Source organism: Pseudomonas sp. Fl5BN2 (assembly GCF_009908205.1).
GTDB lineage: Bacteria > Pseudomonadota > Gammaproteobacteria > Pseudomonadales > Pseudomonadaceae > Aquipseudomonas.
In genome coordinates, this window is the sequence record NZ_JAAARL010000036.1 from 1 (window position 1) to 46,744 (window position 46,744).

The window sequence follows — 46,744 nt, forward strand, 5'->3', positions numbered from 1 at the left end:
TGTCGTAGCGGTAATGGCGTTCGACAAAGGAGCCCGCTGCTCCGCCGGCCTGTTGTTCGGTCAGCAAGCTGAGTCGGTTGTATTGCTGTTGTAGATTGAAGCCGGCGGCGCTACTGCGCTGGATGTCCCGCCCCAGGGCGTCGCGGCTGATCTGCTTATTTTTTCAAGAGTATTTTTATGGCCAGTATTTTAGATGCTTATGGTAGTTTTCTAAGAGACTTCTTTGGTGGTTTAGGATCCCAGGCTATCAATATTCCTGCTTCTCCAAGTACTCTATTCACATACTCAAGATTTTCTTCGTCAACCTCCCAGAGCCACATCTCATTATTTAGCTTTTCAAGAGATCCATGTTTTTCATTGCTCAATATCCATTCTTTCAAATTAATGTCATTGATGCTTATGCTGATGTGGTGGGTGTTTATTATATTTGCTGGGTAAACCATTCTTAGTGTGCTGCTTTTATAGCGCTCCTGCCCTTTGAATCTACCTGGGCACTCTTTTTTGAATAAGGAGGGTCTCTCACATTGGTATATGGCTACTAAATTATCACCTGTAGAATAATAGAATGTGTTGATGGGGTTTTCGCAATAATATTTTATTCCGTATGAAAATTTAATATTTCTAGTTAGGTTTTTAAAGAAATCTAATATATGTATCTTGTTAGATGGTAAGTTTTCGAATTGAATATCAATATAGTTGAAGCCGCCAAACTCCTTTGTCATATACCCAAGTGATGCATGCCATGGGACTGCTCCTTTTTTTTCGGAGTATATTCTGAATGCTGTAATTTCATTTTTTTTTATTTTTTCCTTTAGTTCGGGAAAAGATATTTCTATGATCTCATGATCGCCTAAATGATCGCCGCGCTCCAAAAAACTATAATAGCCAGCTCCAGTAATCGATATGTGGAGATCACTGAAAAGCGTTTCACCTAGTTCGCATACGGTTTTCGGGCTTGTATTTTCCGTATCGTATATGGCTATTCCGCAGTACATATATAGTCTCCCTATATGCCAAAAATTAAAGCATCTAATTTGTTTTTGATATCTGATCCGCCGTATGGGTTCTCAAGAATAATAACTTCTCCTTGTTTGCTTGCTGGTAAGTTGCTCATGGCACTTTCATTGCGTGTTGTGAGTTCCGGAAGCTTTCTGCCCATGTCGGTTTTAGATGCAAGCTCGATAGCGTGAACTTTCCCGTTTTTATCAATTGCCATGACGTCTGGCCGACGTCCTGATATATCCTTCCCATTTGCAAAATTATATGATCTATTTAAGTAAATCTCTTTGAATTTTCCACTCATCGCTAACTTGTTGGCAATGGCCTCTGAGAATTGGTCATGGCCTGGTGTTCCATCTTTTTGGCCTTTACCAAAAATTTTGGTGCCATTGACTTTACGTACAGGACACTCCGCTAGCCCCAGCGGATCAATCCAACTCAACGGATTATCCACATACCCCTGCGGCCGAGTCCCGCCACCCAACCCCAGCGGATCCGGACTCAAATACTGCGCCGTCTCCGGATCGTAGTACCGATGCCGATTGTAGTGCAGCCCACTCTCTTCGTCGTAGTACTGACCTGGGAATCGAAGCGGGCACGTCGTTTTGTTGATCGGTATGACGTTAGCGCTTGAAAACTCATCATTCGCCGCCTGCCACAACCGTGCCTGGCCCCACACCTGCGGGCTGTTGCTCCACCCCAGTTGCCCGCTTTCATCCAGCAGTTCCCGAGGTGTGCCCAGGTGGTCGGTGACGACGTACCAGAGTTTGTCGCCTTGCTGTTGGGCCAGTGGGGTGATGCCGCCCGGGGCGTAGCTCCAGCGGGTGGCGTGTTCGAAGGCGACGCTGCCGTCGGCGTAGATCGGTGCGGCTTCGAGCAGTTGTTCGCCGCTCCACAGGTACTCTTCGCCGACAATATGTTTTTCGCTGTGGCCGTAGCTCGTATCGTGCTTGTTGCTGCGGCTGAAAATTGCTACTCCGCTTTAATCACGAGCAGCGCAATGACCAAAGCTAGTGATTATATTGCCCTAGGTTTAGCCTTTTCCTGCCAGTTGTTCAGATTTTTCAGAATGATGGGTACCTATCTAAAAAACCATTACTTGTAGGATACTTCAAGAAAAAGGAGATATGCTCCTTGTCTTTTAATGAGATATTAAAAATTCTATTCCCTGAAGATTTCAGCATAAGGTCATACCAGTATATTTTCTCTTCTACCTCATCCAAAAGAGATAGAGCCATTGCATCCACAAGCTCATTGTACTCGCCTATAAGCTCGCATAGATTATCAGGAAAGCCAAACTCCAAAACTCTTCCTATATAATAATGCTCTGCCCCCTCTTCTTTTTCATATTCGATAAGCGCGTATACTTCTTTGGTTCTGTAGGAAAATATATAATCTTGCATTAGCTTTTGCACCTCTTAAATGTATTGAGCAGTTCTCCTTTGTTGGCATTAAAACCATTGACGCCGTCAGGATGAATTAATCTCGCATGATGCTGTCCCAGCGCACCTTTAGAAGGATCATGTATGACATCATAGCCAATAGCTCTTAATTCACCGGCACTTACTTCACCTACGCTGATCGCTGGCCTATTAGGAAATGCTTTATTCCATATGCTGGTAGCATCGTCAGCACTATCTGCCCTGATCACCGATACCCCAGGAGGATTCAATTTTCCTTTGTTAATCGCATCCATTTCTCGTGAATTAAAATCAAAACTATAAGGGCCGTCGATACTAACCCTGTAAATTTTAGTGTCGGCAGGAAGAGGAACTCCTTTTTCTAATCCATTTAACCCCACAGGGTCAATCCAACTATTCGGGTTATGAACATACCCCTGCGGCCGAGCCCCACCACCCAACCCCAGCGGATCCGGACTCAAATACTGTGCCGTCTCCGGATCGTAGTACCGATGCCGATTGTAGTGCAGGCCGCTTTCTTCGTCGTAGTACTGACCTGGGAATCGAAGCGGGCACGTCGTTTTGTTGATCGGTATGACATTAGCGCTTGAAAACTCATCATTCGCCGCCTGCCACAACCGTGCCTGGCCCCACACTTGCGGGCTGTTGCTCCACCCCAGTTGCCCGCTTTCGTCCAGTAGTTCCCGAGGTGTGCCCAGGTGGTCGGTGACGACGTACCAGAGTTTGTCGCCTTGCTGTTGCGCCAAGGGAGTAATGCCGCCCGGGGCGTAGCTCCAGCGGGTGGCGTGTTCGAAGGCGACGCTGCCGTCGGCGTAGATCGGTGCGGCTTCGAGCAGTTGTTCGCCGCTCCATAAATACTCTTCGCCCACGCTGTGTAGGGCGTCGTTGGCGTAGCTGAGGTTACTTTGGGTCAGGTTGAACTTGCGCAGGCGGCGGCCAAAGGCGTCGTATTCGTAACGCCAGTGTTCGTTGCTGGGGGTGTAGAGGTCGGTGAGGCGGTTGTCGCTGTTCCAGCGGTATTGCCAGCGCTGAGGGCGAAAGCCGTGGCGGTGGAGGATTTTTTCGGCCAGGCGGCCGCAGGCGTCATAGCGGTAGCGATTGGCTCCGGACTTGATCACGCGGCCGCCTTTTTGCTCAGCCCTGACGCCCATGCCTTTGCCGCTGTCGATTTGTCCTTCGCTGAGCAGGTTGAGGGCGTTGTCGTAACACCACTGTTGTGGCTGGCCCTGGCCCAGGTGGGCGGCGATCAGTTGCTGGTTGGCGTTGTAGCGGTATTGGCTCTGGCCCCAGCGGTTGTCGTCGATCTGGATCGGGTTGAAGGCTTTGTCGTAGCGGTAATGGCGTTCGACAAAGGAGCCCGCTGCTCCGCCGGCCTGTTGTTCGGTCAGCAAGCTGAGTCGGTTGTATTGCTGTTGTAGATTGAAGCCGGCGGCGCTACTGCGCTGGATGTCTCGGCCCAGGGCGTCGCGGCTGATCTGCAACGGTGCATGGCCGGCGATCAGCAGTTGTGCCAGGCCGCCATTGCGGTCGTGCTGCCATTGCACTTGAGGCAAGGCGGCGAAGGCTTCCTGGGCGTTGGCCTGTTCGTCGATGGCGCCGGCCTGTTGGCCGATGGGCAGGCCGCTGACGGGGTCGTACTGGTGTTCGATCAGGCGGCCATTGATGCGTTCGCTGAGCAGGCGGCCCACGGCGTCGCGTTGATACTCGATATGGGCGCCCGGGCTGCTGACGCTGGTCAGGTGCCCGACTTGGTTGTAGCTGAACTCGGTCTGTTCGCTCAGTTCGCCATTGGCGCGGTGGTGAGAGATGTTCAGCAAACGCGCACTGGCGGTGTCGTAGTGGTAGGTGATGCGGGCGCCGTCGGCACAGTGTTTTTCCGTGAGCCAGCCGACGGCGTTGTAGCTGTAGCGAGTCAGGGTGCCGGCGAAGTCGCGCTCGGCGACCAGGCGTCCGGCCTTGTCGTAGGCGTATTGATAAAGGTCACCGACGCCATTGGTCAGGTGGGTCAAGCGGGTGAGTTTGTCGTAGCCCAGGGTCAGGCTTTGCCCACCGGGGTAGGTGAGCTTTTCCAGCAGGTCGAAGGCGCCGTAGCCGTAGCCGGTGCGATGGCCTTCGCCGTCGACGAAGCTGGCCAGTCGGTGTTCGCTGTCGTAAGCCCAGTGTTGCTGGGTGCCATCGGCCAAGGTCACGCCGCTAAGGGAACCACGGGGGTGGGCGTGCTGGTTTTGATAGGCGTAACGGGTGATCTGGCCCAAAGCATCTTGCTGCTGGAGAGGGCGGCCCAGGGTGTCCAGTTGTACGCGGCTGATTTGGCCGTCCGGTTGCTGGATTTCACTCAGGCGCTGTTTGCCGTCGTAGCGGTAGAGGGTCTGTGTGCCCTCCGGCCAGGTCTGGCCCAGCAGCTCGCCGTGGACTCCGCGTTGGTAAGTGGTGGTTCGTCCATCGGGGTCTTTGACGCTGCTGAGGTTGCCCTGGGTGTCGTACTCCATCTGCCAGGAGGCACCGTCGGCGGCGAGGTATCGCGCCAGCAGGCCCTGGGCGTTGTAGTCGAAGGTGTGCCGAGTGCCGTCCGGGTTGATCTGGGTCAGCAGCTCGCCGAAGTCGCTGTAGCGGTAAGTGGTGGTGCGGTTCAGCGGGTCGGTGGTGGCGACCTTGTTGGTGTATTCGTCCCACTCGGTGAGCCATTCATGGCCCAGTGCGTCGACCTCGCGCACCACCAGGAAGTCGGCGTTGTAGTAGAAACGACTGCTGCCGCCTTCGGCGTCATGGTAGTCGGTGCAGCGGTTGGCATCGTGGTACTCGAAGCGGTCGGCGTAATGACCGCTGTCGGCATGGGTGCGAATGACCCGCCCTTTGGCGTCGTAGGCAATGTGGAAATGGGTCTTGTCGGTGTCGTGCCACTGGGTCATGTGGCCGGCGTTGTTGTAGGCGTGATATAGGGTGCCGAATTGATGGCTGGCGCAGTCGGTCAGCATGCCCTGTTGCTCATAACGGCAACTCAACAACCGCCGAGGGCGTTGTTCAGCGTCGTGCAGGGTGATGCCTGTCAGCAGGCCTGTGCTGCCGAGCTCAATGTGCAACTGATAGCCATCGCTATGCTCGATGCGCTGCAGCCGCTGCTGTGGACCGTAGATAAAGCGGATGCGGTTGCCGTTGCCGTCTTCGATCGTAGACAAGGGACGAGTGTCGTTCGGGCTGTGAGCAAAGCTCAGGGTCTGCTGGGTAGCGCGGTCATACAGGCACAAGGTCCCCGAACGTTGGCCGCTGAGCAGGTAGCGCCCGTTACGCCGGTTGTGGGCCTGGACATCTTCGTCCGGGGCGTCGTAGTCCAGGGTGCTGCCGTCGACGCTGTGGTAGGTAATGCGCTGACGATCGAGTACCAGGTGCTGGGACCAGTCGTCGGCCCATTTATGCCCCAGCAGCCCACGAAAAGTGGCCCGTGAGCGGTACAGGCGTGAGAGTTTCAGCGGGATGCTGCCTGGGATCTCCAGCACCGGCCAGGTCTGCAGGTAGTCACCGGTGGCGACATCCACCGGTTCGCCTTCCAGGCTGCATTTGCTGGTTTCGCAGTTCTTGCCGCTGTCGGAGGTTCTTCCGGTTTTTACGTCTTCAGCGGTTCCATGGGGCGCTCCCTTGGGTTTGGCGTGAACGCCATCGCCGACTTCGGTCGCTACACGGCCGACTTTTTTGGCGCTACCGGTGTTCTTGAGAGCTTTCAACGCCTTGGCCGCTTTAGCGGCAGATGCGGCCTTGCCTGCCTTGAACAGCGCCCACGGCAAGGTAGCAATCTCCACCCCAGCCCGCGTTACGGCTTCAATATGGTTGCCCTTGGACCAGGCCTCCGTCACGGGTTTGACCAGGGCTGAACCCACGGCTTTGGCACCGCTCCAGGCCCCTTCACCCACGGTGCCCGGGGTGATATTTCCAAGGCGCATGTTTTCCGCGAGTATCTGCGCGTCCAGCGCACGACCTTTCATGCCATCCGGGGTGTAGCCCTGGAGGTTCCTGGCTTGATATTTGACCCCGGTATAGGCCAGTTCACCCAACCCCATGACCGCGTCTTTGGCAAACCCGGCCAGGCCACGAGTCATCTGCGCATCGACGTCTGCCATACCGGGAACATGGCCTAATGCGCCCAGTACCACCCCTTGCTTGATCCTGGCGATGCCCTCATCGGCGCTTTTATTCCAGCCATCAAAATCGATGTATTGATCCAGGCCATCGATGTCGAGCTGTTGCTGTTTCAGGGCTTCGCGCTCGGCCTCCAACGCTTGCAGGCGGGCACTGGTCCGCTCCCCGGGAGGCGCCAGGTCACTCGACTCGCTGGCCACCGGAGCGGCCGGCTGGGCTGCCGTCAGGATCTTGCCCAGGGTGCCGCCCACGCCGGCAGCGTTGCAGTTGATCAGGCAGGCGCTGTCATGCCGGGCCAGCGGCAGGCCATTGACCTTGACGTTGTTGTGGCCCTCCAGCAGTTTGACGTTGCCGGCACCCAGCGAGGTGCCGGCGACCACATGAGCACCGGCATTGGCCTGGACCTGGTTGAAGAGGTCGCCCAGCCGATAGACCTTGGTGCCACGGGCCTTGACGTCGCTGGAAGCCAGCAGCGGTTTGTCCAGCATCGCGAACGAGTCGAAGGCCACCACCACCGGTCCGACCCAGCAGAAGTCCGGCACACTGCACACGGCTTTCCACTCGCTGCTGTCATGGGCCACATGACGCTTGCTACCCCCTTTGGCGGTTGCGGCCGCGTCCCTATCGACTGGCGCCGACTCGGCTGCCACCGCCTGGGTAGCTGCTGCCTTTTGTGCATCCAGTTCAGCTTTGAGCTGTTGCAACTCACTGAGCCGGCGTTCATCCATCAGGCGTTTTTCCGCTGCCGCATCATCGGCACTGTCGGAGATCGTCAACCTGTCCGTCATGTTCAAGCCTTCCCTGGCAACGCGGCGGTGCCGACCAGCGCCATCGTTATCTGGCTGATACCTGCCGTTACGGGCAGGCGCCACAGCAACACGGCCTGGCGCTGGTCCAGGTCCAGACGCAGGGTATCGAGTACCGGTACGCTGACGTGGAACTCACCGCCTGCGCTTTCGCACACCACGATGGGACCAACACCGGGCAATTGCAGGGTGCAATCGCCCTCGCGCAGGCAACCTTTGAGCCGCACGCTCTCGTCGCCGGCCAGGTAGGGCGCGGCCACCTGGTCGGCAGGGGCGCTCTGGTAAAAACGCGGGTCGAAATCTTCTGGCAACAAGGGGTAGCGTTCGGCGAGCCACTGCCCATCCAGCGTGCCTTGCAAGCCCACTCGCGGTTGCCACCAACGGGCCAGCGCTGTCAGGCCCACGGGCTGCAAGCGCTGTGACGGAACGCTGTAGGGGTGTGATGGGTCTTCAATCTGCGGGGCGGGCAGGCTGTGCAACTGCGCGATCTGCGCTTCAATGCGCTGGCGCACCGCAGCCTCCAAGGTGCTCAGTTCAGCTGCGCTCGGCAGCCAGCCACAACCGGCAGAGTTACTCGGGTAACTGACGTTGGGGACCGGTGTCTGGTCGGGTGATGGATCGGGGTCGTAGAAACAGCCGCCAAACGCCAGGCGGTAATCCAGCGCGACCTTTTCCACCTTGTCGGGGGCGCCGAGCGTCCACCCCATAAGCCCCTTGTTCACGGTGCGTGGACCACAGACCTGCAAGGCCTTGCGCACCGGTCCGACGTGCACCTCGACCGGCCAGCGCGTTAGCCACTGCCCCTCAAAACTGTGCACGCTGCCTTGCAGCAACACATCGGTGCCGGGCTTGCCCAGCACCAGATCGCCTTCTTCGGCGATAACAGCCTGCAAGGGGTGGGTGGTTATCGGGCCATCAACGCGATCACCCAGGACAATCTCGCTCTGCTTTGCACTCAACGGCATGGCCCGGTCCAGAGCGAAATCAAAGGTGCCGCGAATCACCAGGATGTCCATCGGCACACCCGCCGGGGTGGTTTTTTCATACAGCAGGTGCGGCAGGCCCGTGTGGTTCTCGATGTGGATGACGCCCATCACCAGCTACCGTCGATCAGCAGCGGCATGGCATCGGTCACATCCAGACCTTTGAGTTGAGTGGTTTCGGCGTCCACCGGCAGGTTCGGCGCCGGCTGTGCGGTGCCACTGTTGAGGTGCACGTCTGCAGGTGCATCGGCGTTGACCGTGTTGCCCGCTACCAGGTGAATGTCCGGCCCGTCGAGGTAGATCCCGGCATCGGTGATCACGATTTTCGAGCGTCCGACCTGCAGGGTGATGCTTTCACCGTCCAGCTTGATGCTCGATCCTGGCCCACTGGCATCTGGCGCTGGCTCCTCTCCCTCAGGCGCAGCCTCGCTTTGCACGCTGCCATCAGCGACCTTGAGGCTGTAGGACGTGCCGATCACCGTGCTCTGGCTGCGGCCTACCTGGGTGCTCTGGTTGATCCCCACCAAGGTGTTCATGTGCAGGCCGACGTTCTGGCTGTAGACCGTGCCGATGTTCATCATCTTCGCCAGCCCGACGTTTTGCAGGGAGGCCAGGTTGATGGTCTCGGTCTTGAAGCTGTCGACATTGATCGACCAGTTACGCTTGATGTGATCGCGTTCGTGACGGTCGATGGTCTTGGTGCGATCACGTCCGACCCAGTGGGTTTCGTCGTGTTCGACTTCGATGTTCTGGTCTCTTTGTGCGTGGACGTAGATCTCTTCGGCGCCCTTTCTGTCCTCGATGCGCAGCTCGTTGGAGCCATTGCCGCCCAGGCTGCTACGGGTCTTGAACACGCTGCGGGTTTTATTCGCCGGCAACGGATAAGGCACCGGGGTGTGCTGGTTCGGTACGCAGCCGGTCACCACCGGATGCTCTGGGTCACCGCCGATAAAGCTCACCAGCACTTCCATGCCGATGCGCGGGATCACCACATGGCCAAAGCCTTCACCGGCCCAACTGGTGGCCACGCGCACCCAGCAACTGGAGAATTCGTTGCGCTCACCCTCGCGGTCCCAATGAAATTGAATCTTTATCCTTGAGTGCTCGTCACACCATATTTCCTCGCCGGCCGGACCGGTCACCAGCGCGGTCTGGCTGCTCAGTCGGGGCTTGGGTGCCGGCTCTTCAGGCCGAAAGAAGGTCTCGCTGGGGATGGCGGTAAAGTGGTTGCGGTAGCCCTGGGTAAATCCAGCGTCGCTCCGCGGGGCGCTAGTCACCGACTCTTCCAACACCTGTGGTTGACGACCCTCATGCTCAACGCTCGCCAACAGCCACATCTGGTTGTATTCGCTGCGCGGGTGCTCGGTCAGGCTCACCAGGTGACCACTGCGAAAGCTCGGCAGATCAGCCTGGCCTTTGGCCAACTGGTAGTCGGCACGGTGCCCTTCAAGGGCGATCTGGCTCAGTTGCTTGCCCACCACGCCTGTGGTGTAGCGCCCCGGGTAGCGGTAGTCCTCAAGCACCGGCAAGGCCTCGATGCCTGCTTCACTGCGCAAGGTGCTGGGCACGGGGTCGAGCTTGGCGCCGCTGGAGGCGCTTCTCGGGTCGGGCTTTTTCAGGTCGTAGTCGCGTCGAGCCACCTGGCTGGTGCGGGTGCTGAAGCGCACCGCGAAATGCCTGACCACCGGGTCTTCGGCCGCCAGGCCGGTGCCTTGCTGATAGCGCGCGGGGTCGAGAATGGGAAAGTCGGTCTGGTTATCCGACAGCACCAGAGTGTGATTGTCGAGGCGGTGTTCATGGTGCCAATGAATGCCGTCTTCAAAGCACAGGCGTTGCACAAACTCGAAATCCGTTTCCCCGTACTGCACGCAATACTCACGCGGCAGCGAAGGTTTGGGGGCAATGTTGAAGCGGTATTGATCGGCAAGAATGCCGTGTTCCTTGAGCACCTTGGCGATGATCTGCGGCACCGTCAGGTTCTGGTAGACCCGCTGGTTGTGCCGGTGCTGCAACTGGTACAGGTGCGGTCGCAGGATCAGGTGATAGCGGGTCATGCGCTTGCCGCTGTCGCCCACTTCGATATCGTCGATCAGCCCATGGATGCCTTCGCCGCGCAGGCCGAACTGCAAGTAGGCGGGCTGGTTGAGCAGGCTTTCCAGATCGATATTGGGGTTGTCCGAAACCAGTTCGACATGGATCGCATACAACTGACTGATGGCTTCGTCGCCCTTGAAGGCCAGCACCTTGAAGTCGTTGGGAACGGCGGGAATGGACAGCACAAACTGCGCAGTGTCGGCCGGCGCGAACATAGGCTCATCCTTAAGCTTGAGAGAGGCAGACCCGCGCCGTACCTGGCCCGGGTGAAAGTTGCTGCACAAACTAGCAACACGGCAAAGCAGTTGAGTTGGGACGTATCCCAAAAGAACACCAGAATGCTCTGAACCCTTAGGGGCCTGGTTCAACCAAACGCCAGGGTGTTTAAGCTTCGGCACCGCTCAACTGTCCAGATGCCATGACCGAAGCGCCCCTTAAAACCGTCGAAGGTATGCCGCACCTGGCCCGGGCACGGGACGGCTGGTGCCTGTTCGACACCGACTACAACCTCTCTACACGACTGTCCTGGCGCTGCGCCGGGGCGTGAGTGGTTGGCTGGTCCTTGGCGGATCATTCGGGGGGGCTGGTGCCCTGTATGTGCTCGCCGACAGCGTCGCGGCACTCTAGAAGCGGTGTAGCGGGTCGCTGCAGCGCGGGATGGGCAATGCCTAGCGGCACAAAATCGGTGTCGCCGCCGTACAGCCGCTGGCATCCAGGCCCAGCGCAAGGCACGAATCAAGCATCCGCGCCCGAGCCTGCGGCCACGGCAGCGCTCAATCGGCGCCCGGGTGCAGGCGCCGCGCCAGTTCCAGCGCAGTACGGCCACTGGCGATACCCGGCACCAGTTGCGTGAAGGGGATGTCGATCAGGCGTTTCTGCTGCACCGCCCGCAGCCGCGAGAGCACCGGGTCGCTGTGCAACAACTGGCGCTTGCGCGATGCCGGCGACCACAGGGCGTCAGCCAGGAGCAGCACATCCGGGTCATTGACCAGCAGGGTCTCGCTGTCCACAACCAAGCGCGGGCGGTCGATGGCAGCAAAGCTGTTACGTGCCCCGGCGGCGTGCAGCAGCACGCCGACAAAACCGCGCTGGCCCTGGCTGGCCAGGCCGTTGACTTCACTGTCCAGGTAGAACACCGCTGGCGTTTCGCGCCCGCGGTACAAGGCCGCTGCGGCATCGAGGTCAGCGTCCATCCCGGCGATCAGCTGCCGCGCTTGCTGTTCCTTGTGCAACAGCCGGCCGAGGGTCAACAGGTCGCGGCGGATCTGCCCGAAGTAATCCTCGTCGTGCCCGGCGCAGGCCGACTCCAGCAGGTAGCTGCCGATGCCGATGGCCCCCAGGCGCTCCCGGGAACTGAAGTTGTCGGGAAACGCCGAAGCGAAGCCGCCCACCACCAGGTCGGGTTTCAGGCTGTAGAGCACTTCCGCCGAAGGGTACTGCCGGGAGATCACCGGCACGCCGTGGTAGTGCCCCTGCGCCTGGGCCAGGCCATCGTCATCCAGATAGGCGACGCCGATCATCGACGGCCCGGCGCCCAGGGCCAGCAGCAGGTCGGCACTGTGCTGGTTGAGGGCGACAATGCGTTGCGCGGGGTGTTCCAGGCGCCAGGTCTTGCCGCAGTTCTCATAGCTGTCCGCCAGGGCCGGCAATGCCGCCAGCCAGAGCAGGGCGCCGAGGATCAGCCTAAGCATCTGCCGACCCTCCCGCAGGCCCGGAAATCAGCAGGTCGCGTACCGGCTCGCCCTCCACCAGGTGCCCCTGTACCAGTTGCAGCACCTGGCTGTCGTTGCTGACCCGGTACCAGCAGCCATCCGGGTGCACGGTCAGTACCGGCCCCAGGTTGCAGGGGAACTGGCAGGCGGTGCGGGTCAGCAGCACGCCACCGGGTTTTTCCATGCGCTCCAGGCGCAGCAGTTCGCGGCGCAGGGTCTTCCACAGGGGCAGGGCGCCGCGCCGTACGCAGCGTGGCCCGGTGCAGAGAAACACCTGGCGGGCGTGGGGCGGCACCCGCGACCAGTCGGGGTCACTGGCCACGGCATTGACGTTGTCGCAGGGCAGGTGCCGCTCGCGCTGAGCGATGCTGGCGCAGGCCAGGGCCGCGTCCAGGCCACGACGGCCCAGGGCCTGAGCAGTGATCCAGAGCTTCGGCGCCTGGGGGTGAGCCCGGGCCAAGTGCCCCAGTTCATCGCGTAGCCAGTCCAGGTAGGCGCTGTCGGAGCTGGGCTCCAGGTCCACCACCAGCAGCGCCGCGCCGTCCATGGGCAAGGGTTCGCCCAGGGCGGCCCAGAGGCTGTCGAAACCGTCCAGGGTGTCGATCACCCGGGTGCTCGCGTCATCGCCGCGCTGGGCCTTGAGCTCCTTGCCAAAGGCTTCGCCGAGGGCGCCGCCGTGCAGGCCGGGGCCGACGAACAGCACCCGTTGATAATCCTCGCGCATGTCAGTCGGCCTCAGAAGCGGTAGGTGTAGCGCACTTCGCTGGTGAAGGGCCGTCCGAGGTTGTCCACCCGAGGGGCATTGCTGGCGATACTGGTGCTGTAGTCGCGGTCGAACAGGTTCTCTACCAACAGGCTCAGGCGATGTTGCTGGGCTGCGTCGAGGTAGCGATAGGCATCGGCGTCCACCACCGAGTAGTGGCCGTAGTCGACCTTCTTCGAACTGTCGATCTGGCCGATGTAGCGGATCGCCCCGCCAACGCCCCACATCCGATCCACCGACTCGTAGCCCAGCCGTGAGCGGGCGAAGAAGCCGGGGATATTGCTCAGGGTCACGCCATTGCGTGCTTCCACCAGGTTGCGCGTCATGTCCGCCGAGAGGTTCCACTGCGGGCTGAACTGCCAGCGGCCATCGACTTCGACACCGCGGACCCTGATCCGCCCCTCGCCATTGACCCAGTTGATGTCATCCAGGGCGATCAGGTCGTCGATCTTGCGCTGGAAGGCGGTGATGCTGGCGTTGAAGTCACCGGCCAGCAGGCGGCCCTTGTAGTCCAGGCCCAGCTCGGCATTCACGCTCTTTTCCGGCTTGAGGTTGCGGTTGCCTTTCTCGTCCTCTTCGTTGGCGAACAGCTGCTCGGCGTTGGGCAACTTGAAGGCGCTGCCGTACTGGCCACGCAGTTGCCAGTTGGCATTGAGGTCATACAGCGAGGTGAGCATGCCGACCGTGGCGCTTTCACCGCCGCTGATCTGCTCGTGGCGCACGCCGATGCTCGGGTGCCAGTCGGGCAGGGCCTCGATCACCGGGCGCAGTTGGGCGTAGAGGGCATTGGCCTGGGCCTGGTTGTCGTCGATCTTCAGTACATCGTCCTGGCCCTTGAACCACTGGTTGTCGCTGCCGAACACCAGCACGTGGCCGCCGTCCAGCTCGGCCTTGCCTTCGGCCTGCAGGCCCCAGTCGGTGAAGCCCCAGTAGTCGTTGTGATTGATGACCTTGGTGCCGCCGGCTGGGGTGCTGTTGATCCGCGTATAGCGGGTGTCCCAGTCGTTGACGTGGCCCTTGACGAAGTAGCTGAAGCGTTCGCCCAGGCGTTGCTCGAAGGTCGCCGTGGCGATCTGCTGGATGCGGTCGTTGGTGGTCTTCTTGTTGTCCAGCGGCCGGGCGAAATCCAGGTTGGCGTCGCTGTATTGGTAGAACAGTTCCAGCCGCGAGTCGTCGGCAAACCCCTGGATCGCCTTGGCGCCGAAGGTGCTCACTTCATAGGCGCGTTTCTTGTCGCGGGTGCTGGGGCTGTAGGCGCTGTTGCGAAACGGCTGGTAGCCGTCGGAAACGTTGTGGCTGACGTAGGCCAGCAGCCCGAGGTCGCCGAAACCGTTGCTGACGATCCGTTCCACCCGGGCATCGCCGCTCTTGCCCATGAAGCTGTCCAGGCCCAGGTTGACCTCGCCCGAGGCTTCGCGGGTCTGCGGGCTGCGGGTGACGATGTTGATCACCCCGGACACGGCCTGGGTGCCGAACAGCAGGCTCTGGCCGCCCTTGAGCACCTCGATGCGTTCAATCGCGTTGGCTGGCAGGGTGTCCAGGTACAGGCCGCCGTACAGGCGGTTGTTCAGGCGCACGCCGTCCAGCAGGATCAGCGTGTCGTCGTTGCGCCCGCCGAGCAGGGAATAGGTGCCGTAGTCGAAGGGGCCGTTTTTCGGTGCGACGTAAAGGCCGGGTACGTACATCTGCAGGACCCGGGTGATGTCGCTGCTGGGGCCGGCGCGCTCGATCTGCTGGCGGTCGATGATCTCGACCTTGCTGCCGAATTTCGCCATTTCGGCGACCGTGGTGGACTCCACCGAAGGGGCGGAAATCCATTGTTGGTCGAGCTTCAGGGACCCGTCATCGGCCAGCAGCAGGGGGCTGAACAGGCAGCCGAGCAGGGCACCGCTCAAGGAGCGGCGAGGCGCACGCCAGTCGCATGCAAGGAAAGGTTGGGGTGTTGTTGTCATTGTTGGTCTTCTCGAAAGTGTCTTCGGGAAGCACGCAGGAGAAGGTAGCGGGCACGCGCACGCGGCCATACCGGCCCATGCCCGCCCACCGCAGGATTGCCAAACACAAGCTTCAGGCCGGTCTCCGGGCTCACGAGGCTCGCGGCATTCGCCTTCCCATACCTGAGTACAGTGGCTGTTGAATGCAGCACTCGTTTACCGTTGCGGGGGCAGCACCGGACTAGCCCTGGAAGGGCGCACCGGTTTCCCGTTTCACCTCATGCACGGCGGCATGAGGCACCTGAAACTGAGCGGCATATGAACATTCGTCCTGGCGTTCGTCAACGGTGCGGGCGCTTTCAGGCGTTACCGGGATGCAGGGCTGCTGGCGACCGGGTCAGGGCTTGGCGCTCAGAAGCATTTCTGGCAGGGCGGTGCGGGTGGCGCGCCAGTCGCTGGCGCTGGAGGGCAGGTGGATCTGTGACTGCGCCAGGGCGCGCGAGGGGCAGGCCAGCAGCGGTACTGCGCGCACCGAGTCGCCCGGTTGCAATTGCAGGCGCTTGGCGGCCAGCCGGTCCACCAGCAGGCTGCCGGCCACCACGCGCCCGGGGGCGGCGGTGATACGGCAGTTTTCCAGGCGCCGGTTGTGTATCAGCCACACCGGAGCCTGCTCATCCGGGGTGCCCACCATCAGTGGCAGGGTCTGGCTTTCGCGCACGCTGCGGATCTTCGCCACCTCGGCCTCGATCAGCGGGCCACCGTCGAAAATATCGATGCAGCCCTGATGATTGAAACCTTCGTCACGGAGGATATTCACCGCCTGCTCGGTGCTCGCGTGAGCCTGGCCGATGGCCGCCTGGGCCTCGGCGGTCAGCAGGCAGGTGTACAGCGGCTGGCGCGGCATCAGCTCGCCGATGAAGGCTTTGCCGCCGTGGCTGGAGAGGCGGTTGGCCTGGTGGAAATCCATCTTGAAAAAATGCCGGCCCAGGCTGTCCCAGAAGGGTGAGTGACCCTGGCTGTCGAGCTGGCCGCGCAGCTCGGCCACCAGTTTGTCGCCGAACCGTGCTGGGTGTTCGGCGACGAACAGCAGGCGTGCGGTGGACAGCAGGCGGCCGGTATAGCCCTGGCGATGGTCACGGCGCAGGAACAGCGAACAGAGCAGGGATTGCCCGGTCATCTCGTTGCACAGGAACAGGGTCGGTACCTGCCGGTCGGCGCCCAGCCCCGGGGCACTGCCACAGGTCAGGCCCAGTCGGTAGTTGTAGCAGGGCTCGCGCAGGCCGATGGCGCCGCTCAGGCCGCAGACCCCGATCACCTGCTGGTCGTCGTCCTCCAGCACGAACAGGTAGTCGGCATCGGCTCGTTCTACCTGGCCGGCAAAGGTTCGTTGCGCCCAGCGGACCCGGTGCGCCAGGCGCTCGGGGTCGGTCGAGAGGTTGTTCAGGTCACGACAGCTGCCTTCCAGCAGGGCCAGCACCGCCGGCAGATCGGTGACGCGGATCGGACGGACGATCATTGGTGGCCTCCATGCCATGGTTGCGGACCATCAAGGCACGCAGGGGAATGCGGCCGCCGGTTCATAACGCGACACCCCGCAGCAGGTCGCCCGGTTGCAGTTGCAGGGCGTTGAGCATCGCCGAGTCCAGGCCGGCGACGTCGCCGGGGGCTTCGTCGAGGGCGGCAACGATGGCGCGAAATCCCTGCAGTCGCTCATTGCTCAGCAGCCAGAGTTGGCCCTGGCCGCTCTGCGGGCTCAGGTAGCAGGTGGCGACCCGGCTCTGGATGATCGAGCGTAGCTGGTTATTGCGCGCCTGCAGGGTCGGCCCGGCATCGAACAGGTCGACATACTGGGTTGCCGCAAATCCCTCGTCGACAAGGATCTCGCAGGCTTCCCGGGCATCGGGGTGGATCTGGCCGATGCAGTCCTGGGCAGACGACGGCAGCATCGGGATGTACAGCGGGTACTGGGGCATCAGTTGCGCCAGAAAACTGCGGCCCTGCAAGGCGCATAGGCGTTCGGCCTCGATGTAGGGCAGGTCGAAGAAGTGCTGGCCCACGGCTTCCCAGAACGGCGATTCACCGGCGTCATTGCTGTAGCCGACGATCTCGCTGATGCAGCTGTCGGCAAAACGCTGGGGGTGCGCGGCGATGAACAGCAGCCGGGCGCGGGAGGTCAGTTGCGCCTGCGGTGTGCCCGACAGCGCGGCGTCGATGTGGAAACTGCGTAACAGGGTCTGCTCGCTGAGGTCATGACACAGCGACAGGGTCGGGACCCCGTGCTGGATGTTCAGCTCCCGCGAGCTGCTGATGAATGGGCGGTTGCGCAGGCTGTAGAACGGCATGGCAAAACCCGCCGTGGCGAGGATGTCCGAGCAGCCGTGCAACTGGCCGCTGTCCGGGTCCTCGAGCACGAAAAAGTAGTTTTCCGGGCCCTGGCTGGCCTCGGCCTTGGCGAAGGAAGCCTCGGAGTCGAGGATCTTCTCGCGCAGGCAGGTTTCGTCATCCACCAGCGAGGTCACGCCCAGCAGGCGTTCGCGGGCCAGACGCCGCAGTTGGGGTAGATCGGATAACGCCACGGGACGCAAGGCCAGCATGGGTGTACTCCTGTATCAAGGGCCGCTTTCCCCTTGGGGACGAAGCGGCCAGACATCACTGTCGGTTACCACGCAGTGCCACGGCCACGGCATCCTGTGGCCAGCCCCCGGCTGCGTTTGACGGCAGCTCTCGGGAGTGCACGGCGCCCTCGGGGCGCCACGCCAGAGCAACTATTGCTTGAGCGGGTCGGCCAGGGCGGCACCGCTGCCCAGCTTGTTCAGCAGGAACAGGTAGACCAGGCCGGCGGCGATCCAGATGGCGCCGAGTTTCTGCGCATCGACCCCCATGTTGTACATGATGGCGCAGACAATCACGAAACCGATCAGCGGGCAGATCATGTGACGGATCACCTGGCCGGACTTCTGCCGGCGCCAGTAGAAATTGATCACCGTGATGTGCAGCAGCATGAAGCCGCTCAGGGCGCCGAAGTTCACCAGCGAGGTCAGGGTGTCCACCGAGTTGATGAACAGGTAGCAGATCAGCAGCGACAGCACTGCCACCAGGTAGATGCTGATGTGCGGGGTGTTGTGTTTCGGGTGGACCTTGGCCAGCACCTTGGGCAGCTTGCCGTCGCGGGCCATGCCGAACAGCAGGCGCGACACTGCGGCCTGCGAGGTGATCGCCACCGCCACGCCCCAGGCCAGTGCCGTGGCCACCCCGGTAAGGGTCGCCAGCCAGCTGCCGGCCGCCAGTTCGGCGATCTCGTAGAACGCGGTGTCGGCGGACTTGAAGCCCATGCCGGCGGCCAGGTCAGTGGCGATCCAGGTCTGCACCACGAAGATCGCGCCCATCACCAGCAGGGTGATCAAGGCGGCGCGCCCGACGCTGCGGCCCGGGTCGCCCTTGACCTCTTCGGCCAGGGTCGAGATGGCGTCGAAGCCGAGGAACGACAGCACGGCGATCGAGACGCCCTGCATCAGCATGCCGAAGTGGAAGTTCTCCGGGCTGTACAACGGCGCCAGGGTCAACTGGCCGTTGCCGGTGCCGCCGTGCAGGGCGTTCCAGGCGTAGAACAGGAAGATCCCCAGGACCACCAGTTGCGCCAGCAGGAACAGGATGTTCATGCGTGCGGTGAAGGTGATACCCCGCAGGTTGACCAGGGTCGCGCTGACCAGGAAGGCCAGGATGAAGCCGACCTTGGGCACTTCTGGGTACAGGTGATTCAACGCCATGGCGGCGTAGACGTAGAGCAGCGGCGGGATCAGCAGGTAGTCCAGGAGCATCAGCCAGCCGGCGAGGAAACCGACATGGGGGTTGAGGCCACGCTGGGCATAGGAGTAGACCGAGCCGGCGATGGGAAAGGCGCGGGCCATGGCGCCGTAGCTCAGGGCGGTGAAGAGCATCGCCACCATGCCGATGATGTAGGCCAGGGGCACCATGCCCGGGGCCTCCTGGTTGACGTAGCCGTAGACCCCGAACGGGGCGATGGGAATCATGAAAATCATCCCGTAGACCACCAGGTCGCGCAGGCTCAGCCCGCGCTTGAGTTCCTGTTTGTAGCCGAATTCTTCAATCTCCATGAAGCAGTTCTCCTTGTAGCCAATGTCAGTGGGCGAAACCTGCGGCGAGGGTCGTCAGTGACACCTCGAACGCGGGCCTGTGTTCGAACCTGGCAGGGTTAAAGACACACCACAGCGGTTTTTCTAATTGTTGTACCGGTCCTGCAAACAGCGTTTGTCGCGGCCGATCTTCCGGCAAATGCGTTACAGCAGTGGTGCCAGGCAATCGCTCCAGCGCTGCACGGCCTCAGGGCTGCGCAGCAGATCGTTGCGCACCTCGATCAGTACCGAGTCCAGCCCCCGGGCATCACCGTGCACCGGCACGGTCATGTCGCTCAACGGGTCGATCTCGTAGGGCTGGTTGCCCGCCACTTTCAGCGGCAGCACCTGCAAGCCTTGCAGCACCCGTTGTGCATAGTCCCGGGCGGCGCCGAACAGCACGCCGATTTCCAGCGGGCGCGGCTGGCCGTAGTAGACCGGGGTGAAACTGTGAATCCCCACCACCCGCACTTCACGGCCCGCCGCCAGGCGCTGGTCGATGATCTGTTGCAGACGCTGGTGAAACGGTTGGAACAACTGCTGGCGGCGGTACTCGCGGGTCGCCTCATCGAGGTGCTGGTTGCCCGGCACCTGATAGATCTCGCTCTGCAGCGGGATGCTGTCGGGGGCATGCCGCGGCCGGTTCAGGTCGATCAGCAAACGCGAATAATTGGCCGCGATCAGGGTCGCGCCCAGGGCCCGGGACAGGCTTTGGGCCAGTTCCAGGGCGCCCGGGTCCCAGGCAATGTGCTCGCGGGCCGCCACCGGGTCCAGGCCCAAGTCGTGCAGGGCTGGTGGAATATAAGGGCTGGCGTGTTCGCACACCAGAATCAGCGGATGCTCGGAGTCTTCCCGGATCAGGCGATAGGCCGGCTCGGTGTAGAGCCCCAGCTCAGCGGATTTAATACAGATGTCCATAGTGCTCACACAGTTGGGCAGCGGTCAGGTGCTCGGTCAGGGACACTTCCTTTTGTTTGACGGCGAAATAAGTGTTCAGCAGCTCCTGCGGCAGGTGCTGCAGCAACTCGTGGTTGCCCCGCAGGCATTCCAGGGCCTGGGGCAGGGTGCCCGGCAGCGGCACGATGCCGCTGGCCAGGCGCTGTTCGACGCTGAGCTCATCGGGGACCTTGTCGGTCACCGCATTGAGGGCCAGCTGTTGCTCGATGCCCAGGCGCCCGGCGATCAGCACCACGGCCATCGCCAAGTGCGGCGAAGCGGTGGCGTCCAGGGCGCGAAATTCCAGGTTGTATTGCGGCGCCACGGGTTTGCCGCCGATGGCCACGGTCGGGCAGATGCGCAGCGAGGCTTCGCGGTTGCGCAGGCCCAGGCAGGCATAGGAGGCGCTCCAGTGATGGGGCTGCAGGCGCTCGTAGGAAACCGGGGTGGGCGCGGTGAACGCGCAGAGTGCCGGCAGGTGCTTGAGCACCCCGGCGGCCCAGTGCTGGCCGAGGCTCGACAAATCGTCGCCGCTTACCGCCTGGGGATCGTAGAGCAGCGGTTCACCGTCCAGGTCCTGCAGGCTCAGGTGCAGGTGCACACCGTTGCACACCGCGTTCTCGGCGGTCTTGGGCGCAAAACTGACCTTATGTCCCAACTGCCGGGCGATCTCCCGGGTGATCTCGCGCACGTTCACCGCGCGGTCGGCGGCGGCCAGGCCCTGGGTCGGGCGGCAAGTGATTTCGTACTGCTGCTTGCCGTATTCAGGGAGGAACATTTCCGGTTCGGCGCCGGCGGCCCGCAGCGCCGCCAGCAGCCAGCCACCGAAGGCCGCGCCTTGGCGCTGGGCTTCCAGGGAGAAGGCCAGGTGCTCGGTTTGCTGGCTGCCGGTGTCGAGGTTGAATTCGTGCTCGAAGGCCGCAGTGATCTGAATGCCCAGCTCGCGGTAGCGCTCGACCTCGGCGCGCAGCAGAGTGCGCGGGCAGGCGGCCCAGGGCTGGCCATCGGTCTCACAGATGTCGGCGTGAATGAAATCCAGGGGCGGCGCCGTAGCGTCCGGCCCGGCACCGACACTGACCCGGCTATCCAGATCGGGGATCAATCGCAGGTCGCCATAGGCGCCCCAGGGATTGTCCTCGGCGATCAAGTCCTGCGGGGTCAGGGCGCTGTTGGCCGGCACCCAGCCGCAGCCGCCGACCCGGTAGCGCTCCAGCTCATCGCTGGGAAACGAGCGCCCGCGAGTCACGCCGATCAGGTCGGTGGTGACGATGCTGGTCATTGTCACCGGCGTCAGGGCCTCGATGCCCTGGCCGCGGTTCACCCGCGGATCTCCCGCAGGCGGCCGAGCACCGTGGCGGTATCGGTGATCCAGCAGTAACCCTTGATCGCGTTGAGGCAGGCCTGGTGCCGGGTATCGCCGTAGGTGGCGCAGGCATCTTCCACCAGGGTCACCAGGTAGCCACGGTCGGCGGCGTCACGCACCGCCATGTCCACGCACTGATCGGTGACGATCCCGGCGATGATCAGGTGACGGGTTTCCAGGTTGCGCAGCACGTAGTCGATGTTGGTGGAGTTGAATACTCCGGACGAGGTCTTGGGCAGCACGATCTCGTTTTCCACCGGTGCCAGTTCATCGATGATCGCCGCCTGGGGGCTGCCCTTGGGCAAGTGCATGTCCGACAGCTTGTGGTCCAGGGAGCGGTCGCGGCCGTCGGCGGTGAGGCTCTCGATAATCGTGTGCAGCACGTTCTGCCGTGCTTCGCGCACCGCTGCCAGGAGCTTCTGCTGGTTGGGAATCACCTGCTCCCGGGCGCGCTTGAGGAAAGCTTCGCCCTCGGGGCCTTGCAGGTGCGGGTCGAACTGCGGCTCAAGCCAGGCTCGTTGCATGTCCACCAGCAGCAGGGCGGTGTGATCGACAACGAACGGCACGTCGCGAGGCGAGCGATGGGGCAGGCTGAACATCCTTATTTCTCCTCCAGCACATGAGTAGCGAATTCCGCCCGCAGGGCATCGATGCCCTCCAGGCGTTGATCAAGATGGGGGCTGCGCGGGGTCAGGCAGGCAATCAGTGCCTCGACCTGGGCCAGCGCCGGCACCAGGGTGTCGAACGGCGACATCGATTCCACCGGGGCACTGATGATCAGGTCGGCCAGTTCCCGCAGCGGCGAGGCATAGATGTCGGTGAACAGCACCACCCGAGCGTTGCGCGCCTTGGCCGCGCTGGCCACCCGCAGGGCCTGGGACTGATAGCGGCGGTAGTCGAACAGCAGCACCACGTCCTGGCGTTGCAGATCGAACAGCCGGTCCGGCAGTTGGGCGTTGTCTTCGAGGGCGTAGCAGCCTGGGCGCATCAACTGCAGGTGGTTGAGCAGGTAATGGGCGAGGAAGCTGCTGAAGCGCCCGCCGAAACAGTGCACGCAATGCCGGCTGTCGAGCAGCCAGTCGATGAGTATGCGGATGTCTTCGGGTTGGGTCAGGGCGTGGGTGTCTTGCAGGGCGCGCTGGCTGTCCGCGAGGTAGCTGCCCCAGGTATCGCCCTGGGCCACTTGTGTGCGGGGGCGCAGCAGGGTGCTGGGGGATCGCAGGCGGTCATCCATGTCGCTGAGCAGGGCTTCCTGGAATTCGCCGTAGCCGTTGAAACCGAGCTTTTTCACTAGCCGCACGATGGTCGGGTCGCTGACCCCGGCGCGTTCGGCCAGGCGTGACATGGGCCCCAGTCCGTTGCGTGGGTAGTGGTCGAGCAGGGCGCGTACGACCTTGCGCTCTGAGGGCGTGAGGTCGAGGGCGGGGGCGGTGATCAGGTCTCTGAGAGAGGGCATCGAGGCGCCTTGGAAGCCGGATGTAGTTTTTGTTTCACAAGATGGCAAAAAGATATTTATGTAATAGACACTACAAGTCTAGTGAAATCTTCAGTGGTGGCAAAGTGCTTTGATTGTTTGGGGGGCTTGGGAGGGGTATTCGGTGCTGCGGTCGCGGCGGCTATTGGTTTCGCTCTGTGTACATATCCGTTGCCGCCGTGACCGCAGCACCGGATATGTACTCCACCCCAAGAAAACTCAAGGCACCAACCGTGCCTCCCCAACATCTGCCGCCTCAGCACTCAACCCAAACTTCTGCAAAATCCCCGCAATCTCTCCCGACTCATGCATTCCACGAATATTGGCACTCAATGCCTCCCCCAGCGCCTGGTTCTGCTTGCCATGCGGAAACGCCACCTGCCCAGGTTGCAGGGTCGCCTGCACCCGCGGATCGGGCTCGGCGACTTTCACCACCTGCCCTGGATAGGCCCCCTTGCCCTGGGAGGCCACCGCGACGGCATAGCTGTCGGCAGCGGCTTCGATACGCCCGGCCATCAAATCCTGAGCCATGGCCACCGGATTTGGATACAGCACCAACTGGCTGCCCAGCAGCTTCTGCAGATCGGCCTGCCACAGATAGCCCTGCACCGTGCCCACGCGCTTGCCCTCAAGCTGCGCCGGAGTGCTCAAGCCTTGGGCCGAGATGATCCCCATCATGTCCAGGTACAGCGGCGCCGACAGCCCCAGCACCTTGTTCCGCGCTTCGGTCCGGTACCAGTCACCAATCGCCACGTCGGCGCGGCGGGCGATCACCGACTGGATCACCGCCGCCGGGTCCACCACCGTGGCCTTGATCTGCAGGCATTCGCGGGCGGCGATCAGTTTGATGATCTCGCCATCGACCCCGCTGAGCTGGTTGTCCGGCCCGGGAATGGAGTAGGGCGGGAACACCCAGGCGGCCACGGTGAGTACCCCGGGGGTCAGGGTCTCGAAGCGGTGGGCGGGTTCGCAGGTGGCTGCCGAGGCGCCGCTGCCAATGAGCAGCAGGATGCAGAGAGCCAAGGACTGTTTGCGCGTGCGGGTCATGGTTTCACCTTGCCTGTCGTGAGTGGGGCGAATACGGCCGGGGCCGCGTCAGTGCTACTGGTGGCGTACCAGCCGTCTTTCCAGTGCCGCCACCAGCAATGTGGCAGGGGCACAGACTGCGGCGTACATCAGGCCGGCCAGGGACAGCACCGGCATGTACTCGAAAGTCGTCGAACCAATCGATGAGGCCCGGCTGACCAGCTCCGGCAGGGCGATGGTGAAACACAGGGATGTGGCCTGGAACATCATGATCGAGAAGCCCAGCAACGAGGGCAGGGCGACTTTCAGCGCCTGGGGCAGGATCACGAAGCGCAGGCTGTCCAAGGGGGTCAGTCCCATGACTCCGGCAGCTTCCAGTTGGCCCCGGGGCACCGCCTGGATACCGGCGCGAATGATCTCGCTGGTGTAGGCGCCGGTGCACCAGGCCAGGGCCAGCACTGCGGCCCAGTAGGAGCTCAGGGTCAGCCCTGCCGAGGGCAGGCCGAAGTAGAAGAACTGCAGCAGGATCAGCGCCGGTGCCCCGCGCCCGACTTCCACCAGCACCAGCGCCGGGTAGCGCAGCACCCGCAACCGGTTCGATACCCCAAGGGCCAGCACCAAGCCCAGGGCAATGCCCAGGCCCAGGCACAGGGCGGTGACTTGCAAGGACAGGACGAAGCCCGGCCACAGTTCCGGCAGCCATTGCTGCCACATCTCGAGCACGGCGTTCATGTCGCGCTCCGCTGCCGCAGGCGGGCATCCAGCCAGCGCGAGAACAGTGCCACTGGCAGGCTCAGCACCAAGTACACCAGGGCCGCGGTGGCGTACACCGCCAACCCGGAGAAGCTTTCCTGGGACAGCTTGTAGGCCTGGAAACTGACCTCGGCCACCCCCAGGGTCGAGGCCACGGCGGAATCCTTGAGCAGGCCGATGGCGTAGGTGGCGGCGCTGGGAATCGCCACCTTGACCAGCTGCGGCAGGACCACGTCGAAGAAACGCTGGCGCCGCGACAGGTTGAGCACCGTGGCGGCTTCGAACTGGCCGCTGGGGATCGCCAGCAGGGCGCCGCGATACACCTCCGACATCTGCGCCGCGGTGATCAGCCCCAGGCCCAGCACCGCCGCGGCGAAGGGCGAGATCGGCAGCCACTCGCCGCCCAGGCCGAAGAAGATGAAGAACAGCCAGACGATGGGCGGGATCGAGCGCAGCGTCAGGACGATCAGCGAGGCGCCCAGGCTCAGCAGTGGCAGGCGCGACAGGCGCATGGCGCACAGCGGGAAGCCGAGGATCAGGCCCATGGCAAAGGCCGCGCCGGTCAGTGCCAGGGTCCAGGGCACGCCGCCCAGCATCAGGCCAAGGTCGGTGAGCATCAGCGATTCCTCACGGCCTGGAGAAACTTCACCACCCGTTCGTTCTGTGGGTGGCGCATCACCGCCTGGCTGGCGCCCTGTTCGATGATCCGCCCTTCGGCCATCACCAGCACCCGGTCGGAGACGGTTTCGGCGAAGTGCATTTCATGGGTCACGACAATCATCGACATGCCGTCCCGGGCCAGCTCCTTCATCACTGCCAGCACTTCCAGGCCCAACTCCGGATCGAGGGCCGAGGTGGGTTCATCGAACAGCATCAGTTCCGGCTCCAGGGCCAGGGCCCGGGCAATGGCGATGCGTTGCTGCTGGCCGCCGGAACAGCGCGCCGGGTAGTGCTCGGCCTTGTCCGCCAGGCCGACCCGCTCCAGCAGCTGCATGGAGACCCGGTCGGCCTCGGCGGGGCTGCGGCCCAGGGTGCGGATCTGTGCCAGGCTGACGTTGCGCAGCACCGTCAGGTGCGGAAACAGGTTGAACGACTGGAACACCATGCCGATCCGCCGTCGCAGTTGCACCAGTTCGGCCCGCGTGGGCGGGCGCTGGGCGTCGATCTGCAGGCCGTCCATGCTGATCCGCCCACTGCTCGGCGGCTCCAGTTGGTTGATGCAGCGCAGCAGGGTGCTCTTGCCCGAGCCGCTGGGGCCGATGATCGCCAGCACTTCGCCTTTTTCCATCTGGAAGCACACGTCGTGCAGTACCGGGTAGGGGCCGAACTGCTTGCCGATCGCGTGCAGTTGCAGGAAGGGCGGCGCGGCGCCAACGGCGGCCGCCGAGGCGGGGGCTTGCGTGTGCAGGTTGAGGTTCATGCGGTTCTCCGAAGGTCAACGGCAGGCAAACGCGGGCAGGTCAGCGCTCAAGGTCCAGCAATGGGGTGCTGGAAAGCACCTGCGGACCCTGGGCGCTGATCAATACCTGCTGCTCCAGCTTGACCCCCTGTGCGCCGCCTTGTTCGCCAATGAAGCTCTCCACCGAGACCACCATGTTTTCCTCGAAGTGGCCGTCGTAGCCCCACTCCGGGAAGTCCACCGCATAGGCCACGCTGGGGTATTCGTCCACCAGGCCGACGCCGTGCAGCATCATCATGTAGCGGTGGTGCCGGTAGCGTTCCGGCACCGGCCAGCAGTGCTCGGCGAACTCGCGGAACGAGCAGCCGGGGCGCAGCAGTTCGAGGTTGCGGCCGATCTGCTCGGCAGCGGTTTCCAGCAGCCGTCGCTGCTCGGCAGCGACGGGTTTGCCGGGGCAGACGAAACTGCGCGAGATGTCCGAGAGGTAGCCGCCGGGGCCGACCATGTCGGTGTCGAAACAGACCATCTCGCCGGCCTCGATGCGCTTGTCCGAGGCCTCCTGGAACCACGGGTTGGTGCGCTGGCCGGAGTTCAGCAGGCGGCTTTCCGCCCATTCGCCGCCGTGGGCCACGTTGGTCTCGTGGAGCACGCTCCACAGTTGGTTCTCGGTGATCCCCGGCACCAGGCTGTGGCGCATGCGGGCGATGGCCAGGTCGCAGACCGCCATCGACACCCGGTGGCTGGCCAGCTCCTCGACGGACTTGAGCATCCGCGCCTGTTCCATCAGCGGCTGGGCGTCGAACAGCTGGATCCCGTGATCGAGGAGTTTCTGCGTGCCCAGGGGATCGCAGCGGTCCACCGCCAGGCGCCGGTTGTGGCCGCCGTGCTGCTGCATCAAGGCGGCGATTTGCCCCGCCCACAGGGCGGCCTTTTCCGCGACCCGGGGGCCCGCGAGAAAATACAGCCAGGGGATCGCCGGGCGGATCTCGTCAATGCTCTCGATCCCTTCGCTGTTGTGTTGGCTGCTGCTGAAATCGAACAGCACCAGCGGTCCGTCGGTGGCGATGAACACATAGCGGCTGGGGGAATGCATGACCCACAGGCCAAGGTTATGGGTGTCGGTGGCGTAGCGGATGTTGATCGTGTCGGCCAGCAGCACCCCGGCGTAGTCGTGTTCGCGCAGTTGCTGGCGAATCCGCTCCAGGCGGTAGCGGCGCAAGGCCGGGCGGTCGATGGCGGCGTGGGCCTGGAGCAGCCCCCGGTCCACCGGGGCCAATTGATAGCGGCTGACGGCGGGGTCCTGGCGAAAGGCCGGGGCGTTGGGTGAATCTGTGTGCACAGGCTGTGACAACGGTTGACGACTGTTCATGGCGCAACTCCGCAGGGGCCGGCCGAGACGAAGCATTCGTTCCGGCGGGTCGACAGTGAGGCAGTGAATCAGGTCATGGACCGGCGCTCTGGCGGCGCCTGGCCCGGGGTTCAGAGATCCTTGAGCAGGCGCAATGCGTCGTAGATCGCTGCGTGGGTGTTGCGCGACGCAACCGCGTCGCCGATCCGGAACAGTTGGAAGGCTCCCTGAGGGTGGTCCGCGACACTTTGCGGCTGGCCGGCGATCAGTTGCCCATAGTCCACCGCGCCCTGGTTGCGCGACAGCGGCTTGAGCTCGAAATACAACTCGTCCAGGGGGCGGGTGCCGTGGTTGACCACGATCTGGTCGAACGCCCGGTGTTTTTCCAGCGGCCCGTAGTCGCTGCCCAGGTGCGCGATCAGGCTTGCGCCGTCGCGTTCCACGCGCTTGAGCCGGTAGGTCACGGTGAAGGTGGTATCCAGGGTTTGCAGCGAGCGCATGAACGGCACCAGGTTCATGCCCATCACCTCCGGCGCGAAGGCCCGGTCGGGGGTCATGATCTCGGTGCGTGCGCCGCTCAGGGCGATGACTTCCGCCGCTTGCAGGCCGGCGGCGTCGCCGGCGTCGTCGTACACCAGCACATTGCGCCCGGGCTTGACGTCGCCGGAAAGAATGTCCCAGCTGGACACCAGCCACTGGTTGCCCGATTCCAGCACTTCGGTGTGGGGCAGGCCGCCGGTGGCGATGATGACCACATCGGCCTGGTGCGCCAGCACGCTATCGCGTTCGGCCCAGGCGTTGAAGTGGAACTGCACGCCGAGGCGGTCGCACTGGGCCATGCGCCAGTCGATGATGCTGATCATCTCCTTGCGCCGTGGCGAGCGGGCGGTCAGGCGGATCTGCCCACCGGGCTGGTCGGCGGCTTCCAGCACCGTCACCTGGTGCCCGCGTTCGCCGGCCACCCGGGCCGCTTCCAGGCCGGCCGGGCCGGCGCCGATGATCAGTACCTTGCGCTTGAGCGCAGCCTTGGGAATGTCATGGGGCATGGTGGTTTCGCGGCCGGTGGCGGCGTTGTGGATGCAGTAGGCGGCGCCGCCGTGGTAGATCCGGTCCAGGCAATAGTTGGCGCCGACGCAGGGGCGGATGTCTTGCTCGCGGCCTTCGATGATCTTGCGCACCAGGTGCGGGTCGGTCATGTGCGCCCGGGTCATGCCCACCAGGTCCACCAGGCCACTGGCAATCGCGTGGCGGGCGGTGGCCACGTCGGGGATCTTCGCTGCGTGCAGGGTCGGCATGCCGGTATGGGCACGGACTTCCCCGGCGAAATCCAGGTGCGGGGCGTTGCGCATGCCCTGGATCGGAATCACGTCGGTGAGCCCGGCGTCGGTCTCGATATGGCCGCGGATCACGTTGAGAAAATCCACCATGCCGCATTCGCTCAGCAACTGGGAGATGCGCAGGCCGTCGGTCTTGTCCAGGCCGCCGCTGATCACTTCATCGGCGGTGTAGCGCAGGCCGACGATGAATTCGCTGCCGACCCGCTGGCGGATCGCCTTGAGCACGTCGAAGGTGAAGCGCAAGCGGTTTTCCAGGGCGCCGCCGTAGGGGCCATCGAGGTCGTTGGTCAGTGGCGACCAGAACTGGTCCATCAAGTGGCCGTAGGCTTGCAGCTCGATGCCATCCAGGCCGGCGGCCTGCATGTGCTCGGCGGCGGTGGCGTAGTCGCCGATGATGCGCTCGATGTCCCAATGCTCCAGGCGCTTGGGAAAGGCCCGGTGGGCCGGTTCGCGCTGGTGTGAAGGCGACACCACCGGCAGCCAGTCGCCCTTGTCCCAGCGGGTCCGGCGGCCCAGGTGGGTGAGCTGGATCATCACCGCGGCGCCGTGCTCGTGGCACTCGTCGGCCAGGGCTTTCATCCACGGCACCACTTCTTCCTTGTAGGCCAGGATGTTGTTGAACACCGGCGGGCTGTCGCGGGAAATGGCCGCCGAGCCTGCGGTCATGGTCATGGCCACACCGGCCTTGGCCCGCTCCACGTGATAGGCCCGATACAGCTCCTTGGGCATGCCGTCCTCGGGGTAGGCCGGCTCGTGGGAGGTGGTGATGATGCGGTTGCGCAGGGTCAGGTGCTTGAGCTGGAACGGTTGCAGAAGCGGATCGTTGTTCATCTCGGTCCCTCAGCAGGTGTATCAGGCGAAATCAACATAGAACTCAATGTACACCTGTGTCAATTAAATCGACATTGGTGAACATTCGACCCTTGCGAGACGCGTTTGCAGCGACTAGGATTCGCTACATGAACAGTCCAGCCACCCGCTCTAAAACAACTGCCAAGGCCGATAAAGGCTCCCTGCAAGCCTGGCTCGACGCCGCCTACGAAAGCCTCAAGGAGTCTGGAGTGGATGCGGTGCGGGTCATGCCCCTGGCGAAGAAACTCAACCTGTCGCGGACCAGTTTCTACTGGTATTTCGAGGACCGCGAAGCCTTGCTCGAAGCCCTGATCGGGTTGTGGAAGAGCAAGAACACCGATACCTTGCTGGCCCACGCCGAGGCCTACGCCGAGTCCATCACCGAGGCGATCCTCAACGTCTTCGATTGCTGGCTGAATCCGACCCTGTTCGACTCGCAGTTCGAGTTCGCCATGCGCAGCTGGGCCTTGCAGTCGGCCGAGGTGGCGCTGCAGTTGCAGAAGGCTGATGAGCAGCGGGTGCAGGCCTTCAAGCGCATGTTCGAGCGCTTCGGCATGAGCGAGGACGCCGCTTTCACTCGGGCCCGCTGCATCTACCTGACACAGATCGGCTACATCAGCCTCAAGACCCAGGAAACCACGGTGCAGCGCATGCGCTACATCCCGGAATACCTGCGCATCTTCACCGGCGAGGAGCCGCAGCCCCGGGAGCTGGAGCGTTTTTACCGACGCAATGGCCTGTGCCTGGAATCGCTGGACGGCATGCCGTCTCCCGCTTGAAGCGCCGGCTGCTCAGCGCGCCAGAGCCCCACGAAAGGCCGCGCTGAGGGCGCGCAAGGTGTCCCGGGAGCGGCCATCGGTGGGTCGTGCATGCAGCACCACTTCGCTCATTGGCAGTGTCGGCAAGCCCAGGTGTTCAGCCACGTCCACCGTGCCCGGTGGCGCCACGCGATGGGCCAGGGCGGCAACCCCGAGACCGGCGCTCACCGCAGCCCCCACGGCCAGCACGCCGCCACCGATGAACACCTCGATCCAGGGCCAGCCGGCGTCATCCAGGGCCTGCACCGCCAACTGCCGCACGCCACAGGGCGCGGCCAGGGTCGCCAGGCGCAGCGGGTTGCCGGACTGATGCTGCCAGGTGGGCGCGGCGAACCAGCCAAACCCTTCCACCACCAGCACTTCGCCATCTGCGCGGCGGCCTTCGTTGCGCACGATCACCGCGTCCAGTTCACCGCGATCGAAGCACGCGGTCAGCTCCCGGGACGAGTCGATGCGTACCTCGATCAGCAACAACGGGTCATAGGCGGTAATGCGTTGCAGCAACTGCGGCAGGTCAGGGCCGGCCACATGGTCGCTGATGCCCACCTGCAAGCGTCGGGGCGCGGCGTTCTGCAACTCCCCCAGGGCACGCTCATGGGCCCGCAGCAACTCCCTGGCGGCGTGGATGAACTGCGCGCCCGCCGGGGTCAGCCGCACATGGCGCGGGGTGCGCTCCAGCAGACGCTGGCCGAGGCGTTCTTCGAGGCGCTTGAGCTTGAGGCTGATGGCCGCCTGGGAGGTGTCCAGAGCCTGGGCCGCCCGGGTGAAACTGGCGAAATCGGCAATCAGCACAAAGGCCTGCACGGTATCGATATCCAGAGGCTTGGCGAGCTCTGACATATTCAATCCTTATCACAGATATATTTATCAATATCTTGTGGTAATCATTGGGGCTGCGCAAGCTGGCCACGCCTTTCAGCCAACGGAGTGACGCCATGTTTGCCAAACAGTATTGCCACCGCCTGCCTGCCGATTACCCGATGTCGATCATTCGCCAGCGTGCCGCCGAGCGCGGGCCGCTGTGGGATCGGGTCGAGGGCCTGGTATTCAAGGTATTTGCCGGGCGCGAACGCGGGGTCCATGGGGCCAGCGAGAACCTCTATGCCTCGCTCTACCTGTGGCAGGACGCAGCCGGGGCCGGAAAATTGCTGATGGGCCCCGGCTTTCAAGGGGTCATCGATTCCTTTGGTCGTCCGCACATCGAATCCTGGCTGCCCCTGGACTGGCGCCGGGGGCCGGCGCAGCAGGCCCTGAGCCTGTATCGCGAGGTCCAGGCCATCGAGCCAGGGGCGGACCGCCAGCAACTGTTGGCGGCCGAGGTGCAGCGCAATCAGCAACTGGCGGATGCTCCCGAGACCTTCGCCGTGTTCCTGGCCCTGGACCTGCAAGCCTGGCAGCTGCTGCGTTTCAGCCTTTCGGCGCAGCCCCCTCAACCGCGTCCGGGCGTCGAGTGCTATGAGGTGCTGTACCTGGCGCAGGGCTGATGTTCAATCGATCCGGCACGGCTAACGCCGTTGCTGGGGATCTTGCCGAGACCCGGCAGCGCCTTGCTCCTGGCGTGCGCCGGTTTCAGCTTGCGCGATCGCTGTCGGAGCATTCGGCGGCGATTCCCAGTTCGATCAACTCGGCCAGGGGCACCGCCGGGGAGAAGAAATAGCCCTGGGCACAGTGGATGCCGATGCCCTGGAGAATGTCGATCTGCTCCTGGGTCTCGACCCCTTCGGCGGTCAGTGTCGCCTCATACAGGCGGGCGCTTTGCAGGGCGATGGAGACGGCAGTGCGCATGCGTTCGTAGTGCAGCAGCGAAATCATCGAGTGGTCGATCTTCACTTCGCCGAAGGGGTACTTGGCCAGGATGCTCAGGGCCGAGTAGCCGGTGCCGAAATCGTCCAGGGCCAGGATCACCCCGTGATCCTTGAGCAAGAGCATGTTGTACGCCACTTGCTGGGTGTCTTGCAGCAGGGTGTTTTCGGTCAACTCCAGGGCCAGGCGCCGGCCCGGCAGGCCGGCCTCTTGCAGGCGCTGGATCAGCCGGGTGGCAAAGTCGACAGCACTCAGGGTGTCGGCCGAGACATTGACTGCCAACGGTCCCGACAGCCCGGCGCGCTGGTAATCCTGGGCGTCGCGGATAACCGCTTCGATGGTCGCCCACTCGAAGGCCTGCAACAGCTCCTGATGGCGCACCACATCGAGAATCAGCAACGGCGAAATTGCTGCGCCCTGGCCATCCCTGGCGCGCAGCAAGGCCTCGGCGCCGATCACCGTGCGCTGGCGCAGGCAGAATTTCGGCTGGTACTGCAAGGGCGGATTGTCGTAACGCAGCCAGTCCTGCAATTGCTGGCGAATCAGCTCTTTGCTTTGGGCCTTCTCGAGCAGTGACCGATGCAGGTAGTGCACCGCCTGGCGATGGTCTTGCAGGGCCAGGCTGATGTTGCGCAGGGTGATGTTGGCGCTGCCGCCGGCGCAGGCGTCGATCACGCAGAATTGCAGCTTGGGGCTCAGGCCGCCGTCCCCTGCCAGGCGGGTTTGCAAGGTCATCTGCAGGGAGGCAATCAGCGTCGACTCCTCGATCAACTGCAGCGAGCGGTCCGGCAGGTCCAGGGCCAGGCTCAGGGTGGAGAACATGAACAGCCTGGGCGCGGCGCTGGTTTGTAGGACCTGGCTCGAGGCACCGCTCTGCAGCTCCTGCGCGAGGCGGATCAGCAGGTGATCAGTCCAGTCATGGCCGTGGATCGCCACCAGGTCCTTGAGGTTGGTGATCTGGATCACCAGCAGGCTGTGGCCGCCGCGCTGGTTGGCGGGTTGCTGGTGCAGGTACTCCAGGTGGTTGCCCAGGGCCCGGCGATTGGGCAGTTGGGTGATCGGATCGGTCACCGCCTGCTGGAGCAGGCGGTGCTGGGCCTGTTGATAGCGCGCCTCGCGGCGCAGCATGGCGAATATGAGGATGAACATGGGCAGCGACAGCAGGCTCGACAGCAGGCGCAGGGACAGCAAATGGGCAGTGACGCTGGAGTCGACAGTGCCCATCCAGGCAATCACCTGCATCGGCGCGATGGCGGCGCCGACCCTTACCAGCAGCACCAGGCTGATACCCCTGAGGTTCAGGGCGCACAGGTCGCGCGATTGGAACCAGCGATGCAGGGCAATGCCGCCAAGGGTCATCAGGCTGAAACTGAACAGCGCTTCTTCAAACTGCAGGGGCCCGGCAATCCAGTAGCGGGCCAGGGCCACCAGCATCAGGCAGGCGGTTGCGCCCCACCAGCCGCCCAGCAAGCCGGCGAGAAACAGCATGTCGTTGCTGAGGAATACCTTGGTTGGCGTCTGCATGAATTCAGAGGCCAGGGCAATCAGCGCGACGTTGCTGGCGCCGAGGATCAATCCCAGGAGCATCTTTTGCGATTTGATCAGGCGCTGCGCGTCTTGGCGCAGCATCAGCAGGGTGCTGAGGATTCCCACCATGGCCACGTATTGCAGGAGCACGATGGGCAGCAGTGAGGTGTTGAGCGCAAGGTCGAGAGACATGAGCTCCCACATATCGCTGTGCATGGTTCTTGGGCTACCTGGTCGGATCGATGCGTGGGGATCTTGACGAGAATAGGGGAGGCGGGCTTGGCGGGCCTAGAAGAAAAGTCCTGTCTTGTGCTTGGATTTTTCTTGTACTGAGGTAGCGGGCTCAGCCCTTGAGGCGGGCATTGTCAGTGCTGCGCGGTTGCAGCAGCTTGCGCTCGGCCAGCCAGCCGAAGATCAAGCCCGGGGTGGTCCAGAGCACCACCTGGATGCCCAGGGACGCGACCCTGAATTTCCACAGCAGCACCGCCGAAAAGTGCTCCGGTACTTCGTTGATGGTGGGGAACAAGGCCTCGGCGATCGCCCAGGGCAGGACGTCGCCCAAGGCAATGCCGGGCAGGGAAAGATCGCTCTGCGTGGTAGCGCTATAAGCCATTGGAACCTCCAGGGATGACGCGTCCCGGTGCGGGGTACGAGGATCGAAACAAGGTCTGGCTTACGGCGAAAAGGCCGAATACAGTGGCGCGACTGCGCCGGATTGACACCGGCTTGCCGTTTCGAAATGAATGTTCAGTGCGACTGCGACAAAGCGTTACATCTGCCCCGGCGTTGTACGCTTCCCTACCGCTAACACCAGAGTGATGCCCCGTGCAGGCCACCCGTTTGACCCTGATCTGCCACGCCCGTACCGCCGCGCAGAAGCTGGCGCGTTTCCCCCAGGACGAACCGCTGGAGCTGGATTGCCAGGCGCTGGCCCTGAGCCGGGCCGCGGCGTTCAAGCGCTCGACGCAGGTGCTCTGTGGCCCGGAGTTGCGCAGCCGGCAGACTGCCGGGCTGTTCAGCTCCGCCCCAGAGATACAGGCGGCCTTGCGCGACTGCGCCTTTGGCGCCTGGCAGGGCGTGCGCATCAGCGAGCTGCAACAGCAGCAGCCCGAGGCCTTGCAGGCTTGGCTGGAGGACCCTCACCGCGCCCCACCGGGAGGCGAGTCGGTCGCCGAGCTGTGCCAGCGGGTGGCGCAGTGGCTGGAAGAAATGGCCCGGCGTCCGGGGCATTGGTTGGCGGTGACCCACCCCTTCGTCATCCGCGCCGCGTTGCTGCACGCGCTGCAAGCGCCCCTGGCCAGCTTCAACCTGATCGATATCGAGCCCTTGTCGCGCCTTGACCTGAGCCACGCCGGCCGCTGGCGCCTGCGCCTGGATGGCCGTGACTGAGCAGTTGCACCAGCCTTGGCCGCCAGACACACAAGCGTTTATCAGCACTGGAAAGCCGCCCATACTTGCCCCCCGGCCCAGCAACGAGAACCTGCCCTCATGAAAACCCTCCTGGTCATCGGCATCGGCGCCGGCAACCCCGACTACATCACCGTCCAGGCGATCAAGGCGCTGAACCGCAGCGACGTGGTGTTCCTGATGGACAAGGGGCCGAGCAAGGACTCGCTGATCGACCTGCGCCGCGAACTGTGCGAGCGCTACATCACTGAGCGGCCCTATCGTTTCGTCGAGGCGCAGACCCCGGAGCGCCAACGTGGCGAGGTGGATTACCGGGACAGCGTCCGGGCCCTCAACCACGCCAAGCAGCAGATCTTCGAACGGCTGATCAATGACGAATTGGCAGACGGTGAAACCGGCGCCTTCCTGGCGTGGGGCGACCCGGCGCTGTACGACAGTACCCTGCGCATCCTGCAGCAGATTCTGGCCAGCGGCGCGGCGCAGTTCGACTACCAGGTGATCCCCGGGATCACCAGCGTCCAGGCCCTGGCCGCCCAGCACAAAGTGCCGCTGAACCGCATCGGTCGTTCGCTGGAGATCACCACCGGGCGGCGCCTGGCGGCGGGGCAGGCCAGCGATGCCGACAGCCTGGTGGTGATGCTCGACGCCGAGGATTCCTACCGCCAGTTGCGTAGCCAGGACCTGGACATCTATTGGGGAGCGTACCTGGGCACGGCGAATGAAATTCTCATCAGCGGCCGCCTCGACGAAGTGGCTGACGAGATCCGCCGTGTGCGCCTGCAAGCGCGCGAGACGCATGGCTGGATCATGGACACTTACCTGCTGCGCAAGCCCTAGGCGCGAGCTCATGCCCGCGCGATAGCGGTTTTCCAATCGTTCAATGCGCGGCATCGGATCGTCGCCAACGATGAATGGGGACGTCGGCCCGTAGCGGCGGGCGGCCAGTCGGAAGCGGCCCTGCTTGAGGTCGAAGGCCAAGGTGTCGCGGTGGCCGCGGTCAAGTGGGCGTCCCTGGGCGTCGGTCAATCGCCTTGCTCTCAGGCAGGGCGACAATCTGCAGTGGAGTGTGTTTGCCGCTTGCTCCGGATCCGCCTAGGCAAGCTCCTCTGGTCCCCTGGACGGGGCTTGCAGAGCCCTCGCAGCGACAGGGGGCCTGGCCCGGCCGAAGCGCTCGCGATAAACCGAGGGCGGCAGGCCTACCAGGCTGCGAAAGGCCACGCGAAAGCTTTCCACCGAGCGATAACCGCAGCGCAGGGCGATGCTTTCGGTGGTTTCGCTGCCGCTTTCCAGCAACTCCCGGGCCCGGGCCAGGCGCTCATGCTGCAGCCAGGCCTTGGGCGTGGTCCCGGTGGCGTCGCTGAAACGCCGTAGAAAAGTGCGTTCACTCATCAGTGCCTGAGCCGCCAGATCGCTCACTGCCAAGGGTTGGTGCAGGCGTTCCCGGGCCCATTGCATGACCCGCGACAGGTCGCTGCGCGGGGTGCGGCTGACCGGCGCCGGAATGAACTGTGCCTGGCCACCGGTGCGCTGGGGCGACATCACCAGGCGCCGGGCCACGCTGTTGGCCACCTGGGTGCCGAAGTCCCGGGCCACCAGGTGCAGGCAGGCATCGATCCCCGCCGCGCTGCCGGCGGAAGTGATCAGTTGCCCTGAGTCGACATACAGCACGTCCGGGTCCACCCGGATAGTCGGGAAGCGCTCGGCCAGTTCCTCTGTGTAGCGCCAGTGCGTGGTGGCGCCCAGGCCGTTCAACAAGCCGCTGGCGGCCAGGGCGAACACCCCGGAACAGATCGACAGCAGCCGTGCGCCGCGATGGTAGGCCTGGCGCAGGGCCTCCAGCAGTTCCTGCGGTGGCGCCTGGTCGCGGTTGCGCCAGCCGGGAATGATGATGGTGCGGGCCTGCTCCAGCAGTTCCAGGCCACCGTCGGTCAATACCCGGATGCCGCCCATGGCGCGCATCGGGCCTTGATCCACCGCGACAATGCACTGCTCGTACCAGGGGAAATCGAACTCCGGCCGGGCCAGGCCGAAGATCTCCACGGCGATGCCGAACTCAAAGGTGCAGAGGCCGTCGTAGGCCAGGATCGCAACCAAGCCTGGGTGATTGTGCATTTGGCGGAAAGTTACCAGTCAGTGTCCGGGTCGCCACTTTAGCGCCAGGGGGCAGGGCGGATAAAGTCCTTCCCACCCCAACCGCGAGTTTTTTGGAGACGCCTATGACCAGCCTGGTCCGCAGTATTGCCGCCGCCCCATCAGCCATTGCCCTGATGCACTTTGCCAACCGGTTGAGCTTTGAAACCGATTGTTCCGACGTCTACAGCAGCCAGCAGGCCGGTGAGCTGGACTTTGTCCTGCTGGATGTGCGCAGCCCCGAGGCCTTTGCCCGTGGGCATGTGCCCGGGGCACTGAATATGCCCGGGCGCTTGCTCGACGCCGAGTGCTTGGCGGGTTATGCCCGGGGCACGTTGTTCGTGGTGTATTGCGCCGGCCCGCACTGTAACGGCGCGAACAAGGCGGCGGTGAAACTGGCGGCCCTGCAATACCCGGTGAAGGAGATGATCGGTGGCGTCACCGGCTGGCTGGATGAGGGCTTTGCGCTCAGCGTCGAGGTGGCGCGCGCCGAGAGCGTGACGGTCTCCTGCGCCTGTTGAACGGCGTGATACCGCTCGCCGCTGCCGCAGGCGGCCATCGGCTGAGGTCGCGTTCGACACACAGGGCCTTGTGCGTCGTTGGGATGCTGCACGGCAATCGTCCGAACGCGGCCCAAACCTGCGGTGGCGGGGCAGGGCAGCGGTTGCAAACGTGCCCCGTTTTGCAGCTTGTGTCGGGTTTTCGGGGGTAAATGCACCCCCTCGGGGCACCGGCCCAAAACCCTGATCGCGGCTGCATATTTTCTATAAGTATTTGTCGCTTAAACACAATCTGCTTCCCGGGAGCCGCTCTAGACTGCTGGCCACTTCGATTTCCCCACAATCGAATTCTGCCAATAAAAGTCTCCGGCTCCTGGAGTTATAAATGAACAAGTTTGTGCTGTTCGGTGCCCTGGCACTGTCGCTGTTTTCCTTCACCGCTACGGCCGACGAGGCCAAGCCGATCCGCATCGGTATCGAAGCCGGCTACCCGCCGTTCTCGATGAAGACCCCCGACGGCAAGCTCACCGGTTTCGACGTTGACCTGGGCAACGCCCTGTGTGAGCAGATGCAAGCCAAGTGCACCTGGGTCGAGCAGGAATTCGACGGCCTGATCCCGGCGCTGAAAGTGAAGAAGATCGACGCCATCCTGTCGTCCATGACCATCACCGACGATCGCAAGAAGAACGTTGATTTCACCATCAAGTACTACCACACCCCGGCACGTTTCGTGATGAAGGCCGGCACCACCATCAAGGACCCGCTGACCGAGCTCAAGGGCAAGAAAGTCGGGGTGCTGCGCGCCAGTACCCACGACCGCTTCGCCACTGAAGTACTGGTTCCGGCCGGCATCGAGCTGGTGCGTTACGGCTCCCAGCAAGAAGCCAACCTGGACATGGTTTCCGGGCGGGTCGACGCACTGCTGGCGGACTCGGTCAACCTCGACGACGGTTTCCTGAAAACCGACGCCGGCAAGGGCTTCGCCTTCGTCGGTCCCGAGTACAACGATCCGAAGTACTTCGGTGGCGGTGCCGGTATCGCCGTGCGCAAGGGTGACAAGGCGCTGGCCGAGAAATTCAACAGCGCCATCACCGAGATCCGTGCCAACGGCAAGTACAAGCTAGTGCAGGACAAGTACTTCAACTTCGACGTCTACGGCGAGTAACACGCTGGGGTAAAACCCGCTGGAGTTTAAAAAAGGCGGCGCCGGGGACCCGGTCGCCGCCTTTTTTGTGCGCCACTGTTTTATTCTGCGCCACGCCTTTTTTGATCCCTGGAGCTGCCATGCAACGCATCGACCATTCCCTGCCTTGGGGGCACCTGGGCACTTCGCGCCAGCTCAGTGTGTTTCGTTTCGGCAGTGGCAGCCGCAAGGTGTATATCCAGGCCAGCCTGCACGCCGATGAACTGCCCGGCATGCGTACTGCCTGGGAGCTGAAGCAGCGCCTGGCCGAGCTGGAACAGCAGGGGCGTTTGCAGGGCGTGATCGAACTGGTACCGGTGGCCAATCCCATCGGCCTCGACCAGCACGTGCAGGGCAGCCACCTGGGCCGCTTCGAACTGGGCAGCGGCAAGAACTTCAACCGCGGGTTTGTCGAGCTCAGCGGCCCGGTGGGCGACCTGATCGGCCAGCAACTGGGCAACGATGCGCCGGCCAACGTCGCCCTGATCCGCCGCAGCATGGTCCAGGTGCTGGACCAACTGCCGGCACCCGCTTCGCAGTTGCAAGCCTTGCACCGCTTGCTGCTGCGTCATGCTTGTGACGCTGATATCACCCTCGACCTGCATTGCGACTTCGAGGCGGCGATCCATCTCTATGCCTTGCCTCAGCATTGGCCGCAGTGGCAGTCCCTGGCGGCGCGGTTGCAGGCCGGCGTGGCGCTGCTGTGTGAAGACTCCGGGGGCAGCTCCTTCGACGAATCCTGTTCGTCGCCCTGGCTGCGCCTGGCCCGGGACTTTCCCCAGGCGGCAATCCCCCCGGCCAACCTGGCCACCACCCTGGAGTTGGGCAGCATGGGCGATACCCAGGTGCCGCAGGCCCGGGCCAACTGCGAGGCGATCCTCGGCTTTCTGGCCGAGCAGGGGCTGATCAGTGGTGAGTGGCCGGCAGCCCCGCAGGCCTGTTGTGAAGGCATGCCGTTCGAGGGCACCGAATACCTGTTCGCCCCGCACCACGGCGTGGTCAGTTTCCTGCGCGATGCCGGCGAATGGGTGGAGCAGGGCGATGCCGTGTTCGAGGTAGTCGACCCCTTGAGTGACCGAGTCAGCACCGTGCGTGCCGGTACCAGCGGCGTGCTCTTTGCCCTGGACCGCGGGCGCTACACCCAGCCGGGAATCTGGCTGGCCAAGGTTGCCGGGCGCGAAATGATTCGCGCTGGCAAGCTGATCAACGATTGAGCCCAGGCCGCTTAGCCCATGCCCCGACTGTCCCTGTGCATCCGCCTGCTGTTCGCCCTGTGCCTGCTGGCGGCCACCTTCAACCACCTGCGCGCGGCCTTCGACCACGGCCTGCTCTGGGACTACGGCTACGGCGCCGATACGCTCCTGGCCAGCCGCGCCTTCTGGGGCTCGCTGACGGTGTTCGATCCCCTGGCGGCGCTGCTGTTGTGGCGGCGTCCGCGCCTGGGGCTGCTGCTGACCCTGGCGATCATCCTGCTGGACGTACTGCACAACAGTTTCTACGTCGCGGCCCACGGGCAGTGGCGGGAAACCTTCTACCTGTCCCAGGTGGGCTTTCTGCTGCTGGTGCTCCTGCTGCTACCGCTGGCCTGGCGCGGTCTGCCGGCCAGGGGCTGAGGTCAGCGGGCCTGGCGGTCCATGGCGTCGAACATCACCCCGAGGCTGATGGGGTCCAGGCAGTCTGGGGCCAGGGCCCGGGTTTGCTGGAAATAGCCCCGGGCCGGCGGATTCTCGATATCGTCCTTGATCGCCAGCAGGTAATAACCGTCGGCTTGAAACTGTTCCAGGCTCAGCAGTGCCGGGGTGTAGAGGTCTTTCAGCGTGGCCAGTGGCCGCTCTGGCTCGATTTTGGGCATCGCCCATTGCTTGAAACAGAACGAGTTGCGGGCCGGCAACGGGTAGTGGTCCGCGTAGGGGTCGGGCTGCTCCAGGGCCTTGAGCAGTTGCGCCCGCAGACGCAGCAGTTCGGGATCATTGAATTTGAAGCGCTGGAACGCCGTCTCGCATTCGCGCATCAGCATCACCGCAGCGGCCAGCAAACCCTGGTCGGCGGCGCTCTGGTACAGCGCGCAGGCCAGGGTGTGTTGTGCCGTGTAGTCATGGCCGGACAAGGTCTTGCGGCCTTCCTCCAGGTTGGCCAGCAGGTAAGTGGCGACGCCATGACCCGCGGCACTGGCTTGGCGCAACTTGCCCTCGTAGATCTGGACCTGCGGCATAACCTGCTGCATGGCCTGGATCGACGCCTCACGGTCCGTCTGACCCTGTTGTTCCTGCTCGATCAACAGTTCAAGCCGTTGCTGGTTGTCCTCGGCCATGCGCATGGTCTGCTGGAAGGTCGCCTCGGTCTCGGCGGTCGGTGCGGCCTGTACCGGGGCGCACAGGCCCAGGCCCAGCAGCAGGGTTGAAAGGCGCAGCTTCAATGGCGCTTCCTCCTTGAATGGCCGCGCAGGATACGTCGCCCCAGGGCAATCGACCAGTATGTGGGTGATGATCCTTCGGGGCGGTCGATGCTAGGCTCTGGCGATCCATTTTCCGTCTCTCCCCCCTTTGATAAGGAGCAGGACATGATCCGCTACCTGGCGCTGTTGGCGTTTTTCGCCGTGCCTTTTGTCCACGCCGACACCCCGCTGCGCGACGATCTGCCGCTGCGCTACCTGGAGCAGGCCCCCAGCGATACCCGCAACCAGCCGTTGGTGATTTTCCTGCATGGCTACGGCAGCAACGAAGCTGATCTGTTCGGCATCTGCGAGCGTTTGCCGGCGACTGACACCTGCCTCTCGGCCCGGGCCCCACAGACCCTGGAGGAGGGCAGCTACCAGTGGTTCCAGCGCAAGGGCCATGGCCCTTACGACGGCGTCACTGAAGAGTTGGCCAGCAGCGCCAGACTGATCGGCCAGTTTGTCCGGGCGGCGGTGGCCAAGTACCACACCCAGCCGGACAAAGTGGTGCTGGTGGGCTTTAGCCAGGGCGCGGTGATGGCCTATGAAGTGGGCCTGCGCCATCCGCAATCGGTACGGGGGATTGCGGCGTTGAGCGGGAAGATCCTCCCGGTGCTGGCATCGGAAGTTAAGGACAACCCGACCTTGCAGCGCCTGGGGATCTTCATCGGCCATGGTACCGACGATCAGCGCCTGCCCTTCAGCGACGGTGAGGACGCCAGCGAGCTGCTGCAAGCGTTGTCATTGAAGCCGCAGTTCCATGCCTACCCGGGCCTGGGCCACAGCATCAGTGTTGCGGAGATCGACGAACTGAATCACTGGCTGCAGGGGCTCAACCCCTGAGCCGACGATCCATTCACTGGCCGAGGATCTGCTTCATCAGCGCCGCGTGGCCGGCCTTGTCGGCGGCGCGGGAGATCACCTGGATCACTGCCACATGAGTGCCGGAGCCGGCGATCAGGGTCGAATTCAGGGTTTGCCCGCCACCCTGGGTCGCGGTGCTGTCGATCTGGCGCACGCCGAGGCCCTTGAGGGTCATGCTTTTTTCACTCTGCTTGCTGAAATCCGGCAGGGCCGCGGCCTGTTGCGAGAGAAAGCCGCTGACCGCCTGATCGAGAAATTCCGGGTCGTTGTCCTTGACCTGCACGCCGTTGGGAATGCTGTTCTGCGCGGCGATCACCACGGTCTTGGTGCTGGCGTTGGAGTACAGGGTGCCGCTGGCGCCCTCGGTGCCGTTGGCCTCGCTGCCGGCCGACAGGGCGGAGGCGCTGAAGCCCTTGGGCAGGGTGAAGGCGAGCTTGCCGGCGAGCAGCGAGACCTGCTCCCCCGGTGTCTGCTTGGCCGTGGATTTGCTGGCTGCAACGGCGTTCAGGGTGCCGAGGCCCGCCACTGCGGCGAATATCAGGACCAGGGCTGTTCTAGCGAAGGATGACATGCACAATCTCCGGGCATTGGATCAAAGGTGCGCATCATCCCACGGCCGTCACAGCCTGCTCCAGCGAGATTTTTCGTGGTGGACCAATGGCCAGTAAGAGCCTGTTGCAGGTGCTGGCTGGCCAGCGAAGGGGCCGTGAGAGGGGCTTCGCCGGCAAGCCGCTGCCTGCCGTCAGAGGGGAGCCAGCGCTTGAGTCGGATCTTTCTATTCTTGGCGCTCAGGCATCCACCGGCCAAGTGCCGCGGCGGACCATTTCCCTGACCCGGTCGGCGCCGTTGGCCCGCACCAGAAGTTCCAGCCTGGCTTTCTCGATGTCTTCGGCGCTCCATGAGTCGGTGGCCATCGTGGCCTTTTCATGGGACCAGCCATTGTCGTAGTGACGTACTACATATTGCTGCTGGTACTCCCACATCTCAGTGCCGGGAATCGGCGTCACGATGAACGGGTTGGCGTAGGCCATGCCGGCACCCATCAGCGTGACCGCGTAGTCGGTGGTCCTTTCGATCAACTCCAGGCTTTCAATGAACGGCTTGGCCCCCGGGCTGGCCGGCGGGTTGACAAAGCCCAGCATGAAACCGCCGGTCACTTGAATGCCGTGCTCGGTGAACATCTCGATGATTTCAAAGGTGGCTTGCTGGATCGCGTTGAAGCGCGATTTGTTCGAATTGATCAGGCTGTCTTCGTTGGCACTCTCCACCGCCAGGTAGATGTTGTAGCAACCGTTCTCGGCAATTGAGCGAATGAACTCGCGGGCAGTCAGGCCGCCCTTGATCGCCGCGATCACATTGCGGTACTGCGGGCTTTTCAACTCCTTGTCATCCAGCTCAGCGAGAAAGCGTTCCCCCTGGTGCAGCAGCACCAGGTTGAACAGACTCAGGCCTCCTTCCTCGACCCAGGGCAGGTTGTGTTTCTTCAGCAGGCGGCCGACCTCCATGGCGTACAGCGGATCGTGCATCAGGTGGTCGTCCTCGATCAGCACCTCGGTCACCCCCTGGCTGACCAGGTCCGCCAGGTGCAGGTCGAACCAGTCCAGGCCCAATGCACGCCAGGGGCCGTTGATCTTCGGTATGTAGCAGAAGTTACAGTTTACGTTGCAGCCGATGGTGGAGAAGATCTGCGCCCAGGCACCGTGTTTGTGTACTCGCGCGCCTGAGGAGTGATACGGCTGCAGGTAGTGGTTCATGTCCAGGAAGCTGAAGTCTGGCAAGGGCATGACTCCCAGGCGCTCTTCCAGGTCCTGGCGCGCGGGTACGATGCTCAGGTAGCTGGATTTGCGTGAAGGACGGATCAATTGTCCCTGCTGGCCACGATAGGCCACCCCCGGAACGCCATGGATGTCGGCACCCGGGTGGCTCAGGGCATCGAGCAACAGGGTGAAGGCCCGATCGGCTTCGTTGATCAGTACAAAGTCGAAGGCCGAATCCAGCAGGGCGTTTTGCCAATCACCGCTTGAATGTGCACCACCGGTCACCAGTACCAGGTTGGGGTCTATGGACTTGACCAGGTCGGCCAGTGCCCGGGCGTTGCCCCATTGCACGGTGTAGTTGCACTGGATACCAACGATGTCGGGTTGCGCTGTTTCAATGATCTTGCGCATCTGATCATCGGTCAGGCCGTAGCGCACCAGATGCCCCTGGTCCACGTCCACCAGTCGTGATTCCTGTTCCCAGCCGGCGAAGGGCGCATCGATGATCTGCACGTCGTAACCGGCGCGCCTGGCCACGGTGGCGATACGCAGCAGGCCGATGGGGGTTCCGGCGCGCTTCATCACTTCAAAGGTGTCGATGCCGATGTCGGTAAATGCGCTGCCTTGTGGCGCCGGTTCGATCAGGCGCGTGTAAGGCGGGACAAACAACAGCACGCGGGGGGCTTCGCCATGGGCGCGTCGACGTGTTGCGCTATGGCTGGTGGTCTGAGACGGGTTGCCCAGGAACTGAAGAGTCGCCCGGGTGGGGGCCACCGAAAACCTTGGGGCAGCACGATCGAGCCTCGCAGCTCCTTCGGAAGCAATCAGGTGCATTTTTTTAGGTTCCTTGCAGGCAGAGAGAGTCAGGCGTGGGGCGCGCGTTGGCGTGTGGTGGCAAGCACTGCGCCGGCGATGATGAGTACCGCGGGTATCAGCAGGATCGGGCTGGCGTGGGTCTGGCCGACCAGAATCAGCAATAGGGTGGAGAACAGTGGCGCGAGATAGGACAGGGCGCCGAGACTCGCCAGGTTGCCGTGCTTGGTGGCGTGATCCCAGGCGAAGAACGCCAGGCCAACCGGGCCCAGGCCGAGGCCGATGATGGCCGCCCATTGGCTGGAATCGGGCTGGATCGTGGTTTCGAAGGCCAGGTGACAGAGCAACCCGGCCACGGCCACCAGGCCGCAGATGCCGCCGATGATGCTGCTGGGGACGTTGTTGAAGCGTCGATTGACCACCGAATAGCTGGACCACACCAGCGCGCAGAGCAACGCCGCGGCATAACCGGCGACTGGCATTTCGGCGACACTGGCCTGTGACCGTTGCAGCATGATGAACGCGGTTCCGGCAAGTCCCAGGATCGCGCCCAGCAGCTGCCGTTGGCGCAGCGCCTGGCCGCCGGCGACGCCCGCCAGCAACACGATCAGGAGGGGCCAGAGGTAGGCGATCAGGCTCGCCTCGGCAGGGGGCGCGGCCTTGAGGGCGAAAAAATACAGGGCGTGGTAGGCAAAGATGCCCAGGAAGCCTGTCGCCCAGACTTTCCAGGGCTGGCGCCAGCCGTGAAACCCTGCGGCACCACGCAGGCCGAGAATGCCCAGGCTGGCGAGAAAGGCCACGGCAAAGCTTAACGCCAGCAATTCAAAAGGCGGAATGCCCGAGGTAAAGGTGGTGAGCAAAGCCAGGCAGGACCACAGGAATACCGCAATCACGCCAATCGCCGTTGCGGAACCGGCGCTCCTGATAGTGGTGGTTGTCTTGGAAGGTGTTGTCGTGTGTGTCATGAGCCCCGTCCGATGAGCATTTCGGAACGGGGATGATAGAAAGGATGGTCAGGCGAGTATTGATCGGTGCTGCCGGATATTTGTTCCAGACTGCAGGTTTTCAGTAGGCCCTGGAGCACCTTCGCGCGGATGCCGGGGTCAAGTCATGGCTTTTCTTCAGCGCATGGTTCAACGCGCTCTGGTCGGCGTAGCCCACCCGGTGGGCGATATCGGTGATCGACAATTGAGTGTCGCGCAGCAGATCCATGGCCAGGTTCAAGCGCAAGCGAGTCACATGCGCGAAAGGGGTGGTTCTCAGGTGCTGCTCGAAGAGGATGTACAAGCGTCGTTCGCTGGTGCCCGAGATGCGGGCGATCTCTGAGGCGGTCAGGTGGCTGTCGAGGTTGTTTTCGATATGGGTCAGAGCCCTGGCCAGGGTGAATTGCCCATGATCGGGGGTGTTGCTGTGGGGTTGTACCAGGGACGACATCAGCAAGGTGCTCCAGGACTGAGCGACCTCGGGTGAACTGGTCAGCAACGGCGCGCTGCGCGTCGCGTAGTCAAGCAGATGACGGATCTCCGGCCTCACCGGAAAGAAGCTCTTTTCATTCAGCCGCTTGATGGTTTCTGCTTCAGTGTTGTGCGTACTGGCAGACGGAAGGGGTACATCGAGTACCAGGAAGGTATTGGTGGTATTGGCGGAAAAGGCGTGGGGGGCTCCGGCGGGAATGATCACACCCTGGCTCCAGTCGACTTTGCCGCCGCGGCCATCGACCTCTATTTCCATCGAGCCGGACTGCGGTAGGACTATCTGGTGGTAGTCGTGATCATGCAGTTCGACCTGACCTGAGTAAGATCGCAGGGCCAGTGAAGCCTTCTGTGTATCCGTATTGCCCATCACGCTCTTCCGTAAGACTAATTGTGCCTGATGCATGATGCATGAGTGCTTGAGCCCTGCGCCAGTGTCTGGTTGCCAGGGCGAGCGGTCATTTCATGCCGCGCTCAACGACGCTGTTCGGCCTGTGCCTCACCCGTGTGCTGAAGCAACAAGTGTTTGCTCAACAGCAACACCAGCATCGACACCGCCACCCCCAGCATAAAAG

The 46,744-nt window shown here is 63.0% G+C and carries 42 protein-coding genes and 1 riboswitch; of the genes, 11 read left to right on the forward strand and 31 right to left on the reverse strand.

Annotated elements, in window-relative coordinates; translation table 11 throughout:
* Window positions 1-197: 197 nt before the first annotated feature.
* A complete protein-coding gene (locus GV819_RS31030; protein WP_161759841.1) occupies window positions 198-995 on the reverse strand; it encodes a hypothetical protein in 798 nt (265 codons plus the stop codon).
* 11 nt (window positions 996-1,006) lie between these two features.
* Window positions 1,007-1,861 (reverse strand): RHS repeat domain-containing protein, encoded by an 855-nt coding sequence (locus tag GV819_RS33505; protein WP_161759880.1) that lies wholly within the window; start codon window positions 1,859-1,861, stop codon window positions 1,007-1,009.
* Here GV819_RS33505 and GV819_RS33405 point away from each other — a divergent pair.
* A complete protein-coding gene (locus tag GV819_RS33405) occupies window positions 1,742-2,104 on the forward strand; it encodes a hypothetical protein (protein ID WP_161759842.1) in 363 nt (120 codons plus the stop codon). The genes GV819_RS33505 and GV819_RS33405 overlap by 120 nt on opposite strands.
* Here the strand turns inward: GV819_RS33405 and GV819_RS31045 are convergent.
* The 4 genes from GV819_RS31045 to GV819_RS31060 are packed head-to-tail and all read right to left on the reverse strand — an operon-like array spanning window position 2,064 to window position 10,649.
* Window positions 2,064-2,402, reverse strand: a complete 339-nt coding sequence (locus tag GV819_RS31045) for a hypothetical protein (RefSeq protein ID WP_161759843.1) — start codon at window positions 2,400-2,402, stop codon at window positions 2,064-2,066. The two genes, GV819_RS33405 and GV819_RS31045, sit on opposite strands and share 41 nt — an antisense overlap.
* Window positions 2,402-7,339, reverse strand: coding sequence for an RHS repeat-associated core domain-containing protein (locus tag GV819_RS31050; protein ID WP_161759844.1), 4,938 nt, complete (start codon window positions 7,337-7,339; stop codon window positions 2,402-2,404). Before GV819_RS31050 ends, GV819_RS31045 begins: the two co-directional genes overlap by 1 nt.
* 2 nt (window positions 7,340-7,341) lie before the next feature.
* Entirely contained in the window at window positions 7,342-8,451 is a 1,110-nt protein-coding gene (locus GV819_RS31055) for a DUF2169 family type VI secretion system accessory protein (RefSeq protein WP_161759845.1), read from the reverse strand.
* The gene (locus GV819_RS31060; protein ID WP_161759846.1) at window positions 8,451-10,649 is read right to left on the reverse strand and encodes a type VI secretion system tip protein VgrG; all 2,199 of its coding nucleotides are present in this window, start codon (window positions 10,647-10,649) and stop codon (window positions 8,451-8,453) included. The genes GV819_RS31055 and GV819_RS31060 overlap by 1 nt, the downstream gene beginning before the upstream one ends.
* Before the next feature lie 203 nt (window positions 10,650-10,852).
* On the opposite strand from GV819_RS31060, the gene GV819_RS33410 reads away from it, so the two are divergent.
* Complete coding sequence (locus tag GV819_RS33410) at window positions 10,853-10,981, forward strand: hypothetical protein (protein WP_256667680.1); 129 nt, start codon at window positions 10,853-10,855, stop codon at window positions 10,979-10,981.
* 226 nt (window positions 10,982-11,207) lie between these two features.
* Here GV819_RS33410 and GV819_RS31065 read toward each other — a convergent pair whose 3' ends face one another.
* The 16 genes from GV819_RS31065 to GV819_RS31140 form a co-directional block, all read right to left on the reverse strand.
* Window positions 11,208-12,125: an ABC transporter substrate-binding protein gene (locus GV819_RS31065; RefSeq protein WP_161759847.1), complete on the reverse strand. Its 918-nt coding sequence runs from the start codon at window positions 12,123-12,125 to the stop codon at window positions 11,208-11,210.
* Window positions 12,118-12,870, reverse strand: coding sequence for a (2Fe-2S) ferredoxin domain-containing protein (locus GV819_RS31070; protein WP_161759848.1), 753 nt, complete (start codon window positions 12,868-12,870; stop codon window positions 12,118-12,120). The genes GV819_RS31065 and GV819_RS31070 overlap by 8 nt, the downstream gene beginning before the upstream one ends.
* A gap of 11 nt (window positions 12,871-12,881) precedes the next feature.
* Window positions 12,882-14,930, reverse strand: coding sequence for a TonB-dependent receptor plug domain-containing protein (locus GV819_RS31075; RefSeq protein WP_161759849.1), 2,049 nt, complete (start codon window positions 14,928-14,930; stop codon window positions 12,882-12,884).
* A 29-nt stretch (window positions 14,931-14,959) separates the two neighbouring features.
* Window positions 14,960-15,160: riboswitch (cobalamin riboswitch) on the reverse strand.
* Window positions 15,161-15,237: 77 nt separating this feature from the next.
* The gene (locus tag GV819_RS31080; protein WP_161759850.1) at window positions 15,238-16,356 is read right to left on the reverse strand and encodes an arginine N-succinyltransferase; all 1,119 of its coding nucleotides are present in this window, start codon (window positions 16,354-16,356) and stop codon (window positions 15,238-15,240) included.
* 61 nt (window positions 16,357-16,417) lie between these two features.
* Window positions 16,418-17,434: an arginine N-succinyltransferase gene (locus GV819_RS31085; RefSeq protein WP_161759851.1), complete on the reverse strand. Its 1,017-nt coding sequence runs from the start codon at window positions 17,432-17,434 to the stop codon at window positions 16,418-16,420.
* A gap of 171 nt (window positions 17,435-17,605) precedes the next feature.
* Window positions 17,606-18,955 carry an APC family permease gene (locus GV819_RS31090; protein WP_161759852.1) on the reverse strand — a complete coding sequence of 450 codons (1,350 nt, stop codon included), beginning with the start codon at window positions 18,953-18,955 and terminating at the stop codon, window positions 17,606-17,608.
* Between the two features lie 183 nt (window positions 18,956-19,138).
* The gene (locus GV819_RS31095; protein WP_161759853.1) at window positions 19,139-19,891 is read right to left on the reverse strand and encodes an N-formylglutamate amidohydrolase; all 753 of its coding nucleotides are present in this window, start codon (window positions 19,889-19,891) and stop codon (window positions 19,139-19,141) included.
* Window positions 19,875-21,230, reverse strand: a complete 1,356-nt coding sequence (locus tag GV819_RS31100) for a glutamine synthetase (RefSeq protein WP_368668960.1) — start codon at window positions 21,228-21,230, stop codon at window positions 19,875-19,877. The genes GV819_RS31095 and GV819_RS31100 overlap by 17 nt, the downstream gene beginning before the upstream one ends.
* Window positions 21,227-21,871 (reverse strand): isochorismatase family cysteine hydrolase, encoded by a 645-nt coding sequence (locus GV819_RS31105; RefSeq protein ID WP_161759854.1) that lies wholly within the window; start codon window positions 21,869-21,871, stop codon window positions 21,227-21,229. Before GV819_RS31105 ends, GV819_RS31100 begins: the two co-directional genes overlap by 4 nt.
* A 2-nt stretch (window positions 21,872-21,873) precedes the next feature.
* A complete protein-coding gene (locus tag GV819_RS31110) occupies window positions 21,874-22,728 on the reverse strand; it encodes a MurR/RpiR family transcriptional regulator (RefSeq protein WP_161759855.1) in 855 nt (284 codons plus the stop codon).
* A gap of 237 nt (window positions 22,729-22,965) precedes the next feature.
* Complete coding sequence (locus GV819_RS31115; protein WP_161759856.1) at window positions 22,966-23,793, reverse strand: transporter substrate-binding domain-containing protein; 828 nt, start codon at window positions 23,791-23,793, stop codon at window positions 22,966-22,968.
* A gap of 54 nt (window positions 23,794-23,847) precedes the next feature.
* Window positions 23,848-24,504, reverse strand: a complete 657-nt coding sequence (locus GV819_RS31120; RefSeq protein WP_161759857.1) for an amino acid ABC transporter permease — start codon at window positions 24,502-24,504, stop codon at window positions 23,848-23,850.
* Window positions 24,501-25,142, reverse strand: a complete 642-nt coding sequence (locus tag GV819_RS31125) for an amino acid ABC transporter permease (protein ID WP_161759858.1) — start codon at window positions 25,140-25,142, stop codon at window positions 24,501-24,503. The genes GV819_RS31120 and GV819_RS31125 overlap by 4 nt, the downstream gene beginning before the upstream one ends.
* Window positions 25,142-25,945 (reverse strand): amino acid ABC transporter ATP-binding protein, encoded by an 804-nt coding sequence (locus GV819_RS31130; RefSeq protein ID WP_161759859.1) that lies wholly within the window; start codon window positions 25,943-25,945, stop codon window positions 25,142-25,144. Before GV819_RS31130 ends, GV819_RS31125 begins: the two co-directional genes overlap by 1 nt.
* Before the next feature lie 40 nt (window positions 25,946-25,985).
* Entirely contained in the window at window positions 25,986-27,293 is a 1,308-nt protein-coding gene (locus tag GV819_RS31135) for a M24 family metallopeptidase (RefSeq protein ID WP_161759860.1), read from the reverse strand.
* Window positions 27,294-27,403: 110 nt separating this feature from the next.
* The gene (locus tag GV819_RS31140; protein ID WP_161759861.1) at window positions 27,404-29,440 is read right to left on the reverse strand and encodes an NADH:flavin oxidoreductase; all 2,037 of its coding nucleotides are present in this window, start codon (window positions 29,438-29,440) and stop codon (window positions 27,404-27,406) included.
* A 128-nt stretch (window positions 29,441-29,568) separates the two neighbouring features.
* On the opposite strand from GV819_RS31140, the gene GV819_RS31145 reads away from it, so the two are divergent.
* Window positions 29,569-30,240, forward strand: coding sequence for a TetR/AcrR family transcriptional regulator (locus GV819_RS31145; RefSeq protein ID WP_161759862.1), 672 nt, complete (start codon window positions 29,569-29,571; stop codon window positions 30,238-30,240).
* 12 nt (window positions 30,241-30,252) lie between these two features.
* Here GV819_RS31145 and GV819_RS31150 read toward each other — a convergent pair whose 3' ends face one another.
* The gene (locus tag GV819_RS31150; protein WP_161759863.1) at window positions 30,253-31,119 is read right to left on the reverse strand and encodes a LysR family transcriptional regulator; all 867 of its coding nucleotides are present in this window, start codon (window positions 31,117-31,119) and stop codon (window positions 30,253-30,255) included.
* Between the two features lie 95 nt (window positions 31,120-31,214).
* Here GV819_RS31150 and GV819_RS31155 point away from each other — a divergent pair, with 95 nt between their 5' ends.
* Window positions 31,215-31,763: a DUF4865 family protein gene (locus tag GV819_RS31155; RefSeq protein WP_161759864.1), complete on the forward strand. Its 549-nt coding sequence runs from the start codon at window positions 31,215-31,217 to the stop codon at window positions 31,761-31,763.
* Between the two features lie 85 nt (window positions 31,764-31,848).
* Here GV819_RS31155 and GV819_RS31160 read toward each other — a convergent pair whose 3' ends face one another.
* Complete coding sequence (locus tag GV819_RS31160) at window positions 31,849-33,801, reverse strand: bifunctional diguanylate cyclase/phosphodiesterase (protein WP_161759865.1); 1,953 nt, start codon at window positions 33,799-33,801, stop codon at window positions 31,849-31,851.
* Between the two features lie 151 nt (window positions 33,802-33,952).
* Window positions 33,953-34,222, reverse strand: coding sequence for a CbtA family protein (locus GV819_RS31165; RefSeq protein ID WP_161759866.1), 270 nt, complete (start codon window positions 34,220-34,222; stop codon window positions 33,953-33,955).
* 212 nt (window positions 34,223-34,434) lie between these two features.
* Between GV819_RS31165 and GV819_RS31170 the strand changes: the two genes are divergently transcribed.
* A complete protein-coding gene (locus GV819_RS31170; RefSeq protein ID WP_161759867.1) occupies window positions 34,435-34,998 on the forward strand; it encodes a histidine phosphatase family protein in 564 nt (187 codons plus the stop codon).
* 99 nt (window positions 34,999-35,097) lie between these two features.
* Window positions 35,098-35,853 carry a precorrin-6A synthase (deacetylating) gene (gene cobF, locus GV819_RS31175; protein WP_161759868.1) on the forward strand — a complete coding sequence of 252 codons (756 nt, stop codon included), beginning with the start codon at window positions 35,098-35,100 and terminating at the stop codon, window positions 35,851-35,853.
* A 255-nt stretch (window positions 35,854-36,108) separates the two neighbouring features.
* On the opposite strand, the gene ftrA is transcribed toward cobF, so the two are convergent.
* Window positions 36,109-37,128 carry a transcriptional regulator FtrA gene (gene ftrA / locus GV819_RS31180; protein WP_161759869.1) on the reverse strand — a complete coding sequence of 340 codons (1,020 nt, stop codon included), beginning with the start codon at window positions 37,126-37,128 and terminating at the stop codon, window positions 36,109-36,111.
* A gap of 104 nt (window positions 37,129-37,232) precedes the next feature.
* Between ftrA and GV819_RS31185 the strand changes: the two genes are divergently transcribed.
* The 4 genes from GV819_RS31185 to GV819_RS31200 all read left to right on the forward strand — a co-directional run bounded on the left by GV819_RS31185 (window position 37,233) and on the right by GV819_RS31200 (window position 40,442).
* On the forward strand, window positions 37,233-37,667 hold the full coding sequence (locus tag GV819_RS31185) for a rhodanese-like domain-containing protein (RefSeq protein WP_161759870.1): 435 nt from the start codon (window positions 37,233-37,235) through the stop codon (window positions 37,665-37,667).
* A gap of 364 nt (window positions 37,668-38,031) precedes the next feature.
* Window positions 38,032-38,811 carry an ABC transporter substrate-binding protein gene (locus GV819_RS31190; RefSeq protein ID WP_161759871.1) on the forward strand — a complete coding sequence of 260 codons (780 nt, stop codon included), beginning with the start codon at window positions 38,032-38,034 and terminating at the stop codon, window positions 38,809-38,811.
* 119 nt (window positions 38,812-38,930) lie between these two features.
* The gene (locus tag GV819_RS31195) at window positions 38,931-40,043 is read left to right on the forward strand and encodes a succinylglutamate desuccinylase/aspartoacylase family protein (protein ID WP_161759872.1); all 1,113 of its coding nucleotides are present in this window, start codon (window positions 38,931-38,933) and stop codon (window positions 40,041-40,043) included.
* An 18-nt stretch (window positions 40,044-40,061) separates the two neighbouring features.
* Window positions 40,062-40,442, forward strand: a complete 381-nt coding sequence (locus tag GV819_RS31200; protein ID WP_161759873.1) for a hypothetical protein — start codon at window positions 40,062-40,064, stop codon at window positions 40,440-40,442.
* A 2-nt stretch (window positions 40,443-40,444) separates the two neighbouring features.
* Here the strand turns inward: GV819_RS31200 and GV819_RS31205 are convergent, their stop codons facing one another.
* On the reverse strand, window positions 40,445-41,245 hold the full coding sequence (locus tag GV819_RS31205) for a hypothetical protein (RefSeq protein ID WP_161759874.1): 801 nt from the start codon (window positions 41,243-41,245) through the stop codon (window positions 40,445-40,447).
* Window positions 41,246-41,389: 144 nt separating this feature from the next.
* On the opposite strand from GV819_RS31205, the gene GV819_RS31210 reads away from it, so the two are divergent.
* Entirely contained in the window at window positions 41,390-42,106 is a 717-nt protein-coding gene (locus GV819_RS31210; protein WP_161759875.1) for an alpha/beta hydrolase, read from the forward strand.
* A 13-nt stretch (window positions 42,107-42,119) separates the two neighbouring features.
* Here the strand turns inward: GV819_RS31210 and GV819_RS31215 are convergent, their stop codons facing one another.
* From GV819_RS31215 to GV819_RS31230, 4 genes are all read right to left on the reverse strand, one after another.
* Window positions 42,120-42,698 carry a hypothetical protein gene (locus GV819_RS31215; protein ID WP_161759876.1) on the reverse strand — a complete coding sequence of 193 codons (579 nt, stop codon included), beginning with the start codon at window positions 42,696-42,698 and terminating at the stop codon, window positions 42,120-42,122.
* 217 nt (window positions 42,699-42,915) lie between these two features.
* Complete coding sequence (locus GV819_RS31220) at window positions 42,916-44,718, reverse strand: B12-binding domain-containing radical SAM protein (protein ID WP_161759877.1); 1,803 nt, start codon at window positions 44,716-44,718, stop codon at window positions 42,916-42,918.
* 29 nt (window positions 44,719-44,747) lie between these two features.
* The gene (yddG, locus tag GV819_RS31225; protein ID WP_161759878.1) at window positions 44,748-45,662 is read right to left on the reverse strand and encodes an aromatic amino acid exporter YddG; all 915 of its coding nucleotides are present in this window, start codon (window positions 45,660-45,662) and stop codon (window positions 44,748-44,750) included.
* A 100-nt stretch (window positions 45,663-45,762) separates the two neighbouring features.
* Window positions 45,763-46,539, reverse strand: a complete 777-nt coding sequence (locus GV819_RS31230) for a helix-turn-helix domain-containing protein (RefSeq protein ID WP_161759879.1) — start codon at window positions 46,537-46,539, stop codon at window positions 45,763-45,765.
* Window positions 46,540-46,744: the final 205 nt, after the last annotated feature.

What these genes read in the sequence shown, in the direction of transcription:
- GV819_RS31110 (WP_161759855.1), bottom strand. Translation starts at nt 22,728, where the DNA reads ATGCCCTCTCTCAGAGACCTGATCACCGCCCCCGCCCTCGACCTCACG.
- GV819_RS31045 (WP_161759843.1), bottom strand. Translation starts at nt 2,402, where the DNA reads ATGCAAGATTATATATTTTCCTACAGAACCAAAGAAGTATACGCGCTT.
- GV819_RS31090 (WP_161759852.1), bottom strand. Translation starts at nt 18,955, where the DNA reads ATGGAGATTGAAGAATTCGGCTACAAACAGGAACTCAAGCGCGGGCTG.
- GV819_RS31030 (WP_161759841.1), bottom strand. Translation starts at nt 995, where the DNA reads ATGTACTGCGGAATAGCCATATACGATACGGAAAATACAAGCCCGAAA.
- GV819_RS31155 (WP_161759864.1), top strand. Translation starts at nt 31,215, where the DNA reads ATGTTTGCCAAACAGTATTGCCACCGCCTGCCTGCCGATTACCCGATG.
- GV819_RS31150 (WP_161759863.1), bottom strand. Translation starts at nt 31,119, where the DNA reads ATGTCAGAGCTCGCCAAGCCTCTGGATATCGATACCGTGCAGGCCTTT.
- GV819_RS31200 (WP_161759873.1), top strand. Translation starts at nt 40,062, where the DNA reads ATGCCCCGACTGTCCCTGTGCATCCGCCTGCTGTTCGCCCTGTGCCTG.
- GV819_RS31055 (WP_161759845.1), bottom strand. Translation starts at nt 8,451, where the DNA reads ATGGGCGTCATCCACATCGAGAACCACACGGGCCTGCCGCACCTGCTG.
- GV819_RS31135 (WP_161759860.1), bottom strand. Translation starts at nt 27,293, where the DNA reads ATGAACAGTCGTCAACCGTTGTCACAGCCTGTGCACACAGATTCACCC.
- GV819_RS31095 (WP_161759853.1), bottom strand. Translation starts at nt 19,891, where the DNA reads ATGGACATCTGTATTAAATCCGCTGAGCTGGGGCTCTACACCGAGCCG.
- GV819_RS31060 (WP_161759846.1), bottom strand. Translation starts at nt 10,649, where the DNA reads ATGTTCGCGCCGGCCGACACTGCGCAGTTTGTGCTGTCCATTCCCGCC.
- GV819_RS31050 (WP_161759844.1), bottom strand. Translation starts at nt 7,339, where the DNA reads ATGACGGACAGGTTGACGATCTCCGACAGTGCCGATGATGCGGCAGCG.
- GV819_RS31215 (WP_161759876.1), bottom strand. Translation starts at nt 42,698, where the DNA reads ATGTCATCCTTCGCTAGAACAGCCCTGGTCCTGATATTCGCCGCAGTG.
- yddG (WP_161759878.1), bottom strand. Translation starts at nt 45,662, where the DNA reads ATGACACACACGACAACACCTTCCAAGACAACCACCACTATCAGGAGC.
- GV819_RS31065 (WP_161759847.1), bottom strand. Translation starts at nt 12,125, where the DNA reads ATGCTTAGGCTGATCCTCGGCGCCCTGCTCTGGCTGGCGGCATTGCCG.
- GV819_RS31230 (WP_161759879.1), bottom strand. Translation starts at nt 46,539, where the DNA reads ATGGGCAATACGGATACACAGAAGGCTTCACTGGCCCTGCGATCTTAC.
- ftrA (WP_161759869.1), bottom strand. Translation starts at nt 37,128, where the DNA reads ATGCACAATCACCCAGGCTTGGTTGCGATCCTGGCCTACGACGGCCTC.
- GV819_RS31085 (WP_161759851.1), bottom strand. Translation starts at nt 17,434, where the DNA reads ATGCTGGCCTTGCGTCCCGTGGCGTTATCCGATCTACCCCAACTGCGG.
- GV819_RS31080 (WP_161759850.1), bottom strand. Translation starts at nt 16,356, where the DNA reads ATGATCGTCCGTCCGATCCGCGTCACCGATCTGCCGGCGGTGCTGGCC.
- GV819_RS31160 (WP_161759865.1), bottom strand. Translation starts at nt 33,801, where the DNA reads ATGTCTCTCGACCTTGCGCTCAACACCTCACTGCTGCCCATCGTGCTC.
- GV819_RS31130 (WP_161759859.1), bottom strand. Translation starts at nt 25,945, where the DNA reads ATGAACCTCAACCTGCACACGCAAGCCCCCGCCTCGGCGGCCGCCGTT.
- GV819_RS31145 (WP_161759862.1), top strand. Translation starts at nt 29,569, where the DNA reads ATGAACAGTCCAGCCACCCGCTCTAAAACAACTGCCAAGGCCGATAAA.
- GV819_RS31140 (WP_161759861.1), bottom strand. Translation starts at nt 29,440, where the DNA reads ATGAACAACGATCCGCTTCTGCAACCGTTCCAGCTCAAGCACCTGACC.
- GV819_RS31070 (WP_161759848.1), bottom strand. Translation starts at nt 12,870, where the DNA reads ATGCGCGAGGATTATCAACGGGTGCTGTTCGTCGGCCCCGGCCTGCAC.
- GV819_RS31195 (WP_161759872.1), top strand. Translation starts at nt 38,931, where the DNA reads ATGCAACGCATCGACCATTCCCTGCCTTGGGGGCACCTGGGCACTTCG.
- GV819_RS33410 (WP_256667680.1), top strand. Translation starts at nt 10,853, where the DNA reads ATGACCGAAGCGCCCCTTAAAACCGTCGAAGGTATGCCGCACCTGGCC.
- GV819_RS31185 (WP_161759870.1), top strand. Translation starts at nt 37,233, where the DNA reads ATGACCAGCCTGGTCCGCAGTATTGCCGCCGCCCCATCAGCCATTGCC.
- GV819_RS31220 (WP_161759877.1), bottom strand. Translation starts at nt 44,718, where the DNA reads ATGCACCTGATTGCTTCCGAAGGAGCTGCGAGGCTCGATCGTGCTGCC.
- GV819_RS31105 (WP_161759854.1), bottom strand. Translation starts at nt 21,871, where the DNA reads ATGTTCAGCCTGCCCCATCGCTCGCCTCGCGACGTGCCGTTCGTTGTC.
- GV819_RS31075 (WP_161759849.1), bottom strand. Translation starts at nt 14,930, where the DNA reads ATGGCCGCGTGCGCGTGCCCGCTACCTTCTCCTGCGTGCTTCCCGAAG.
- GV819_RS31115 (WP_161759856.1), bottom strand. Translation starts at nt 23,793, where the DNA reads ATGACCCGCACGCGCAAACAGTCCTTGGCTCTCTGCATCCTGCTGCTC.
- GV819_RS31210 (WP_161759875.1), top strand. Translation starts at nt 41,390, where the DNA reads ATGATCCGCTACCTGGCGCTGTTGGCGTTTTTCGCCGTGCCTTTTGTC.
- GV819_RS31120 (WP_161759857.1), bottom strand. Translation starts at nt 24,504, where the DNA reads ATGAACGCCGTGCTCGAGATGTGGCAGCAATGGCTGCCGGAACTGTGG.
- GV819_RS31125 (WP_161759858.1), bottom strand. Translation starts at nt 25,142, where the DNA reads ATGCTCACCGACCTTGGCCTGATGCTGGGCGGCGTGCCCTGGACCCTG.
- GV819_RS31165 (WP_161759866.1), bottom strand. Translation starts at nt 34,222, where the DNA reads ATGGCTTATAGCGCTACCACGCAGAGCGATCTTTCCCTGCCCGGCATT.
- GV819_RS31190 (WP_161759871.1), top strand. Translation starts at nt 38,032, where the DNA reads ATGAACAAGTTTGTGCTGTTCGGTGCCCTGGCACTGTCGCTGTTTTCC.
- cobF (WP_161759868.1), top strand. Translation starts at nt 35,098, where the DNA reads ATGAAAACCCTCCTGGTCATCGGCATCGGCGCCGGCAACCCCGACTAC.